The sequence below is a fragment of the Phytohabitans flavus genome (genome assembly GCF_011764545.1).
In the GTDB taxonomy this organism is placed as follows: Bacteria; Actinomycetota; Actinomycetes; order Mycobacteriales; family Micromonosporaceae; genus Phytohabitans; species Phytohabitans flavus.
In genome coordinates, this window is sequence record NZ_AP022870.1 from 7,823,008 (window position 1) to 7,879,716 (window position 56,709).

At 70.4% G+C, this 56,709-nt stretch carries 53 protein-coding genes, 1 tRNA gene and 4 pseudogenes (1 of these 58 only partly in view); 35 read left to right on the top strand and 23 right to left on the bottom strand.

The window, feature by feature from the left end:
• Window positions 1-926 precede the first annotated feature (926 nt).
• The 3 genes and pseudogenes from Pflav_RS34585 to Pflav_RS34595 all read left to right on the top strand — a co-directional run bounded on the left by Pflav_RS34585 (window position 927) and on the right by Pflav_RS34595 (window position 4,233).
• Complete coding sequence (locus tag Pflav_RS34585) at window positions 927-1,808, top strand: replication-relaxation family protein (RefSeq protein ID WP_173042804.1); 882 nt, start codon at window positions 927-929, stop codon at window positions 1,806-1,808.
• Window positions 1,809-2,590: 782 nt separating this feature from the next.
• Window positions 2,591-3,384 (top strand): annotated as a pseudogene (locus Pflav_RS49155) (recombinase family protein); the annotation flags it as partial.
• A 90-nt stretch (window positions 3,385-3,474) separates the two neighbouring features.
• Window positions 3,475-4,233, top strand: a complete 759-nt coding sequence (locus Pflav_RS34595) for a recombinase zinc ribbon domain-containing protein (protein WP_415624407.1) — start codon at window positions 3,475-3,477, stop codon at window positions 4,231-4,233.
• Here Pflav_RS34595 and Pflav_RS34600 read toward each other — a convergent pair.
• A tRNA-Lys gene (locus Pflav_RS34600) sits at window positions 4,195-4,266 on the bottom strand. The genes Pflav_RS34595 and Pflav_RS34600 overlap by 39 nt on opposite strands.
• A 229-nt stretch (window positions 4,267-4,495) precedes the next feature.
• Here Pflav_RS34600 and Pflav_RS34605 point away from each other — a divergent pair.
• Genes Pflav_RS34605 through Pflav_RS34615 form a run of 4 tightly spaced genes read left to right on the top strand, consistent with a single transcriptional unit; the run spans window position 4,496 to window position 8,952 of the window.
• Complete coding sequence (locus Pflav_RS34605) at window positions 4,496-5,185, top strand: alpha/beta hydrolase (protein WP_197938809.1); 690 nt, start codon at window positions 4,496-4,498, stop codon at window positions 5,183-5,185.
• Window positions 5,182-5,466 carry a hypothetical protein gene (locus tag Pflav_RS44240; RefSeq protein ID WP_197938810.1) on the top strand — a complete coding sequence of 95 codons (285 nt, stop codon included), beginning with the start codon at window positions 5,182-5,184 and terminating at the stop codon, window positions 5,464-5,466. Before Pflav_RS34605 ends, Pflav_RS44240 begins: the two co-directional genes overlap by 4 nt.
• 56 nt (window positions 5,467-5,522) lie before the next feature.
• Window positions 5,523-8,282 (top strand): ATP-binding protein, encoded by a 2,760-nt coding sequence (locus Pflav_RS34610; RefSeq protein WP_173040931.1) that lies wholly within the window; start codon window positions 5,523-5,525, stop codon window positions 8,280-8,282.
• A gap of 52 nt (window positions 8,283-8,334) precedes the next feature.
• A complete protein-coding gene (locus Pflav_RS34615) occupies window positions 8,335-8,952 on the top strand; it encodes a hypothetical protein (protein WP_173040932.1) in 618 nt (205 codons plus the stop codon).
• Between the two features lie 394 nt (window positions 8,953-9,346).
• On the opposite strand, the gene Pflav_RS34620 is transcribed toward Pflav_RS34615, so the two are convergent.
• The 3 genes from Pflav_RS34620 to Pflav_RS34630 all read right to left on the bottom strand — a co-directional run bounded on the left by Pflav_RS34620 (window position 9,347) and on the right by Pflav_RS34630 (window position 11,294).
• A complete protein-coding gene (locus tag Pflav_RS34620) occupies window positions 9,347-10,228 on the bottom strand; it encodes an IS5 family transposase (RefSeq protein ID WP_197938811.1) in 882 nt (293 codons plus the stop codon).
• Window positions 10,229-10,362: 134 nt separating this feature from the next.
• Window positions 10,363-10,671 (bottom strand): DUF2470 domain-containing protein, encoded by a 309-nt coding sequence (locus Pflav_RS34625; protein WP_232072249.1) that lies wholly within the window; start codon window positions 10,669-10,671, stop codon window positions 10,363-10,365.
• Window positions 10,668-11,294: a biliverdin-producing heme oxygenase gene (locus Pflav_RS34630; protein WP_173040933.1), complete on the bottom strand. Its 627-nt coding sequence runs from the start codon at window positions 11,292-11,294 to the stop codon at window positions 10,668-10,670. Before Pflav_RS34630 ends, Pflav_RS34625 begins: the two co-directional genes overlap by 4 nt.
• A 180-nt stretch (window positions 11,295-11,474) precedes the next feature.
• On the opposite strand from Pflav_RS34630, the gene Pflav_RS34635 reads away from it, so the two are divergent.
• Complete coding sequence (locus tag Pflav_RS34635) at window positions 11,475-12,074, top strand: dihydrofolate reductase family protein (protein ID WP_173040934.1); 600 nt, start codon at window positions 11,475-11,477, stop codon at window positions 12,072-12,074.
• Window positions 12,075-12,095: 21 nt separating this feature from the next.
• Window positions 12,096-13,298 (top strand): cysteine desulfurase-like protein, encoded by a 1,203-nt coding sequence (locus Pflav_RS34640; RefSeq protein ID WP_173040935.1) that lies wholly within the window; start codon window positions 12,096-12,098, stop codon window positions 13,296-13,298.
• Here the strand turns inward: Pflav_RS34640 and metE are convergent.
• Window positions 13,295-15,454: a 5-methyltetrahydropteroyltriglutamate--homocysteine S-methyltransferase gene (gene metE, locus Pflav_RS34645; protein ID WP_173040936.1), complete on the bottom strand. Its 2,160-nt coding sequence runs from the start codon at window positions 15,452-15,454 to the stop codon at window positions 13,295-13,297. The genes Pflav_RS34640 and metE overlap by 4 nt on opposite strands.
• Window positions 15,455-15,533: 79 nt before the next feature.
• Between metE and Pflav_RS34650 the strand changes: the two genes are divergently transcribed.
• The 5 genes from Pflav_RS34650 to Pflav_RS34670 all read left to right on the top strand — a co-directional run bounded on the left by Pflav_RS34650 (window position 15,534) and on the right by Pflav_RS34670 (window position 22,268).
• The gene (locus Pflav_RS34650) at window positions 15,534-16,415 is read left to right on the top strand and encodes a LysR family transcriptional regulator (protein WP_173040937.1); all 882 of its coding nucleotides are present in this window, start codon (window positions 15,534-15,536) and stop codon (window positions 16,413-16,415) included.
• 43 nt (window positions 16,416-16,458) lie between these two features.
• Window positions 16,459-17,013, top strand: a complete 555-nt coding sequence (locus Pflav_RS34655) for a hypothetical protein (protein ID WP_173040938.1) — start codon at window positions 16,459-16,461, stop codon at window positions 17,011-17,013.
• 188 nt (window positions 17,014-17,201) lie between these two features.
• The gene (locus tag Pflav_RS34660; protein ID WP_173040939.1) at window positions 17,202-19,928 is read left to right on the top strand and encodes a cellulose binding domain-containing protein; all 2,727 of its coding nucleotides are present in this window, start codon (window positions 17,202-17,204) and stop codon (window positions 19,926-19,928) included.
• Between the two features lie 194 nt (window positions 19,929-20,122).
• Entirely contained in the window at window positions 20,123-20,833 is a 711-nt protein-coding gene (locus tag Pflav_RS34665; RefSeq protein ID WP_232072251.1) for a YqeB family protein, read from the top strand.
• 139 nt (window positions 20,834-20,972) lie between these two features.
• Window positions 20,973-22,268, top strand: a complete 1,296-nt coding sequence (locus Pflav_RS34670) for a hypothetical protein (protein ID WP_173040940.1) — start codon at window positions 20,973-20,975, stop codon at window positions 22,266-22,268.
• Window positions 22,269-22,326: 58 nt separating this feature from the next.
• Here Pflav_RS34670 and Pflav_RS34675 read toward each other — a convergent pair whose 3' ends face one another.
• Window positions 22,327-22,878: a hypothetical protein gene (locus Pflav_RS34675; protein ID WP_173040941.1), complete on the bottom strand. Its 552-nt coding sequence runs from the start codon at window positions 22,876-22,878 to the stop codon at window positions 22,327-22,329.
• 974 nt (window positions 22,879-23,852) lie between these two features.
• Window positions 23,853-24,383 carry a DUF4352 domain-containing protein gene (locus Pflav_RS34680; RefSeq protein ID WP_173040942.1) on the bottom strand — a complete coding sequence of 177 codons (531 nt, stop codon included), beginning with the start codon at window positions 24,381-24,383 and terminating at the stop codon, window positions 23,853-23,855.
• Window positions 24,384-24,469: 86 nt separating this feature from the next.
• On the opposite strand from Pflav_RS34680, the gene Pflav_RS34685 reads away from it, so the two are divergent.
• Together Pflav_RS34685 and Pflav_RS34690 are read left to right on the top strand one after the other, a co-directional pair.
• Window positions 24,470-24,637 carry a hypothetical protein gene (locus tag Pflav_RS34685; RefSeq protein WP_173040943.1) on the top strand — a complete coding sequence of 56 codons (168 nt, stop codon included), beginning with the start codon at window positions 24,470-24,472 and terminating at the stop codon, window positions 24,635-24,637.
• A 562-nt stretch (window positions 24,638-25,199) separates the two neighbouring features.
• Window positions 25,200-25,520, top strand: coding sequence for a hypothetical protein (locus Pflav_RS34690; protein WP_173040944.1), 321 nt, complete (start codon window positions 25,200-25,202; stop codon window positions 25,518-25,520).
• Between the two features lie 376 nt (window positions 25,521-25,896).
• Here the strand turns inward: Pflav_RS34690 and Pflav_RS34695 are convergent, their stop codons facing one another.
• On the bottom strand, window positions 25,897-26,256 hold the full coding sequence (locus Pflav_RS34695; RefSeq protein ID WP_232072253.1) for a hypothetical protein: 360 nt from the start codon (window positions 26,254-26,256) through the stop codon (window positions 25,897-25,899).
• 362 nt (window positions 26,257-26,618) lie between these two features.
• Window positions 26,619-27,371: a DUF3152 domain-containing protein gene (locus tag Pflav_RS34700; protein ID WP_197938812.1), complete on the bottom strand. Its 753-nt coding sequence runs from the start codon at window positions 27,369-27,371 to the stop codon at window positions 26,619-26,621.
• Window positions 27,372-27,580: 209 nt separating this feature from the next.
• On the opposite strand from Pflav_RS34700, the gene Pflav_RS34705 reads away from it, so the two are divergent.
• Complete coding sequence (locus tag Pflav_RS34705; RefSeq protein ID WP_173040946.1) at window positions 27,581-28,267, top strand: response regulator transcription factor; 687 nt, start codon at window positions 27,581-27,583, stop codon at window positions 28,265-28,267.
• Entirely contained in the window at window positions 28,264-29,895 is a 1,632-nt protein-coding gene (locus Pflav_RS34710; RefSeq protein WP_173040947.1) for a sensor histidine kinase, read from the top strand. Before Pflav_RS34705 ends, Pflav_RS34710 begins: the two co-directional genes overlap by 4 nt.
• On the opposite strand, the gene Pflav_RS34715 is transcribed toward Pflav_RS34710, so the two are convergent.
• The 7 genes from Pflav_RS34715 to Pflav_RS34745 are packed head-to-tail and all read right to left on the bottom strand — an operon-like array spanning window position 29,892 to window position 33,863.
• A complete protein-coding gene (locus Pflav_RS34715) occupies window positions 29,892-30,518 on the bottom strand; it encodes a class I SAM-dependent methyltransferase (RefSeq protein WP_173040948.1) in 627 nt (208 codons plus the stop codon). The genes Pflav_RS34710 and Pflav_RS34715 overlap by 4 nt on opposite strands.
• A gap of 13 nt (window positions 30,519-30,531) precedes the next feature.
• Complete coding sequence (locus Pflav_RS34720) at window positions 30,532-31,218, bottom strand: hypothetical protein (RefSeq protein WP_173040949.1); 687 nt, start codon at window positions 31,216-31,218, stop codon at window positions 30,532-30,534.
• On the bottom strand, window positions 31,215-32,042 hold the full coding sequence (locus tag Pflav_RS34725; RefSeq protein WP_173040950.1) for an ATP-binding cassette domain-containing protein: 828 nt from the start codon (window positions 32,040-32,042) through the stop codon (window positions 31,215-31,217). Before Pflav_RS34725 ends, Pflav_RS34720 begins: the two co-directional genes overlap by 4 nt.
• Window positions 32,043-32,053: 11 nt before the next feature.
• Window positions 32,054-32,395 carry a PadR family transcriptional regulator gene (locus Pflav_RS34730; RefSeq protein ID WP_173040951.1) on the bottom strand — a complete coding sequence of 114 codons (342 nt, stop codon included), beginning with the start codon at window positions 32,393-32,395 and terminating at the stop codon, window positions 32,054-32,056.
• Window positions 32,396-32,418: 23 nt separating this feature from the next.
• Window positions 32,419-32,646: a hypothetical protein gene (locus Pflav_RS34735; RefSeq protein WP_173040952.1), complete on the bottom strand. Its 228-nt coding sequence runs from the start codon at window positions 32,644-32,646 to the stop codon at window positions 32,419-32,421.
• A gap of 28 nt (window positions 32,647-32,674) precedes the next feature.
• Complete coding sequence (mscL, locus tag Pflav_RS34740) at window positions 32,675-33,121, bottom strand: large conductance mechanosensitive channel protein MscL (protein WP_173040953.1); 447 nt, start codon at window positions 33,119-33,121, stop codon at window positions 32,675-32,677.
• Window positions 33,122-33,146: 25 nt separating this feature from the next.
• Window positions 33,147-33,863 (bottom strand): FadR/GntR family transcriptional regulator, encoded by a 717-nt coding sequence (locus Pflav_RS34745; protein ID WP_173040954.1) that lies wholly within the window; start codon window positions 33,861-33,863, stop codon window positions 33,147-33,149.
• 41 nt (window positions 33,864-33,904) lie between these two features.
• Between Pflav_RS34745 and Pflav_RS34750 the strand changes: the two genes are divergently transcribed.
• Window positions 33,905-35,146, top strand: coding sequence for a CynX/NimT family MFS transporter (locus Pflav_RS34750; RefSeq protein ID WP_173040955.1), 1,242 nt, complete (start codon window positions 33,905-33,907; stop codon window positions 35,144-35,146).
• A 100-nt stretch (window positions 35,147-35,246) separates the two neighbouring features.
• On the opposite strand, the gene Pflav_RS34755 is transcribed toward Pflav_RS34750, so the two are convergent.
• Window positions 35,247-35,813 (bottom strand): hypothetical protein, encoded by a 567-nt coding sequence (locus Pflav_RS34755; RefSeq protein ID WP_232072255.1) that lies wholly within the window; start codon window positions 35,811-35,813, stop codon window positions 35,247-35,249.
• Window positions 35,814-36,039: 226 nt separating this feature from the next.
• Here Pflav_RS34755 and Pflav_RS34760 point away from each other — a divergent pair, with 226 nt between their 5' ends.
• Genes Pflav_RS34760 through Pflav_RS34790 form a run of 7 tightly spaced genes read left to right on the top strand, consistent with a single transcriptional unit; the run spans window position 36,040 to window position 43,167 of the window.
• Window positions 36,040-37,281, top strand: coding sequence for an efflux RND transporter periplasmic adaptor subunit (locus Pflav_RS34760; RefSeq protein ID WP_232072257.1), 1,242 nt, complete (start codon window positions 36,040-36,042; stop codon window positions 37,279-37,281).
• Between the two features lie 44 nt (window positions 37,282-37,325).
• Window positions 37,326-38,042, top strand: coding sequence for a response regulator transcription factor (locus Pflav_RS34765; RefSeq protein ID WP_173040957.1), 717 nt, complete (start codon window positions 37,326-37,328; stop codon window positions 38,040-38,042).
• Between the two features lie 2 nt (window positions 38,043-38,044).
• Entirely contained in the window at window positions 38,045-39,547 is a 1,503-nt protein-coding gene (locus Pflav_RS34770) for a sensor histidine kinase (protein WP_377307584.1), read from the top strand.
• Window positions 39,548-39,588: 41 nt separating this feature from the next.
• The gene (locus tag Pflav_RS34775) at window positions 39,589-40,779 is read left to right on the top strand and encodes an efflux RND transporter periplasmic adaptor subunit (RefSeq protein WP_173040959.1); all 1,191 of its coding nucleotides are present in this window, start codon (window positions 39,589-39,591) and stop codon (window positions 40,777-40,779) included.
• Window positions 40,776-41,471 (top strand): ABC transporter ATP-binding protein, encoded by a 696-nt coding sequence (locus tag Pflav_RS34780; protein ID WP_173040960.1) that lies wholly within the window; start codon window positions 40,776-40,778, stop codon window positions 41,469-41,471. The genes Pflav_RS34775 and Pflav_RS34780 overlap by 4 nt, the downstream gene beginning before the upstream one ends.
• On the top strand, window positions 41,468-42,658 hold the full coding sequence (locus Pflav_RS34785) for an ABC transporter permease (RefSeq protein WP_173040961.1): 1,191 nt from the start codon (window positions 41,468-41,470) through the stop codon (window positions 42,656-42,658). The genes Pflav_RS34780 and Pflav_RS34785 overlap by 4 nt, the downstream gene beginning before the upstream one ends.
• Window positions 42,659-42,672: 14 nt before the next feature.
• Window positions 42,673-43,167, top strand: a complete 495-nt coding sequence (locus Pflav_RS34790; protein ID WP_232072259.1) for a hypothetical protein — start codon at window positions 42,673-42,675, stop codon at window positions 43,165-43,167.
• 6 nt (window positions 43,168-43,173) lie between these two features.
• Here Pflav_RS34790 and Pflav_RS34795 read toward each other — a convergent pair whose 3' ends face one another.
• Window positions 43,174-43,578, bottom strand: a complete 405-nt coding sequence (locus Pflav_RS34795; protein ID WP_173040963.1) for a GNAT family N-acetyltransferase — start codon at window positions 43,576-43,578, stop codon at window positions 43,174-43,176.
• A gap of 512 nt (window positions 43,579-44,090) precedes the next feature.
• On the opposite strand from Pflav_RS34795, the pseudogene Pflav_RS46610 reads away from it, so the two are divergent.
• Together Pflav_RS46610 and glpK are read left to right on the top strand one after the other, a co-directional pair.
• Window positions 44,091-44,537: pseudogene (locus tag Pflav_RS46610) on the top strand (aquaporin); the annotation flags it as partial.
• Window positions 44,538-44,547: 10 nt separating this feature from the next.
• A pseudogene (gene glpK, locus Pflav_RS34805) lies at window positions 44,548-46,061 on the top strand (glycerol kinase GlpK).
• A 62-nt stretch (window positions 46,062-46,123) separates the two neighbouring features.
• Here the strand turns inward: glpK and Pflav_RS34810 are convergent.
• Together Pflav_RS34810 and Pflav_RS34815 are read right to left on the bottom strand one after the other, a co-directional pair.
• Window positions 46,124-46,483 carry an STAS domain-containing protein gene (locus Pflav_RS34810; protein WP_173040964.1) on the bottom strand — a complete coding sequence of 120 codons (360 nt, stop codon included), beginning with the start codon at window positions 46,481-46,483 and terminating at the stop codon, window positions 46,124-46,126.
• 74 nt (window positions 46,484-46,557) lie between these two features.
• A complete protein-coding gene (locus Pflav_RS34815) occupies window positions 46,558-47,118 on the bottom strand; it encodes a DUF4352 domain-containing protein (RefSeq protein ID WP_173040965.1) in 561 nt (186 codons plus the stop codon).
• Window positions 47,119-47,183: 65 nt separating this feature from the next.
• Between Pflav_RS34815 and Pflav_RS34820 the strand changes: the two are divergent.
• A pseudogene (locus tag Pflav_RS34820) lies at window positions 47,184-48,124 on the top strand (threonine ammonia-lyase).
• A gap of 111 nt (window positions 48,125-48,235) precedes the next feature.
• Entirely contained in the window at window positions 48,236-49,033 is a 798-nt protein-coding gene (locus Pflav_RS34825) for an Ldh family oxidoreductase (protein ID WP_173040966.1), read from the top strand.
• 13 nt (window positions 49,034-49,046) lie between these two features.
• On the opposite strand, the gene Pflav_RS34830 is transcribed toward Pflav_RS34825, so the two are convergent.
• The gene (locus Pflav_RS34830) at window positions 49,047-51,134 is read right to left on the bottom strand and encodes a S9 family peptidase (RefSeq protein ID WP_173040967.1); all 2,088 of its coding nucleotides are present in this window, start codon (window positions 51,132-51,134) and stop codon (window positions 49,047-49,049) included.
• Window positions 51,135-51,199: 65 nt separating this feature from the next.
• Between Pflav_RS34830 and Pflav_RS34835 the strand changes: the two genes are divergently transcribed.
• Both Pflav_RS34835 and Pflav_RS34840 read left to right on the top strand, forming a co-directional pair.
• Complete coding sequence (locus Pflav_RS34835; RefSeq protein ID WP_173040968.1) at window positions 51,200-52,480, top strand: FAD-binding oxidoreductase; 1,281 nt, start codon at window positions 51,200-51,202, stop codon at window positions 52,478-52,480.
• 94 nt (window positions 52,481-52,574) lie between these two features.
• Complete coding sequence (locus Pflav_RS34840) at window positions 52,575-53,024, top strand: YciI family protein (RefSeq protein WP_173040969.1); 450 nt, start codon at window positions 52,575-52,577, stop codon at window positions 53,022-53,024.
• Window positions 53,025-53,085: 61 nt separating this feature from the next.
• Here the strand turns inward: Pflav_RS34840 and Pflav_RS34845 are convergent, their stop codons facing one another.
• The gene (locus Pflav_RS34845) at window positions 53,086-54,168 is read right to left on the bottom strand and encodes a hypothetical protein (RefSeq protein WP_173040970.1); all 1,083 of its coding nucleotides are present in this window, start codon (window positions 54,166-54,168) and stop codon (window positions 53,086-53,088) included.
• A gap of 145 nt (window positions 54,169-54,313) precedes the next feature.
• Complete coding sequence (locus Pflav_RS34850; RefSeq protein ID WP_197938814.1) at window positions 54,314-55,339, bottom strand: helix-turn-helix domain-containing protein; 1,026 nt, start codon at window positions 55,337-55,339, stop codon at window positions 54,314-54,316.
• 397 nt (window positions 55,340-55,736) lie between these two features.
• Here Pflav_RS34850 and Pflav_RS34855 point away from each other — a divergent pair, with 397 nt between their 5' ends.
• From Pflav_RS34855 to galE, 3 genes are all read left to right on the top strand, one after another.
• Complete coding sequence (locus tag Pflav_RS34855; protein WP_173040971.1) at window positions 55,737-55,982, top strand: hypothetical protein; 246 nt, start codon at window positions 55,737-55,739, stop codon at window positions 55,980-55,982.
• A 112-nt stretch (window positions 55,983-56,094) separates the two neighbouring features.
• The gene (locus Pflav_RS34860) at window positions 56,095-56,613 is read left to right on the top strand and encodes a GNAT family N-acetyltransferase (RefSeq protein ID WP_173040972.1); all 519 of its coding nucleotides are present in this window, start codon (window positions 56,095-56,097) and stop codon (window positions 56,611-56,613) included.
• Between the two features lie 8 nt (window positions 56,614-56,621).
• Window positions 56,622-56,709, top strand: partial view of a UDP-glucose 4-epimerase GalE gene (galE, locus tag Pflav_RS34865; RefSeq protein WP_173040973.1) — the beginning only. Its footprint extends 1,010 nt past the window's final position; only the first 88 of its 1,098 coding nucleotides appear in the window; it begins with the start codon at window positions 56,622-56,624; its stop codon lies beyond the right edge, outside the window.

Consider the following 56,709-nt stretch of genomic DNA (forward strand, 5'->3'; position numbering starts at 1 on the left):
CCTGGGACCAGTCGGTAACGGATAGCACTAGTTGGTGCTGGTGTCAACCTCCGTGACCAAATCGTGACCGGGCCTTCTCTTGACCGAGAGGCCTGGATGGCTCCTACTGGAGGTAAGTCCCCCGCGCGACTGGTTCTTCTGTTCGCCGGGCCCATAGTGAGGCTGGGGCGCTCGTAGGAGCGCCTCGTTTCGATTTAGGGCCCGGTTGCAGGGCCCGGCCGATCGGGGTTGGCCCACATGGATAGGAGGACGCTAATGAAGGACCTGTTCCCGGCGAGTTGAGCCGCGGGCTTGGGCGTGCGCCAATGCGGACGCCTCGCCAAGTTTCTCGCCTCGGCTGGTGTCGGCACCTCACTGGTGTCGGGCGCCTCGGCCGAGTGCCCTGTTCGGCTCTCCTCCGCCGTCCCTGCACACCACCTGACGCTCGACCATGCCTGCCTGTCGCCGCGGGTCGCTGCGACAACCACCACAGCCGCACATGGCGGCGCTCGTACCTTGACAACACCACAGTGGACTATCCGACCGCAAACCCGCGGTCCGCCCGGCCAGGCGTCACCCGGCAGGACAAGCCCTGCCCGCCGACCACTTCGAATCGGTGCGATTCCCAATCCATCGACACCTCAACAGATCCAGCTCCATCAACTGATTCAGGAGTTCCTTTTGTCTTCCGTTCGTTCACCCTTGCGGCCATCCCAGAAGGTCGCCACCTGCCCGTCAGCGCCAGCCGGCGCTGACAGATCCCATCTCGGTCTCCACGCGGGTGTCCTGCTTGCCGCCCGTGTTGACCTCCTGCTTGAACCGGACCCCCACACGGACGGCCGAATCGTCTGTCACCGCAGGCCGCCGCCGGTATCGGCGGCCGGTGGGCTGGTGCGACAGACCCTTCGTCTTCGGGTCTCCCGGGGGAGGTGCGCATGGGGCTACCGATAACTGATCCCGTGCTGCGGGTGCAGTCCCAGCTGACCGACCGGGACCACACCCTGCTCGGCTGGCTGGCCGACCACGGTGTGCTGACCTCGTTCCAGATCGCACACGCCCTGTTCCCGTCGACCGACTACGCCCAGGACCGACTGCGCAAGCTCGCCGTCCTCGGCGTAGTGGACCGGTTCCGGCCGCAGAAGCCCGACGGCGGCTCCTACCCGTACCACTACGTCCTGGCCCAGCTCGGCGTCGAGGTCGTCGCCGCACAGCGCGGCGAGGACCCACCCCGCAAGGACACGGCCCGGCGCCGGCGGTGGCATCTGACCAACCGGGCGAACCTGCCGCACAAGTTGGGCACCAACCAGTTCTTCATCGACCTGGCCGGCTACGCCCGCACCCACCCCGACGCCGAACTACGGCTGTGGTGGCCGGAGTCGGCGTGCCGGACCGTCGGCCCGTTCATGCGCCCCGACGCCCCCACGGTGACCCACGCCTTCCAGCCCCGTATCCGCCCCGACGGGTACGCCCTCTGGGTCGAACACGGCGTCACCGTCCCGATGTTCGTCGAGTACGACACCGGCACCGAGAAGCTCGGCGTGCTGGTCGACAAGCTCCACGGCTACCACGACCTGTTCGCCGCCATCGGCCGCGGGTGGCCGGTGCTGTTCTGGCTACACAGCGCCGACCGCGAACGCCACCTACGATCCTGGCTGGCCGACATCCGCCTCGGCGCGATCGCCGTGACCGGCGCCCGCGACCACGCCACCCAGGCCGGCCTGTCGCCTGCCGAGGCGGTGTGGACCACCGTCCACGGCGACGGGCGGCGGCTACGGCTGGTCGACCTGGCCCGCCTCGTCGTGGACCGAGCCCTAGCCGGCGCGACATGACCCGACCACCGCCGCGCCACAGGCCGGCCACACGCCCGCCCGTGCGCCGCTGTCCCGCCCGAACGCCCCCTGGCGGCCACCAACCTGGCGGCACCGGCGCACAGCGGCGGACAGCGCCCGCTCCCGCCAACGCTCAGGCCAATCGGCGGTGGACGATAGCTCGCCGCTGGCGACAAGCCAAGCACGTCGATCTGTCAGCGGTCTGTCACCGACGCTGGGCCGCTGCCGTGACAGATCCGAACGGGCACTGACAGACCGACAGCCCTTCCCCTGACAGATCGCGGAGGTATCGTCCGCCAGCTCACGAGAAAGGAGACCACCATCAACCACCCTATTCGACCTTCCGTTGCGGTAGTGCGAAGCCCGCGCGAGAAAGGAAATCGTATGGACCGACGGCTCCGAACCCTGACGGCTTCACGCATGCATTTCGGAGGACCGTGGCTGAAAAGCCGGACCACGAAACCCCGGTCGGGAGCTATCCTGACAATCCGCGACCCGGTACCACCAAACGAAAGAAAACCGGTGGTGCGAAAAACATCTGCGGCAACCGCCGCGCAAAGTCTTTATCCGCCACTCCGACCCGAGTCGTACGCGTCGACACTATTCCCATGACCGCCGAAGAATTCGACAACGCGATCGAAGCCTGGGCGGTGCTCCTCAACCGCTACTGGCAAGACCACCCCGAGGACGCCACCTAACCCCGACCCTCACGGCATCCGGTGGCGGGCCGACCGTGCCCGCCACCACCCGACCAGCCCTCATCCGCACGGAGGAACCGCCTGATGGCAGGCACCCCAACCACACCACCCAAGCGGCGTGGCCGACCCACCCGCACCCTCAAACCCGACCCCGACCAAGGACACCGCCGAGTAGCGATCTACGTCCGCCGCTCCACCGACGACGAACACCAACCCTTCTCCCTCGACGCCCAACGCACCGCACTCACTAAATACGTGACCGCCCAACCCAACTGGGTCATCGTCGCCGAATTCGAAGACGACGCCTCCGGCGCCACCACCAACCGCCCCGGCCTTCAGAAAGCACTCCGCGCCGCAGAGGCCGGCCGATTCGACCTGCTCCTCGTCTACCGCACCGACCGATTCACCCGCCGCCTCTTCGACCTCCTCGACCTCGTCGCCCGACTCGACAACACCGACGTCGCATTCGCCTCATCCACCGAACAATTCGACACCGGCACCCCATCGGCCGACTCTTCCTACATTTGCTCGGAATGTTCGCCGAATTCGAACGCAGCGTCATCATCGACAGGGTGAAACACGGCATGACCACAAAAGCAAGCAAAGGCAAATGGGCCGGCGGCACACGCCCCTACGGCTACCACGTCAACCCCGACACCCACAAACTCGTCCCCAACCCCACCGAGGCACCCATCCTGCGAGAGATCTTCCGCCTCTACACCCATGACCGGCTGGGCACCCGCGCCATCGCTGACGAACTCAACCGCCGAGGCATCCCCAACCGCACTGGCAGCCCGTGGGCCGGCTACACCATCAACCGGATCCTCGACAACCCGGCCTACGTCGGCGACATCGCCTACCGCGACGTCTACGTCCCCGACGCCCACGAGCCACTGATCGACCGGGACACCTTCGCCCGCGCGCAGCACATCGCGACCGCGCGCGGCGACGGCCAGACCCAGCGCGCGATGAGCGACTCCGACTACTACCTCACCGGGCTGCTCACCTGCCCACACTGCGGCCACAAGTACATCGGCACCTCCGCCAACGGCCGCACCCGCCGGTACCGCTACTACACCTGCTTCTCCCGCACCCGATACGGCAAAGCCGGCTGCCCAGCGCCACGGATCCCTGCCGACGAGATCGACGAGGCCGTACTCCAAGCCCTGCACGACTTCTACGCCACCGCCGACCACGTCCTGGCCGCCATCATCGAACGCGCCCGCACTCAGCACCGGGACGCCCACGTCGACCGGCACGCCGAACTCGACACCATCACCACCCAGATCAAGACCACCGAGACGTCGATCGGTCGGTATCACGCCGCGTTCGAGAACGGCACCATGGACGACGCCACCGCCGGCCCCCGCATCAAAGAACTCCGCGCCCGCATCGAACAACTACGCGCCCGGCACACCGAGATCACCGACCACCTCGACACCCAGCCAGCGCCGCCACCACCCGGCACCATCGAACGGCTACGCACCTACCTGCGCCGCGTCACCACCGTCGGCACACACGGCGAGCGCAAGGCAGCCATCGAAACCCTCATCGCCGACGTCAAGATCACCGACCAGGGAGTCATACCCGTGTTCAGGATCCCAACCCAAGACACCCCGCTACCCCGCCCACCTCGGACGAGGGCAACAACGAAGCAGAGACACCGGTTCGCACAATGGTGCGGTCGGTGGGCCGCCGGGGACTCGAACCCCGAACCTAAGGATTAAAAGTCCTCAGCTCTGCCATTGAGCTAGCGGCCCGCGATCAACCAGGTTACCGGAGCACTCGATGCCGTGGCCTGCCACTTCCGTCCTGTGGATTGTGTCGCCTGGATGGGCGGATGCCGTCGCCGGCCCGTCACGGTGAGCGCACGCCCGCGGCCGGCTGCGATGCCCGCCGTCTGGCCTCCGGGCGGTGGGGTTATGCCTACCACGCGTTGGGGTGTTGGCCGGCTATCGGCACCCTGACCTGCGGCCATAGCGTGGCGCCATGAACGAGATGGATCGACGAAACGTGCTCCGTGGCGCCGCTGGAGTCGCCGGAGCGTTGGCCGGTGCGTGGGCGACACCGGGCATCGCATCGGCTGGCGGCAGGCGTCGGGATGATCGGCGAGCGCCGACCCTGATCTTCATCCATGGCACCCACTCCTCCTCGGTCCTGGGCTCAGGACTGATCAGCGAACTGACCTTGCGCGGGTACCGTGCGGTGGGCCTCGACATGCCGGGCCACGGCCGTGAAGGGTTCTTCCCCCGTTCCTACCAGGCACCGCAGGACCTTGCGGCCCTGGCAACCGAACCGTCGCCGCTCGCGGGGTTCACCATCGACGACTACATCGAACGCGCGGTGGACGTAGTACGACGTGCCCGTCGTCATGGTCCGGTGATCCTTGCTGGTGCCAGCCAGGGCGGTGTCACCGTGAGTAGGGTCGGGAATGCCGTCCCCGAACTCATCGATCGGGTCGTCTACGTCGCGGCGTACTGCTGTGTGGAACTGCCGAGCATGGCTGCCTATCTCGAGACGCCGGAGAACGGCACCAGCCTGGTCCCCGAGGTAGTGGCGGCGCAGGTTGGCGACCCCGCTGTACTGGGCGTGACCCGGATCAACTGGCGCTCGGCCGACCCTCGGTATTCCTCGCCGTCAAGCGATGCCTGGCCGGCGATTTCAGCGACCCCGCGGTGAGCCGTCTGCTGAACATGCTCGAACCAGACGAGACGGCCCGCATCCCCCTGTCGGAAGGACGGGGTCGGGCGCGTACCTGGGGATCGATTCCGCGGACCTACGTGCGCTTCAGCCATGACCGGGTGATTCCGCTGGCGCTACAGGACCGGTTCATCAACGAGGCCGACCGCTTGACGCCCGGCAACCTGACCGACGTACGGACCGTCGCGGCGCCCCACGTCGGTCCGTTCGAGCGGCCTGAAGTGATAAGGATCTTCGAGGACCTCCTCACGGCCCGCTGACACCACGCTGCGTACCGGGGCCCTCTTTGCCCATCGGCGCGGCGCAGAATACGAGCGTGAACACCCGTCTGGTTGGTCGCGACCGGGAGCTGGCCGAGTTGGCCCGGCTCCGGGCGGCGGCTGCTGGTGGGCGGGGTGCGTTCGTGCTGCTGCACGGTGAGGCCGGGATCGGAAAGTCGGCGCTTGTCGCGCGGGTGACCGAGGGTGCGGCGGCGTCCGGTGTGCCGGTGCTGGCCGGGCGGGCGGTGGCCGACGAAGGGGCGCCGGCGTTCTGGCCGTGGCTGCGGGTCCTGGAGCAGGGGCGGGAGCTCGGCCTCGCACCGGCGCTGCTGGAGATGGGCGAGGGTCCGCCGGAGGCGGCGCGGTTTCTGGCGATCGAGCGGACGGTACGCGCGCTGCTCGCCGCCGCCGAGCCCGACGGGCTGGTGGTGGCGCTGGACGACCTCCAGTGGGCGGACGACGCGTCGTTGCGGCTGCTGCGGTACGCCTGCGGGGAGCTCGGCGGTGCCCGGGTGCTGGTGCTCGGTACGGCCCGCGAGGTGACCGCACCCCTCGCTGGCCTCCCGGCGCACACGCTGCCCCTCGGGCCGCTCACCGAGCCGGACGTGGCCGCCTACCTGGTGGGGGCACACAGTTCCTGGCCGGCGTACGTGCACCGGATCAGCGGTGGCAACCCGCTCTTCGTACGCGAGCTGGCCCGGGTGCTGGTACAGGAGGACCGCCTCGCCGGCCCAGCCACCGAGCTGCCGGTACCGGCGCACGTGCGGGCGATGGCCGGGTACCGGCTGGAGCGGCTCAGCCTCGCCTGCCGCGCGCTGCTCGGTGGCGCGAGCGCGCTGGGCGAGGAGTTCGACGTCTCGATCCTGGCCGGAGCGGCCGGCGTCGAAGTCGGTGACACACTCGCCGAGGCGATCGCGGCGGGCGTACTCGTCGACGACCCAGACACGCCCGATCGGCTCCGCTTCGCGCACGCGCTGGTCCGCCAGGCGCGGTACGACGAGCTGCCCCGCGCCGAGCGGATCGACTGGCACCGGCGGATCGCCGGCGCGCTGGACGGGACCGATAGAGCCCACGCGGGCGAGCTGGCGCGGCATCGGGTGCGGGCGGCGGTTGACGCGGCGAGCCGCCGTACCGCCGTCGATGCCTGCCGTGCGGCGGCCGCGGTCGCGGATCGGGCCCTGGCCTTCGCGGACGCCGCGCATTGGTACGCCCGGGCGCTGGACTTCGCCGACGGAGCCGGCGTCGGCGACGTAGAGCGCGCGGAGCTGCTGCTGGACCTCGCGGACGCCGCATATGCGGACGGGCAGGTGACCGAGGCGCTGGCGCACTGCATCGCGGCGGCGGACCTGGCCGAGGAGTGCGGCCGGACGGACCTTGTCGCGCGGGCGGCACTTGTCGTCCGCGGCATCGACGGCCCGCCCAACGAGACGATCGCCGCGCTGTGCGGCCGGGCCCGGGCGCTGCTGCGGGACGAGGAGAGCGCGATCCACGCCCGGGTGCTTGCGCAGCACGCGGGCGCGCTCTCTGAGTACGGGCAGGTGGAGGCCGCTGACGAGCTCAGCCGGCGGGCGACCGCGATGGCTGAGCGGAGCGGTGATCCGGCGGCCCTGTTCGACGTCGCGCACGCCCGCCACCGCCTTGTGACCGGCCCCGACAGCGTGGCTGAGCGGCTGCGGCTCGGCGCCCGACTGCGCGACCTCGGTGCCGTGCCGGGGCGTCCAGAGGCGCCGCTGTGGGGGCAGCTCTGGCGGGTCGACGCAGCCTTCCAGCTCGGTGGGCTCGCCACGGTGGATGTCGAGATCGCCGCGCTCGACAGCCTCGTCGACCGGCTCGGGTGGCCGCTGGCCCGCTGGCACCTGCTGCGTGTGAAGGCCACCCGCGCGCTCGCCTCGGGCGACTTCGCGGAGGCCGAGCGGCTCGCGCTCGCCGCCTTCGAGGTCGCCGAAGGGCTACAGGACGTCACCGCGTCGGGGCTGTTCTACGCGTTCATGATGGATCTGCTGCGGCTGACCGGGCGGTTCGGGGAGTACGAGCCGGGGCTGAGCGAGTTCGGCAGCGTCCCGGTGGCGATCGTGATGTCGGTACACGGCTACTACTGCCTCGCCGCCGGCGACACCGCGCGGGCCTGGGCGCACTTCGAGCGGCTCCAGGCTCTGCTGCCCGGCCTGCCGAAGGATCCCCGCTGGATGCCGACACTCGGGCTGACCGCGGAGATGGCGTGCCGGCTGCCTGGCGACGGGCCGAAGGAGGTCGCGGAGTTCTGCTACCGGGCGCTGCTGCCGCACTCCAGGTACCACCTCGCCGACGCCACTGGATACCTGGGCGCGGTCGCGGGCATCCTCGGCCGGCTCGCGGTCCGGCTCGGTGACCCGGACACGGCCGTACGGCACCTGACCGAGGCGGAGGCGCTGGAACAGCGGGCCGGGGCGCCGGCGATACAGGCGGCAGTACGCCTCGATCTCGCCCGCGCGCTCGTGGCCCGCGACGGACCGGGTGACCGCGCGAGGGCCGCCGAGCTCGCGGAGCGGTGCACGCACACCGCCCGCCGCCTCGGCATGGCGCCTATGCTCGCCGCCGCGACAGCCTTTGCCGTCGAGCTGGGCGGCACCGGTGGTGCGCCGGTCCCGCTCACCCGGCGGGAGCGCGAGATCGCTCGGCTCGTCGCCGACGGGCTCGCCAACCGGGCCATCGCCGAGAAGCTGGTGCTTTCCGAGCGGACCGTCGAGACGCACGTACGCAACCTGCTCACCAAGCTCGGGCTGGCCAACCGTACGCAGGTCGCGGCGTGGGCGCTCAAGCAGGGACTACGTACCTGAAGTACGTGCCACCACTGATTTGGTACGGCCGGGAAAGGCGCACCGTGTTGGCATGTACGCACGATTGCAGACCACGCGAGACGTCCTCAACGGCCCGGACACCGAGGCCCTGCGGGCGCAGGTAACAGAGATGATTTCAGGGCACCCGGGCTTCGCCGGCCTGTTCCTTCTGGAGCAGCTCGGCATCGGCTGGGGCGCGATGGTGACGCTGTGGCAGACCCGCCAGGACGCGGTGCTCGCCTCGGAGCGTTCGGCGGCGCGCGGGCCGCGGCCGATCACGCTGCACAGCGACGACATCTACGAGGTCGAGGAGGACTGGCCGGGCCTCGCGGCCGGCGAGCGGCCGGAGGCGGCCACGCTGCTCTACTTCGACGGTCCGCTCAGCGCGGCCCGGATCGAGGCCGCCCGGTTTGCCAGCCGGGAACGGATCCTGCCGGCCACCCGCGACCTGCCTGGGCGGGTGCGGACGCTGGTGCTCTTCGATCCGGAGGAGGCCAAGTCCGCTGTGGTAACGCTGGCCGCGACGATGCCCGCGCTGGAGGCGATCGGCCAGGCTGCGATGGGTACCGAGCTGCTGCCCGGCGAGGATCCGGCGCTGCTGACCGGACCGGACCGCTTCGAGGTCTGCCGGGTGGTCGGCTACGTCACCGAGCCCGCACCGGCCGTCTAGAAAGGTTTGGGGTCAGGGTGGCCTCGGCGTCATGTCGCGGACAAAGATCCCAAACCAAGGAAATTGAGCTACCGCGACGTTCGTCGTGGTCCAGACCGTCGCTCCCGCGGCCTTACCCTCCGCGGTTGGCCAGCTCACCCCCGGTCGTGGTCGGCCAACCGCGACCTTCGCTGCCGGGTCCGCGCTCCGGCCCGACCTTTGACCTAGCTCGGCGGTTGGGCGGGGGTCCATCCACGACGTGCGCCCAAAGGGCGCTCGGTTTGCTTGATCGACGCTACGACGGGCCGCCGTCTGGCAGATCGTGGTATCGATCTGCCCCGCTGGGGGCAGTTGGGTACCACGATCTCTCGCGGATCTATAGAGCCTGTGTCTGAACTTGTTGGGGTGGGTTGTGTTAGGGGTGTCGGGCTCGTCGTCGGGTCATGGTGAGGATGGCGGCCCAGTGGGTCATGGTTTCGTGGTGGTCGGTGAGTCGTTCGTAGTCGCGGGCGCAGCGGCGTCGTCGGCTGGTCCAGGCGAAGGTGCGTTCGACGACCCATCGGCGGGGAAGGATTTGTAGGCCGCGGATGGTGGGGTCGCGTCGGACGATCTCGATGGTGATGTCCCATAGTTCTTTCGCGGTGGTGATCAGGGCGTCGACGTGGTAGCCCTTGTCAGCCCACAGGTGTGTGATGCCGTGTCGGTCGGCGTCGGCGAGCAGGGCTCGGGCGGCGTGTTGGTCTTGGACGTTGGCGGGGGTGACTACGACGCCTAGTAGGAGGCCGAGGGTGTCGACGGTGATGTGGCGTTTGCGGCCGTTGACGCGTTTGTAGGGGTCGAAGCCGCTGGTGGAGGTGGGGACGGTGGCTTCGGCTGTTTCGGCCACGGATTGGGAGTCGATGCAGCCGGCGGATGGTTGTGGGTTGCGGCCCAGGGCTTGGCGGAGGTTGGCGCGGAGTCGGTCGGTCAGCTCGATCGTGTTCAGGTTGTCTGACCAGCGGGCGAACAGGCCGTAGATGGTCCGCCAGGGTGGGAAGTCCGCGGGCAGGGCCCGCCATTTCACACCGTTGTCGACCAGGTAGAAGATCGCGTCCAGGACCGCACGCCGGTGATGGCGTTCGGGTCGGCCACCGGAGGGCAGTTGGCAGGCCGGGACCGGTAGCAGCGGCTCCAGGATCGCCCACTGGGCGTCGGTCATGTCGGTCGGATACCGGCGGGTGCGGGTGAGACAACCGCACTGGCACGACACCGCCGTGGCAGGCTTGGCCTCGGTGAGCTGGGCAGGGTTCAATGACATCGCGGGCTCTTGAGGGTGGGTAGGTGTAGGAACCGTCTACCTATCAAGAGCCCGTACCCATACCCCCACGCCACGCCGAACACCCCTAACACACCACCACCAAACCAGTTCAGACACAGGCTCTATAGCGGGGATCAGCGTGCGTCAGCCCGCGGCTCGATGCCGAGGCTGGCGCACGCCTCGCGGTACATCCGGGCGGCCTCGGCGCGCACCTGACGCCGCTCGGTGAGGCGCTCTATGAACGGGACCCGCACCGGCACCGGCGCACCGTCCACAGTGGCGGTGAAGTCCATGCCGTCGGCGTCCATGCCGGACATCGCGGCCGCGGTGGCGTCCGGCTGCCCGCCGAGCCCCTGCACGATCACGCGGCAGTCGTCGGCGTGGTCACCATTCATGTGCCGCTGGATCGCGTCGACGACGTCCGGGGTGAACGGGGCGGTCACGCGACAACCTTACCGAGATCGTCGAGCATCGCGGTGTTGAGCCGGTACGCCAGCGCCACCTCGTCCAGGAAGCGCTCCTGCTCGACCGCGTCCCACGGCGCAGTGTCGAGCAGGTGCCGGTAATTCTGCTTGAACGCGCGCGGCTCCAGGCCGGGGAACTCGTAGAAGCGGGTACCGGGGCCGTCCAGGCCGTACTCGCGCTGAATGGTGCGGCGCATCATCTGCCCGCCGGACAGGTCACCGAGGTACCGCGTGTAGTGGTGCGCGACGAATCCAGCCGGCCAGGTGAAGGCCACGTCGCGGAGGCGGGCGCGGTACTCGGACGTGGGTGCGCTGGCCGCCGCATGCGCGGGCCAGTCGGTCCCGATCAGGTAGGTGAGGTCGGCCACGAGCGCGGGGAGCCGGGCCAGCTCGTCGGCGACGAACGGGCCGGCGACCGGGTCGGCTCGCATCTCGGTGGCAGCCTCTTCGAGCGTCTCGTAAACGAAGAAGAGCTGCACCGTCAGCGCGGTGTACCCGGCGCGGTCGAGCCGGCCGCTGAGCAGGGCGTCAAAGTACGCCATGCCCTCTGCGGCGGCGTGGTCGGAGCGGGTGACCTCACGCACCCTCGACGCGAACCCCACGGACGCACCTCCTCGCCAGCCAGGACTTAGGCTAGCCTAAGCTCCCGCTTTCCGGGAGTGATCGACTGAACGGATGATGACGAGGGACGTCTTCAAAAGATCTTTCAACCTGGTGTCGATCCGGCCCGGCGGAGTTCGACGCGTAGGTATAACAAGCTCATACGACCAAGGAGCGAAACGATGAGCAAGGTCATGACCGGCGCCACGATGTCCCTCGACGGTTTCATCGCGGACGCCAACCACGGCGGCTTCGAGCACCTCTTCGCCTGGTACGGGGCGGGCGACACCGAGGTCCCGACCGGCCTCCCCAACATGACGTTCAAGGTCTCCGCCGCCAGCGCCGAGCAGCTCCGCGCGCTGAACGAGCGGCTCGGCGTGCTTGTCTGCGGCCGGCGCCTCTACGACATGACCGACGGATGGGACGGCCGGCACCCGATGGACAAGACCGTCGTGGTGGTCACCCACAAGCGGCCCGACGACCGGCCGGAAGACGACGAGAACTTCGTCTTCGTCACCACCGGTATCGAGGACGCCATCGCCAAGGCCAAGGAGATCGCGGGAGACAAGGACGTCGGCGTCAACGGCGGCGAGATCGCCCGCCAGTGCTTCGACGCCGGCCTGCTGGACGAGGTGCACGTCGAACTCGTACCGGTCTTCCTCGGCACCGGCATCCCGCTGCTCGGCCAGATCAAGGACGCGCCGGTGACGCTGGAGGGCCCGATCTCGATCATCCAGGGAACCGGTGTCACGCACCTCGGGTACAGGGTGGTGCGCAAGTAGATCTTGCCGGGAGACTGGGGCATGGTCTTCGACGTGAGCGCGGTCCGCGCGACCTACCCCGCCCTCTCCGACGGATACGCCTACCTCGACGGTGCCGCCGGCACCCAGGTCCCCGAGGCGGTGATCGAGGCGATCGCCACCGCATACCGCCGGGGGATCGGCAACGTGGGTGGGGCCTTTCCGGCCAGCCACCGCTCGGACGCGATCGTCGCCGAGGCTCGGGCCGCGGTCGCCGACCTGGTCGGCGGCCGGCCCGAGGGCGTGATCCTCGGGCCGAACATGACCACCCTCACGTACCGGCTGGCGTACGCGCTGGCCAAGCATTGGCGTGAGGGCGACGAGGTGGTGCTCTCCCGGCTCGACCACGACGCCAACGTGCGCCCGTGGGTGCAGGTGGCGGCCCGGGCCGGTGCGACTGTGCGCTGGGCCGAGGTGGACGTGGCGACCGGGGAGCTCGGCGTCGAACAGTACGACGCTCTGATCGGCGAACGTACCCGGCTTGTGGCGGTGACCGCGGCGAGCAACGTGCTCGGCACCCGCCCCGACGTGCCGGCGATCACGGCGAAGGCGCGGGCGGGCGGGGCGGTCAGCTACGTCGACGGGGTGCACGCGACCGCGCACGGCCCCACCGACGCGGCCGCGCTCGGCGCCGACTTCTACGCCACCAGCGCGTACAAGTGGTCGGGTCCGCACATCGGCGCGGTGGTCGCCGACCCGGAGCGGCTCGACGCGCTGGTCCCGGACAAGCTCGCCTCCTCGTCCGAGGACGTGCCGGAGCGGTTCGAGACCGGCACCTCGCCCTTCGCCGACTTCGCCGGCGTGGCGGCCGCCGTCGACCACCTGGCCGGGCTCGACCCCACCGCCACCGGTACCCGGCGGGAGCGGCTGCTCGCCTCGCTGGCCGCCGCCGAGGCGTACGAGCTGGAGATCTTCGCCGGGCTGCTGGCCGGGCTGGCGGCCATGCCGCACGTGACCTTGTACGGCAAGGCCGCGCGGCGCACCGCGACGGCGTACTTCACCGTCGCGGGGCGCACTCCGGACGAGGTCGCCACCCACCTGGCCGAGCGGCGGGTGAACGTGTGGAACGGGCACAACTACGCGTGGGAGGTCACCGCGGCGCTCGGCATCCGCGAGGCGGGCAGCGCGGTGCGGGCCGGGCTGGTCCACTACAACGACAGCTCCGACGTCGACCGCCTCCTGGAAGGCGTCGCCGCCCTCGGCTAGTCGGCGCGGCGCTCGCGGGCCGCGGTCACCAGGTTGGTCAGCGCGGCCTCCACCTGCGGGTACGTCCGCGTCTTGAGACCGCAGTCCGGGTTGACCCACACCCGTTCCGCCGGGACGACTTTGAGCACGGCGTCGAGCAGGTCACCGACCTCCTCGGCGCCGGGCACCCGGGGCGAGTGGATGTCGTACACGCCTGGGCCGAGGCCTCGGCCGAAGCCGTCCAGCTGGCCGAGGATGCGACCGCCGGAGCGGGCCGACTCGATCGTGGTTACGTCGGCGTCCAGCCCGTCGATCGCCTCTACCACCTCGCTGGCGTTCGAGTAGCACAGGTGGGTGTGGATCTGCGTGTGGTCGCCGGCACTGGAGGTGGCGTGCCGGTATGCCGCGACCGCCCACTGTAGATATTCGTCCTGCCGCTCGCGGCGCAGCGGGAGCAGTTCACGCAGCGCCGGCTCGTCCACCTGGATGATCGATGTACCGGCGACCGCCAGATCGCGCACCTCCTCGCGGACCGCCTCGGCGACCTGGCCCACCACGTCGCGCAGTGGGATGTCCCGCCGCACGAACGACCAGGCCACGATCGTCACTGGTCCGGTGAGCATGCCCTTGACCGGCCGCTCGGTGAGCGACTGGGCGTACCGCGTCCAGCGCACGGTGATCGGGGCGGTACGGCGTACGTCACCGTGGATGATCGGCGGGCGGGTGCAGCGCGAGCCGTACGACTGCACCCAGCCGAAGCGGGTGGTGGCGAAGCCGTCGAGGTGTTCGGCGAAGTACTGCACCATGTCGTTGCGCTCGGGCTCGCCGTGCACGAGCACGTCGATGCCGAGCCGCTCCTGGAGCCGGATCACCCGTTCGATCTCCGCCTCGATCAGCCGCTCGTACCCTGGCACGTCCAGCGTCCCGGCGGCCAGCGCGGCGCGGGCGGCGCGCAGCTCGCCGGTCTGCGGGAACGAGCCGATCGTGGTCACCGGCAGCTCCGGCAGTCCAAGGTGGACGGCCTGGGAGGCGGCCCGCTCCGGGTACGGCGCCCGGCTGTCCAGAGTGGACCGAGCATCGGACGCGGCGGTACGGGCAGTGGGCGCGACCCCACGCTCGCCGCGCGCCAGGCGGTCGGCGAGCGCCACCACCTCGGCCACCTTCTGGTCGGCGAAGGCGAGCCGCTCGCGAAGCGCCGGGTCGAGGTCGGTCTCGGCGTCCAGGTCGTATGGCACGTGCAGCAGCGAGCAAGAGGTGCTCACCACCACATCGGGGTACCGCGACAGCTCGTGGAGCGCGGCGTCGAGGTCGGTACGCCACACGTCCCGTCCGGAGACGACGCCGGCCACCAGCGTCTTGCCGCCCAGCGCGGCCGGATCGACCGGGCCGCCGCGGACGAGGTCGAGCCCGATCGCCTCGATGCCGGTGGCGGCGAGGGCGGGCAGCGCGTCGCCCAGCTCCCCGTAGTACGACGCGACAAGCAGCTTCGGCCGGTCGGTGAGCGCGCCGAGCCGGTCGTACGCGCGCCGCGCCTCGGCCACGCCCTCGCCGGTGACCAGCGCTGGTTCGTCGAGCTGCACCCACTCCACGCCCTCGGCGCGGAGCGCGGCCAGCAGGTCGGCGTACGCATCGAGCGCGTCGTCCAGCCGGTCCAGCGGAGAGAAGCCCGCCGGGCTGCCCGGAGCGGGCTCGGACAGGAGCAGGAAGGTCACCGGACCCACCACCACAGGGCGGGTGTCGAAGCCGAGCGCCTGCGCCTCGCGTACCTCCCGGATGGGCTTGTCGCCGGCCAGCCGCAGCGGCGTATCGACGCCGATCTCCGGTACCAGGTAGTGGTAGTTGGTGTCGAACCACTTGGTCATCCGTAGTGGCGGGAGGCCGTCGGCGCCGCGCGCCATCGCCACGTACGGGTCCGCGGCCGCCCGGTAGCGGTCCGGCACCGCGTCCAGCAGCACAGCTGTGTCCAGCACGTGGTCGTACTCGGAGAAGGTGTTGGCCGGAAGCTCGCCCAGCCGGAGCGCGGCGAGCCGGCGCCAGGTGTCGGCGCGCAGGTCGGCCCCCACCCGGTCGAAGTCGTCGCGGCTCAGCCGCCCGTCCCAGTACGCCTCCAGCGCCCGCTTCAGCTCGCGGCGCGGTCCGATCCGTGGGTACCCGAGGATTGTCGAATGCGTCAGCACGCAGGGGATCCTGCCCGCGGCGCGGGTCCTTCGGGCCGTTTATAGCCATTGCTTATGGACCCACTGGGCATACTGGGGTGTGGATTCGGGTCCGCCGCAGCGTGAGGTCGCCTGCTTCGTGCGGGTGGCCGAGCACCTGAGCTTCTCCCGCGCGGCGGCTGCGCTGGGCATGACCCAGCCGGCGGTCAGCCAGGCGGTCGCCCGGCTCGAACGCACGCTGGGCCTGCGCCTATTCGACCGGACCAGCCGCGAGGTGGCGCTATCCGACGCGGGCAAGGTGCTCCTGCCGTTCGCGGAGGCGATGCTGGAACACGCTGCCGCGTTCGCCACCGAGGCGGCCCGGCTCGCCGAGCCGCTCGGGCGTCCCATCAGGCTGGCTTATTGCCCGCTCGTCGGCGCGCTCGCCGCCCGGGTGGTGCGGCGGCTGGCGGACCGGTCGCCGGCGATAGACGTGGAGCTGCGGCGGGCGGGCTGGGGCGCCGCGACCGTCGACCTCGCGCAGGGCGGTGCCGCGGCGGCGTTCATGACCACGCCTTTCCCCACCGGGGCGGCGATGACCGCACGTTTCCACGTACCGGTGACGCACGTGGCCGTGCCGGCGCGGAGCCGGCTGGCGACGGCGACCCGACTCGGGCTGGAGCAGTTGCCGGCGGTGCTGCTGCCGCGCCAGCGGCCGCCGGGCAGCGTGTGGCACGCGCTGGCGCCCCGCCTGCGCTCGCCCGCCGTCGTGGCCGATCTTGACGACCTGCCGGCGGCGCTCGACCTTGTCGCCGCCGGACGCGGCCTGCTGGCCGCGCCGCACCTGCTCGTCGAGACGGTACGCCGGCCGGACGTGCACTTCATCCCGATCGAGTCCGGTGACCTGCGGATGACGTACGGGCTGGTGTGGGCGCCGGAACGCGCGTCGGCGGAGCTTATGGCCCTCGTCCAGGCGGCCCGCCAGATCCTGCGCGTGCCGTGACGCTTTGGGCATTTGCCCGACTTTTCCTGCGACACTGACACCTATGGATCTGCAACAGCTGCAATCGGTGCAGGAGTTCGTGGTCCGGCAGAGCGTACGCATGTCGGAGAACCGGTACGAGGTGCACGCGGTCGGGCCGGACGGGTCCGAGGGTGGCGTGGTCGCGTTCACCGAGCAGAAGCGCGCGGACTACAAGCGCGGCGCGGTGCTCTACACCGACGAGAGCGGGCAGCAGCCGGTGCTGAGCTTCCAGGCGAGCGGCTCGGTGTACGCGGTGACCGACGCGGGCGGCGCGGTGCTGGGTGAGTTCCGCAAGGCGTCCGGCCGGACCGCGTGGGTGGTGGAGCAGCCCGGGCTGCCGCCGGTCACCGGCAAGGAGACCAGCCCGACCGTGTCCACGCTGCGCAAGTTCAGCGGCGACCTCTTCTGGCTGCCGTACCGGTTCGAGTTCGCCGGTGGGCGCGGTGTCGAGGCGTTCACGGTCGCGAAGAGCTGGAGCGTGCGGGACAAGTTCACGATCACGGTGTCCGACTCGCAGTGGGACCGCCGGCTGGTCATCGCCGTGGCGGTAGCGGTGGACGCGATCGCCAACCGGTGATCCTCTGAACGCGTTAGTTGGCACGTCCAACTATTGACAGTCATCTGTCGCCTGTGTGAATCTCTGCCACGGAGCCGGCGGAAGCCTGGGCAGCTTCCTTGACGACGTTCGCGCGCGTCCCTTGTGGACGCATCGCGCGGCGTCGCTTTGCCTCAGGTAAACGCTTGCTTCCTGCTAGGAGCACACACATGCGAAGAAGCATTGCCGGCGCCCTCACCTCGGTCCTCGCCGCCGGCGTGGTGGCGGTCGTGACCCAGGTGGCCGTGAGCACCTCGACGCCCGCGTCGGCCGCCGCCTCCGACCCGTACAACTGGAAGAACGTGCGGATCGACGGCGGCGGGTTCGTGCCGGGCATCATCTTCAACCCGACCGAGCGCAACCTCATCTACTCCCGGACCGACATCGGCGGCGCGTACCGCTGGGACCAGACCAACCAGTCGTGGATCCCCCTGCTCGACTGGGTGGGCTGGGATCGGTGGGGATACAACGGCGTGGTCAGCCTCGCCACCGACCCGGTGCAGACAAACCGCGTGTACGTGGCGGCGGGTATGTACACGAACGACTGGGACCCCAACAACGGCGCGATCCTGCGCTCCTCCGACAAGGGCAACACGTGGCAGACCACCGCGCTGCCCTTCAAGCTCGGCGGCAACATGCCCGGCCGGGGCATGGGCGAGCGGCTGGCCGTCGACCCCAACCGCAACAGCGTCCTGTACCTCGGCGCGCCCAGCGGCAACGGCCTGTGGCGCAGCACCGACTTCGGCGCGACCTGGTCGAAGGTCACCAACTTCCCGAACGCCGGCAACTACGTGCAGTCGCCGGGTGACGCGTACCTCGGCGACAACCAGGGCATCGTCTGGGTGACGTTCGACAAGCGGTCGGGTACGTCCGGCAACGCCACGCAGACCATCTACGTGGGCGTCGCGGACAAGCAGAACACCGTGTACCGCACGACCAACGGCGGCACGACCTGGGAGCGGATCGCCGGACAGCCGACCGGGTACATCGCACACAAGGGCGTCCTGGACACCACGGGCGGCTTCCTCTACCTCGCGACGAGCGACACCGGCGGCCCGTACGACGGCGGCAAGGGCGACGTGTGGAAGTACAACACCGCCACCGGCGCCTGGACCCAGATCAGCCCGATCCCGTCGAGCAGTGCCGACGACTACTTCGGGTACAGCGGTCTCACGATCGACCGCACCAACCCGAACACCATCATGGTCGCCACCCAGATCTCCTGGTGGCCGGATGCGATCTTCTTCCGCAGTACCGACGGCGGCGCGACCTGGACCCGGATCTGGGACTGGACCTCGTACCCCAACCGGTCCAAGCGGTACACGATGGACATTACGTCTGTCCCGTGGCTCTCCCTCGGCGCAAACCCCCAGCCGCCCGAGGAGACGCCCAAGCTCGGCTGGATGAACGAGTCCGTCGAGATCGACCCGTTCGACGGCAACCGCTTCATGTACGGCACCGGCGCCACGATCTACGGCGCCACCAACCTCAAGAACTGGGACACCGGCGGTACCGTCACGATCCGGCCCATGGTGCGCGGGCTGGAGGAGACGGCGGTACTGGACCTGGTCAGCCCGCCGTCGGGGGCCAGCCTGATCAGCGGGCTCGGTGACATCGGCGGCTTCCGGCACACCAACCTGGACGCCGTACCGCCGATGATGTTCCAGCAGCCGTACTTCACCAGCACGACGAGCCTCGACTACGCCGAGACGAACCCGAGCGTCATGGTGCGGTCCGGCAACTTCACCGACTCCGACCGCCCGAACGACAGCCACGTCGCGTTCTCCACGGACGGCGGGGCCAACTGGTTCCAGGGCACCGAGCCGGGCGGGATCAACTCCGGCGGTACGGTGGCGGCGGCGGCCAACGGCAGCCGGTTCGTGTGGGCGCCGGGTGACGCCGGCATCCAGGTGCACTACTCGGTTGGGTATGGCAACAGTTGGTCCGCCGCGCAGGGCATCCCGGCGAACGCGGTGGTCGAGGCCGACCGGGTCAACCCGAGCAAGTTCTACGGCGTCAGCAACGGCACCTTCTACGTCAGCACGAACGGCGGTCAGTCGTTCACGGCGGCGGCCACCGGGCTGCCCACGACCGGCGTGAAGTTCAAGGCGGTGCCGGGGCGCGAGGGCGACATCTGGCTGGCCGGGAGCACCGGTCTCTTCCGGTCGACCAACTCGGGGGCCAGCTTCACGAAGATCGCCAACGTCACCGAGGCGGTCAACGTCGCGTTCGGGCGGGCCGCGCCGGGGCAGTCGTACCAGGCGCTCTTCCTGGTCGGCACCGTGGACGGGGTCAAGGGCGTCTATCGGTCGGACAACACGGCCGGCACCTGGGTGCGGATCAACGACAACGCCCACCAGTACGGCAACATGGGCGAGGCGCTCGCCGGCGACCCGCGCATCTACGGGCGGGTGTACCTGGGCACCAACGGCCGGGGCATCCTCTACGCCGACCGCACCGGCGGCACCCCGACTACGCCACCAACCACTCCTCCGACGACACCTCCTACAACCCCGCCCACCACGCCACCGACAACTCCGCCGACGACACCCCCTACTTCTGGGCCGCCGGTCGGGAGCGGCTGTGCCGTGACGTACACGATCACCGGCCAGTGGGGTGGTGGCTTCCAGGGTGACGTTCGGATCCAGAACACCGGCAGCCAGGCGGTCAACGGCTGGACGTTGGTGTGGTCGTTCGCGAACGGCCAGCAGGTCTCGCAGATCTGGGGCGCCACACGGACCCAGAGCGGCGCCACGGTGACCGCGCGAAACGAGGCGTGGAACGGCGCCATCGCGCCCAACGCGGCCGTGACGTTCGGCTTCATCGCCAGCTGGACGGGGACCAACGCCCGGCCGACGGCCTTCACATTGAACGGCTCACCCTGCTCGGTGAGCTGAGCGTTTTCTGTCCGACCCCGGGGCTGGCGCTGGCCGGCCCCGGGTTAGACCAAAGTTGACTGTTTCGCGACCTGGGATTGACGCGCGTGCGCCCGGCTACTGGGCAGGCTGAGCGCATGAGCGGGAGCCGGGAGGCTACGGACCTTGGCCACGACGGTGGCCGAGCGCCGAGCGGCGGAGCGGGGGTAGGCACGGTGGATGCTGTGTACCGGCGGAACGAGACGGTGGTCTCGGAGCCGGCTTGGGCGATGGGCTTGATGTGGCTGGGCCTGCCGCTCGCCGGCGCCGGACTCGGGTGGCTGTTGCAGGCCCTCGCCGGTTGGCTTGCCGAGCTGCCGTGGGTGCCGTTCAAGGGGCCGGTCGAGCTGATCGCCTCGGTGGCCGACAACGAGCCGGTGGCCACGATCGTCAGCCTCGCGATCGGCGGGGTGGCGGGTCTTGTGCTGGCGTTCATCGGTGCGATGGAGGCGCTCGTCGTACGGATCACCGACGGGGACGTCACCCTCCGCCGGGGTGACAGCACGAGCATGGTCAACCGCAGCGCGGTACAGACGGTCTTCATCGACGGCAAGCAGCTCGTGCTGCTCGGGCGGGAGGCCGAGGAGCTGGCCCGGGAGGGCTTCGAGCTCGGCGCCGACCGGCTGCGGGACGGCTTCCTCGCGCACGGGTACCCGTGGGCGGCGGCCGGTGACCCGTACCGTGACAAGTTCCGCCGGTGGGTGCCGGAGGATCCGGAGCTGCCGGGCAGCGCGGACGCGCTGCTGAAGGCGCGCGGCAAGGCGCTGGAGAAGGGGAACAAGACCGACATCACAGAGCTTCGGGCCGAACTCGCCAAACTTGGCGTCGTCGTGCGCGAGGAGGAGAAGCGGCAGTACTGGCGGCGTACCCACCCGACCAGTGATTGAGCAGGGGGTATCCGCTTTGGGGTGGCTGGGCTAGCCTGTGGCCCGTGACCGCCACGGGGGAGTGGCGGCGCCGCCGCTGTTGCCGCCGCGGCCGCGTCGCTATCGCACGTTCTCCAGCGCTGCCGTCGAGACAGTCGCCGTGCTCGGGTCCGCCGTGCGGCTGCTGTGGCGGCACTGGCCGGTGCTCTTCGCGCTCTACTTCGCGGGGGCGGCGGCGAAGGCGTTCATCCTGATCGGCGCGGTGCAGGCGAGCAAGCTCAGCGGCGTGCTCGGCGCGATGATCATTGTTCTCGGCCCGGTCGCCACGCTGATCTCGCTGGTCCTGATGCTTCGCGTGGTGCGCCCGTCGCTCCCCTGGCTGGCCGCCGCGACCGCCGACCCGCAGCCGGACGAGTCAGGTGCGGCGCCCCGCCGTCCGCCCACGCTGATGGACCACCTGGCCAGCGCACTCATCCCATTCCTCGCGGTGTACGCCTCGTGGGGTTACCTCCAAGCGGACTTCTCCGGCTACGTCTACGAGGTGTGGGAGGACACGTCCTTCAACGACCCGCGGGTCTTCGACGACCCGAGCGTGATCGGCCGGGAGCTCGATCAGCGGCTGCCGTACGACACGTCGTTCACGCTTATCGCGGTGATCGTTGTGGCAGTGGTGCTGCGCTGGCTGCTCAACACTTTCCGCGCCAGCCACCGGTGGCCTGTGCTGAGCATTCTCGGGGCGTACCTCGAGGTCATCTGGATCATCGTCTCGCTCGCCGCGCTCAACCAGGTCCGCGACCCGGTGACAGGCTGGCTGCTCGACCGCAAGGTGGTGCAGTGGCTGCTTGATCTCTGGAGCGCGTTCGTCGAGGCGTTGGGCCCGTTCACCGCCATCGTGCGCCGTGCGGGCGAGTGGCTGGTGGGTGCGATCGCGTCAGCCGACAGCGTGATCGTGGTGCCGCTGGCCTGGCTCGCCGTCGGCGCCGTCGTGTACGGGCACAGGCTCGCGCCGCCCGCCCCGTCCACCTCCGAGCTGTTGCAGCGGGCCAGCAAGCGGTGGAATGCGCTGCCCAAGCCGATGCGCGCGGTGGGCGCCAGCGTGACCTCCGACGTGCGCGAGCGGTTCACGCCGCTGGTGCACGGGCTGCGCACGCTCGCGCGAGCGGGCTTGGCGCCGATGCTGTTCTTCTGCATCTCGTTCCTGGTGGCACAGACCGCGACCGACTGGCTGTGGGAGGCGGAGCGCTTCCTGATTGGCCCGCGCGACCTGGAGGAGGTGTGGATTCCGCTGTCCGGGCCGATCACGCTCTTCAACGACGCGGTGGGTGTGGTGCTGCTGGCCACTCTGCTTGCGGCGGCGGTCGACCGGGTGCTGCGGCTACAGCCCGCGCCCACCGCCGACTCCGCTTCCGAGGCCGCTCCGGAAGAGGGCGCTCAGGATGTGACCAGCCGGGCGTAGCGAGGGTGGTGCAGGCCGCTGCTGATGCGTACAGCAGCCGGTTGGGCTGAGTCCGGCGTCACGAAGTACATCTCCACCTGCCACGGTGACGGCGCCTCGTCATCCTCCGGGGTGCACGAGGGGAGGGCGTACGGGCGCCCGACAACTCGGCAGGGTTGGTGCTGAAGAGGCGTCCCTCTGCGTCTTCGAGCGCGAGGTCGCACCCGATGATCGCCTCCTTGTCGGCCGCCTCGAACTCGACGGTGGCCTTCCACGCCTTGGTCTTGTCCGGTGGCTGGAAGGGCTCCCCGCCGTACGTCTTGAGGTCGGTCGCCGGCCCGAAGCTGACGAGCCGCATACGCGCGTCGGAGTACGAGATCCAGCCGCCCGCGCTAGGCAGGACCGCTTCGTGCGCGTACCGGTTGTATTGGTCGAGCGCGTCGTTGACGCTGGGCGCGAGGGCGAGCGCGAGCACCGGCAGGAGTGCGATGAGCCCCCAGCGGTTGCGCCGCCACCATCCCTTCGGCCGGGGCCCAGCCGGCACGGGTGGTTGCGCCAGCGGCGGCCCCGGCGGCGGAAACCCCTGCGTCGCCACCGGATGCCCAGGGAACGCACCGTGCGGAGGCACCATGAACGGACCTGGCTGCGGCCGCCCCTGAACCGGCGCGGCCGGCGCAGCCCCCATGGGCGCCGGCGCCTGCGGCGCGAATGCCTGCGGCACAGCCCCGGCTGCCTGTAGCGCACCTGGCCGGTCCGTCGCTGCTTGCGGCGCGAATGCCTGTGGTGCGGGTCCGGCTGCTTGTAGCGCATCTAGCCGGTCTGTCGCTGCCTGTGCCGCGAACGCCTGTGGCGCGGGTCCGGCTGTCTGTAGTGCACCTGGTCGGTCTGTCGCTGCTTGCGGCGCGAATGCCTGCGGCGCGGGTCCGGCTGCTTGCGGTGCCGCTGTCTGGAGCGTGGCTGGCCCGGGTGGTGGCGCCTGCGGTGTGAACGCCTGTGGCGCGGGTCGTGGCGCTTGCGGTGCGGCGGGCTGGGATGTTGTTGGCCGGGGCGCTGGTGCTTGGGGTGCGGTTGCCAGCGGCGTGGGTGCCTGGGCTGCGGGTGCTTGGACCGGGCTCCACGGCGAAGGCGTCTCCTGCGTGGCGCCCCAGGACGGCGGCGGCGTGGCGGCTGGCTGCGGCGGCACCATGGGCGTTGGCGGCGGCGAAAGCGACGGCGCTCGCGTGGGCTGTGCTGGAGTGGCGTTGGTGACCGGCGACTGCGGCGCCACGGTCGGAGGCAGTGCCTGCTGGTAGGGGCCCCCGTCCGAGTAGCCGTCTCCTTGGCCCTGAGGCGGGCGAGGCAAAGGGTTGAGCAGGACCGGCGGCTTGGGACCCAGCGGCGGCGCCGGCCGGTCAGCCGACCTCGGCTCGTCCGCCTGCGAACCCCACGAGCGCGCGCTGCGGTCCGCCACATGCGGGTGTGCCGCGGTATCCGCCTGGCTGGGGTCGACCCGGAAGGCGGCGGTGTCGGGCTCGACCGCCGGGATGACCGCCGTATCGGAGTCGAGTGCCTGCGGCGCCTCCTCCTGCTGCGGTGCCCAGGGGGAGTATGGCGGTGGTGGCTGCGTCACGACACCACCTCCGGCCGCTCTAGGATCACCGGGTCCTTCTGCGTGGCCCACTTGTCCACAGTGGCGGTGTCCACTTTGGGCAGCTCGATCTCGGCCATCGCATCCATCCGCTGGTCGATCAGCGGAGACGCCAGCCGCAGCCGCATCGACGTGGCGACATCACGCGGCACCTCGAACGCGATCTCCCCCTCCACCGCAATCCCCGGCTGGAAACTACGCGCCCCATCCGCGAGCTGCTGCGAGAACCGGTTGCTCACCAGAAACTCGCGACCCCGGTCGTCGATGAGCGCCGCGTACCCCAGAGCGGTGTCCTCTGTGGTGGCTGTGACCCGTACGCGGACGAGGATCCACACACCCCCGGTCTCGTAACCCTTGCTGCTTACGCCGAGCAGGCGCGCGCCGCGCACGCTGACGAGCTGCGCCTCGAAGGAGCGCGCCGAGACCGACTCACCGACCTGGCCGACCACGATGTAGGGGCGCTCACGGATGTCCGCGCGGTCCCCGTTGATGGGGCGCCAGTTGGCCACCACACCCCCACCGCCAGCGCCGCGACGAGCAACATGCCAACCCGCGCCCGCATACCAATCCGCTCAACCCGCCCCGGCGGCGCCCGATGACTCCGGATCTCCTCCCCAGCCACCGCTGCCACCGCACCAACGCCAGCCGTCCCGCCCCGCCCAGCCCCAACCTCCTGCGCCGGCTGCCCACCCTGCGCCGGCTGCCCGCCCTGCGCGGATGGCCCGCCCTGCGGTGGCAGCCCGCCCTGCGCGGACGAGGCTAGCCCGCCGGGCGGGATCGGATCGCTGGGTGCAATCGGCCCGCCTGTGGGGAACCCGCCGCCCGGAGGCAGCGCGCCTGGTGGGACAGCGCCGGGCGGAGGGATCGCGCCCGGAAAGGCAGTGCCGGGCGGAGGGATCGGGCTGCCGTTCGGGATAGGGGCTGCCGGGATCGCGCCTGAGGGGGTAGCGCCCTGCGAGAACGGACCGTGCGGGACGGCACCTGGCTGGCCAACCGCCCCGACGCCGCTACCCGGCTGCACCGGCTGGGGCCAACCGGCAACCTGCGGGCCAGCGGGTGCGGGCTGGCCGCCAGCCGGTGCGGGCACGGTGGGATCAGGCCACGAACCAGGCGGTGCCGGCGCCCAGGCGGCCTGCCATCCAGCGGGTGGAGGCGGTTGGGCGGGGTTGGGCCAGCCAGTGGGTGGTGGCGGCGCTGCTGCGGCGGGCCATCCTCCAGGCTGAGGTTGAGCCGGTCGGCCAGGACTCGGCCAGCCAGCCGGCGCTGAGGCGGCCCAACCGTTGGGCGGCGGCGGCACGGCGGGTCCGGACCCCGCGCCAGGCGGAATGGGACCGGGCCAGCCAGCGGGCGGCGGCACCGAGCCTGGCCCGCCGGCGGCCGCGGCCAAACTCGGCTGCCCACCAGAGGGCGGCGGCATGGGGCTCGGCCAGGCGGCGAGTGGCGGCGCGGGACCTGCCCAGGCAGCGGGCGGAGGAGCGGAGCTCGGCCCACCAGGGGCGGCGGTGCGGGATTCGGCCAGGCAGCGGGTGCCTGTGTGGGACCTGGCCAGCCAGTGGGTGGCGGGCCGGGACTTGGCGATCCGGCTTGCGGAGGCGGTGGCGCTGGGCTGGGCCAACCACCAGGCGGAGGCGGCGTCCCAGGGATAGGGCCACCGCCGGCCGGGGTGGCGCGTGTCCCGGCCAGCTCGCCTGGCCGGCAGGGCCGGCGGACCAGCCAGCGGGAGCAGGCGCCGGTGCAGGCCAGCCAGCTGGTGGGGGCGGCGCCGACGGGCTAGCGGGAACCGGCGGCGCTGGCCAGCCGGTGGGTGGAGGCGGTGCGGCTTGGTCGGCGGGCGGGGCGGTGCTTGCCAGGCAGTGGGTGGGGGCGGCGCTGATCGGGCCGCTGTAGCGGGCGGTGCTGGCCAGGCGGCGGGTGGGGCCGGGGCGGGCGAGGGCTGTGGCGGGGTGGGAGAGGGTGGGCCCGGCGGGGTGGGTGGCCAGCTGTTGGCGGGCTCGTCCTGGCCGGGTTGCTCGGGTGGGTTGGTCACTTGCCGCGCCTGTCTTCGATCGGCACGGTCAGCTCGGCGCGGGGCTCGAGGTCCAGCCAGGCCTTGTGGCCGGCCAGGGAATCGACGCGGTAGGTCTTCTTGTTGACCGTCACCGTCATCTCGGTGGGTACCGGCGCGGTGCTCTCCTGCTCCCAGAAGAAGGCGAGCTTCTCCGGCATGGCCGGCTGTAGGTAGCGGACCGGGACCCCGTCGCGGAGGGCGACGACGTACTGGGGCTCCAGGCGCTCTAGGTTTGGGGCTTTTACCAAGCCCTCTACGCCCGCGATGTCGATGATGTCGTCCGTGTCGTTGAGGCTCTCCGGGGCGGTCACCTCGACCGTGGCGAGCACGACCACCCAGCGGTTGGCGGGGTTTTCCAGGCTGATGCCGGGGAGGCCGTCACCGACCAGGCGGCCGCCGGTGACCGTTACATTCCAGGGCTCGCCCTCGCTGAGCTCATCGACCTTGACCGGTGGCAGCTCGGGCTTCTCGGCGTGCTCCAGGCCACCGAAGAGACCCGACGCCGCGAGTGCGGCGACGCCGGCGCTCAGGCCGAGCCATCGCAGTGGGATAGCGACAATACGGGCGCCGAGCCCTCTCGGACTCGCGCCCGGCCCCCGCCGACGCTAGACACGTTTCCGGAGCATAGGCGCAACCAGCCAGCCCGGCTAGGCCCGTCCCGCGTACGCCGGCGGGCCTCCGCAACGGGCGTCGCCGTCTATCTCTGCCGGCCCTGGGGATAGGGCCAACCGTTGGGTACGCAGCCGCCCATGCCCCAGATGTGCTGCTGCATGACGGCCGCCGGGCGCCCCTTGCCCGGGCAGGTCACATGGCTGTGGCCGAGGAAATGGCCCACCTCGTGGTTGACCACAAGATGCCGGTACATGTCGACATCGCCCTGGTACGCCGGGATTGCCAGCACCCACCGCTTCACGTTGATGACGACGTTCTCCCGGCCACGGCAGGAGACCTCGCCGCCGGTGTCAAGGCCGTAGCGGCCGCAGATCTCGTCGACGGTGTCGGGGCTGGCCAGCTTCACGACGAAGTCCACCGACCCGGCGGCCGGCCGCTGGAACGCCCACTGGCCACCTGCCGTCCACCCTCGCGGGTCGGCCAGGATGCGGTCCACCCACTCCGCGAACTCGCCCGGCTGCTGCTCCAGACCCCGCTCGACCTCGACGCGGTACCGCAACACGTGGCCGTTGCCGACGCGCTTGGCGCTGCCGGTCGCGCGCCGGAACGTTCCCTCGCCGTGCTGTGGGAACGTCGGCGGAGCCGGCGTGGGCGGCGGCGCCTGTGTCGACTCGACGGTGGTCGGGGGCGGGAGAGTCGAGGCCTCGGACCAGGTGGAAGGCGTACCAGATGATGAATTGTCGCGAATCGCGTAGCCGCCGGCGGCGAACATCAGCCCGCCCACGACGGCGCCCACGCCAACCACGACGTAGGCCAGCGCGCGGTTCTCACGCCGCACGCCGCTGCTCCTCCTCGGCGAGCGCCGCGGCGGCCCGACGCAGTGCGAGCGTCTCCCGGATCCGCCGGCGGGCGGCGCGCCGCCACCGTTCCTCCTGTTCGCGTCTCATGCGGGCACCGTACGGAGGCGGGTGTGAAGAAACATTGAAGAAGCCGTCCGGCTGTCGTCCTTCACGGCATCTTCACCGCTACGAGGCACTATGGAACACCATGAGCGCGCGGATCCTGGTCGCCGAGGACGACCCCAAGCAGGCCAACCTGATCCGGGTTTACCTGGAGCGGGAGGGCCACAGCGTGCTTGTCGTCGGCGATGGGCGTACCGCGCTGGAGCAGGCGCGCGTGCGCCGCCCCGACCTCGTCGTGCTCGACGTGATGATGCCGCAGGTGGACGGCCTCGACGTGTGCCGCATCCTGCGTGGCGAGTCAGAGGTGCCGATCCTGCTGCTCACCGCTCGCACCACCGAGGACGACATGCTGCTCGGCCTCGATGTGGGGGCGGACGACTACATCACGAAGCCGTACAGCCCGCGGGAGCTGACCGCACGCGTACGCGCGCTGCTACGCCGGGCGGGGGCGGTCACCGCGGGTAACCAGGCCATCCTCAAGGTCGGCGACCTTGAGATCGATCCAGGACGATTCGAGGTACGGGTCGGTGGGCGGCCCATCGTGCTGACCGCGAAGGAGTTCGGGATCCTGGAGGTGCTGGCGGGCGAGCCGGGGCGGGCGTTCACGCGGGCGCAGATCATCGACCGGGCGTTCGGGTTCGACCACTACGTGCTGGAGCGCACGGTCGACGCGCACGTGATGAACCTCCGCCGCAAGATCGAAGAGGACGCCGCCGAACCGCGCTACGTGCAGACCGTCTACGGGCGCGGCTACCGCTTGGCCGAGTCTTGAGTTTTCGCATCCGGGTGCTGGTGCTGGTCACGCTCGTGGCCGTCACCGCCGTGGGCGCCACCGCCTGGATCGTGCTCCGCCAGGCGTCGCAGCAGATCACCGAGTCGGAGACCGCCGACCGCGCGGTGACCGACCAGGTCACGACCGAACTGCTGAAGTACGGGCAGACGCACGGCACCTGGGAGGGCGTGGCGGGCCTCGTCAGCGACCTTGGCGTCAGCACCGGGCAGCGCATCCACCTGGCGACCGAGTCGGGTATCGTGGTGTCCGACACCGACACGCTGAATGGCGTCACCGCCCGGCAGCTCGGCACGTCCACCACGCTCGTCGACCCTCGCCCCCGGATTGACCTGACCGAGGTGACCGAGGCGTTCAGCGTGACGACGAGGTCGGTGGCCCAATACCGCGTGGGTGTACGGTTCGCGGCCTGCCTCAGCCGCCTCGGCTTCTCGGCCGTGAAGGTCGACGGTGCGTTCGGGGTGCCGAGTTTTCAGGCCCGGGACGCCAAGCTCGCCGAGGCGGCCGAGTGCCAGGAACGGTCGGTCGAGTCGCGGCAGGAGGTCGAGTACACACAGCGGCGGATCAGCGCCTGCAAGGAGTCCGGGGTCACCGCTGGGGCGCTGGCGATCTGCCTTTCGCAGGCGTTCACCGAGCTGATCAGCGAGGTGGCCCCGGAGCCGCTGCGGGTCACGCTCGGCTTCGCCGGCGAACCGCGTACACCCCTCTCGGCCGGTCCGATCCTGGCCGCGGCCGCCGGCGTGGCGCTCCTCGCGCTGGCCGGCACCGCGCTGCTCAGCCGCCGCGTGCTCCGCCCGATCGCCAGCCTTACCGCGGCCGCCGGCCGGCTGGGTCGCGGCGATCTCACCAGCCGGGTCGCGGTGGTGGGCAGCGACGAGGTGGCCGAGCTGGGCCGCTCCTTCAACCGCATGGCCGACTCCCTCCAGCGCGGCGAGGAACGGCAGCGCCGGCTGGTCGCGGACGTCGCGCACGAGCTGCGTACGCCGCTGGCCAACCTCCGCGGCTACCTCGAGGCGCTCAAGGACGGCGTGATCGAGCCCGACCCCGAGCTTTTCGCCTCGCTCCACGAGGAGGCGGTGCTCCAGCAGCGCATCGTGAACGACCTCCAGGACCTGGCGCTGGCCGAGGCGGGCACGCTGGCGTACCACCGCACGGTCATCGACATGGCCGAGGTGCTGGAGACCACCCGAGCCGCACACCACGCGGTCGCCGAGTCCGCCGGCGTACAGCTGGTGACCGCGACGCCCGGACCCGCCCAGGTGCACGCCGACCCGGACCGCCTGCGGCAGGTGCTCGGCAACCTCGTGACGAACGCCATCCGCGCGACGTCGGCAGGTGGGAGTGTGACGCTGTCGAGCGCGGTGGACGGTACCGCGGTGGTGGTGCGGGTGGCCGACACAGGGACGGGGATCGCGCCGGAGTCACTGCCGTACGTCTTCGACCGCTTCTGGCGCGCGGACTCGGCGCGCGGACGGCGTACAGGTGGGAGTGGGCTGGGGCTGTCGATCGCCCGCCAGATCGTCACCGACCACGGCGGCACGATCACGGTCGCGAGTCAGCTTGGCGTGGGCACCACGTTCACCATCACGCTCCCCGCCCTCAGGCCCTAGGGTTTCCGGGCGGCTAGGCGTTCGACGATGCCCATGCGGAAGCGGTCGTGACGCTCCACCGTGAAGCCCATCGCCTCGACGTGGCGGATCGGGCGGCGTAGCCAGTGCTCTTCCGCCAGCGGCACGCTCACTCGCTCGACCAGCCACTGCGCCGCGCGCACCGGCCACGGCCCGGCGGCTACGTGGTCGGCCAGCAGGAGCAGTCCGCCAGGGCGGAGGACGCGGTCCATCTCCGCCAGCGCCTTGCGGTCGTCCGGGATGGCGCAGAGGCCGAACGTACAGACCACCGTGTCGTACGCGCCGTCGGGCAGGTCGAGTGCCTGGGCGTTGCCCTCGCGCAGGTCCACCGCACGGCCCAGGTCGGCGGCGCGGCGGCGGGCGAGCGTGAGCATGCCGGGGCTGAACTCGACGCCGGTCAGCCGCACGTCCGCCGGGTAGTGCGGCAGGTTGAGGCCGGTGCCGATCGCGACCTCCAGCACGTCGCCGGTGGCCTGGCGGCACACCCACTGCCGGGTGTCGCCGAAGAAGCGCTGGTCGGCGCGGGTCATGGTGCCGTCGTACGACCCGGACATGCGGTCCCACCGGCGGCGCAGCCGCTCGGTGCGGCGATCCTGCTCGGCCATCGCGGCACCCCCTCTACCGAGAGGCGTACCTCAGATGGGGGCGGGTCCGCAAACGGATCGTGGACAGTACGGCTACCAGCACGGTCGCGAGCAGCGTCGCCAGGATGCCGTGGGTCAGGCCACGGACCAGGTACTCTGTGCCGGTGTGGTCGATCGCGTACGTGCCGATCTCCCGGCTGGACCAGAAGGGGGTCAGCCGCGTGATGGAGTCGGCCGGGTCGATCATCATCTGGAGGCTGATGGTCACCAGGAGGATGAGCGTCCCCTCCAGTTCGCGCGGGACCACCGCGCCGATCAGCAGGCCGAACGGGGCGGCGACCGCCACCGCGAGCACCATCGCCGCGGCCACTGCGCCGAGCCGCACCTGGCCGCCACGGTCGAACGCGATCAGCGCGAAAAACGGCGCCGCGACCGCGAGCCCCAGCACCCACATGGCAAAAAGCCGGCCGAGGTACAGATGGTGGCTGCGGTATCCGGAGAGGCGCAGCCGCGGCTCGATCTGGCGGCTCGTGCCACCGGCGAAGAGTGCCGCCGTGCTCACCGCCCAGGCGAGGCCGAGCAGCACGAAGCGGATCGACTGCCCGACCTGGTCGTGCCGCACCACGTAACAGACGAAGGGAAGAGCGAGGAGCAGCAGGATCACGCCCCGGCGGCGGGACAGCTCACGCAGCGCCATCTCGGCGACGGTCAGGAGCCTCATGCCGCGACCTCCCGCGCGCCGGGCGTCAGGTCGAGCACGTGGTCGACCTGGTCGAGCTGGTTGAGCAGATGGGTGACCACCACGATCGCCCGCCCTTCGTCGCGCCACCGCCACACGTGCTGCCAGAAGTCGAGGTAGGTGCCGCGGTCGAAGCCCTGGTACGGCTCGTCGAGCAACAGCACGTCCGGATCTCCGAGCGTGGCCATCACGAGGTTGAGCTTTTGCCGGGTACCGCCGGAGAGGTGGCGCGCCTGCACATCGCCCGCCGCATCCCAGTGGAGGGTGGCAGCGCCCCCGCGCCCCAGCTGCCGTGACCGGCCGCGGTCGAAGCCACGGCCGGCTCCGACGAGCACGAAGTGCTCCTCCGGGAGCAGGAAGTCGTAGGTGCCGCCCTCCTGCGGGCAGTAGCCCAGCAGCCCGTCGACCAGCACCTCGCCGGAGTCAGGTGAGAGCAGGCCAGCGCAGATGCGCAGGAACGTGCTTTTGCCGCAACCATTCGCCCCCACCACCGCGGCCACCTCACCGGCGTGGACGGTCAGGTCCGTGGGCTTGAGGACGGTGCGTCGCCCGTACCTCTTGGTGATCTGGCTGGCCCGTAGCCGCACGCGGCCCCTTGGGCGTCGGGGTTGGCGGCGCTGGCTCGCCAAGCTCTCCGCGACGGCGGCCGCGTATCCCTCCGGCGTGCCGAACGCCCGCAGCGCCGGCTGCCCACTGTCGCGCAGGTGCGCGGCGGCCTCGGCGACCACATGGTGCGTCACATCCGGCGTGAACCGGTGCCGGGCGAGCTCCTGGCCGAGCGCGTGCAGCCATCGCTGATCGCTCATGCCTCGCTCGGTCATGGGCTGGTCACCTCTTCCATCAGCAGGGCGTCGACCCGGCCGGCGAAGCTCCGCCAGTCCGTCGACAGGCGGCGCACGGCCTCCTCGCCCGACGGGGTGAGCCGGTAGTACTTGCGCGCAGGGCCGGCCTCGCCGTCACGCCAGTGGGCCGCGACGAGGCCGGTGCGCTGAAGCCGCAGGAGAACGGGGTAGAGCGTGCCGCCCTGGATCTGACCGAGCCCCGCCCGGTCGAGTGCCTGGGCGAGCTCGTACCCATACGACTCGCGGCGGGCCAGCAGCGCGAGCACGCAGACGTCGAGCACGCCGCGCAGCCACTGCCCCCGCCGCTCCTGATCCACGCCGGAGAAGGTAGCACAGCTATCTAGATGGCACTGCCATCTAGCGGGCGCCAATCGTCCGGACCGGTGAGGAGCGCGCGGACGGCCTCGTACGCCTCGTCCTCGCTGTCGTACTCATAGAAGCGGGACACGCCCTCGGCCCCGCCCGCGCGCTGCTCCACGAACCACTGGTCGGCGTCCGCGCGCAGGTACACATCCCGGCGCGCGAGCCGCCCCCATTTGCCGTTCCACCAGTGCTTTCGCTGTTCCATCGGGGCACTGTATAGAACAGACGTTCGACTATCGCTGGCCGGGTCGATCTCTGTTGACGAGGTTGTCGAGGGCACCGCGCTGCTGCTCGGGTACCCGGTTGGAGAGGAGTGCGTCGCGGATCTCGGTGAGGAGCTTGATCTCCTCGCTGGGGGCGGCGGGCGGGGGCTCCTCGCCGCGGCGGCGGCGCTCGGCGAGCCTGTTCATCGGCACTACGACGAAGAAGTAGAGCGTCGCGGCGGTGAGGAAGAACGCGATCCCCGCGTTGATGAACGCCGCCCAGTCGAACGCCACGCCGCGGATGCGCACCGCTCCGGCCGTGATGCCTTCGCCGCCCGAGATGACCCGCACCAGCGGCTCGAGGAACGACTTGGTGAACTGGGTCACCAGTCCGGTGAACGCCGCGCCGATCACGATGCCGACCGCGAGGTCGACCACGTTGCCGCGCATGATGAAGTCTTTGAAACCCTTGAACATGCCCAGCACCGTAGTGGTATCGGCGTCATACCTCCAGAAATGCCCCAGCCTCGGCGGCCGCCCGTGTCGGATCTCCGGCCCGGATCGCGTTGACGAGGCTGTCGTGCTCGACCCGGTGCTCGGGGCGCAGCTCGTCGCCCACGCAGGTGGCGATCGAGGCACGCAGCATGGCCGCCCCGAACGAGGCGTAGAGCTCGGCCAGCATCGCGTTGTGCGCGGCCGCGACGATCGCCGTGTGCAGCACGGCGTCGGCCTCGACGAAATCATCGACGCGGCCTGACCGCCACGCGGCCTCGCGGTCGGCGAGCGCGCCGTCGAGCGCCGCCATGTCTTCCGCGGTACGGCGCATCGCCGCCAACCGAGCCGCCTCGACCTCGAACGCGCGGCGCACCTCGACTGCCTCGGCTTGCTGCGCGCCTGCCAGCCGACGGCTTACCGCACCGGTCATCTCGTCGGCGGAAATCACATAGGTGCCCGAGCCCTGGCGGCACTCCAGCACCCCCGCGTGCACCAGCGCTCGCACCGCCTCGCGAACCGTATTGCGCCCGACGCCCAGCGCCTCGACCAGCTGCGGCTCGGTCGGGATGCGGCTGCCCACCGGCCAATCGCCGCTGGCGACCTGCTCGCGGAGCTGGTCGATCACCTGCCGGACCAGCGTCGGCCGCGAACGCGGGCCAGCGGTATCGCGGCGGCTGGCCGTCTCCCGGGCGGTGCCCGCCTCGGGAGCTGCGACAAGTGGCATCGCTTACATCACCCGACCATAAATCATCCCATGATTTTAGGATGGTTGTCGTGGCTCCGCCAGCATCGACACTCAGCGCTTCCGTTCCCGCCGCCGTCGACATCGCACCGTCCAACCGGACGAAGGGCGCCGCCCTCGTCCTCGTCGGCATCCTGCTCGTCGCCCTCAACCTGCGTGTCGCGATCACGAGCCTCGGCGCCCTCCTGGAGGAGGTGCGCACCGGCCTGCACCTGTCCGGCGCGATGGCCGGTGTCGTGACGACGATGCCGACAATCGCGTTCGCCGCCTTCGGCGCGATGGCGCCGTGGCTGGTGCGCCGCTTCTCGCCGGGCCGTGTGGTGGTCGCCGCCATGGTCGCGCTGCTCGCGGGTGAGGTGGTGCGGGTCGCCACGGGCTCCACGGCCGTCTTCATCGCCACGAGCGCGCTGGCCCTGGCCGGCATCGCGGTCGCCAACATCCTGCTGCCGCTGCTGGTGCGGCAGCACTTCCCAAACCGGACCGGGCTGGTCACCGGTGCGTACACGGTCTCGCTGACCGCCGGCGCCTCGGTGGCCGCCGCCTCCGCCGTGCCGATCGCGGACGCCTTCGGCTCGTGGCGGGCCGGGCTGGGCGCGTGGTCTGTGCTGGCCGTGATCGCGGTACTGCCATGGCTGCCCGCGATCTTCCGCCGTACCTCCGTGCACACGGCCACCCCGCCGCTGACCCGCCGGGTGCGCCCCGCACGTACCCGGGTCGGCTGGGCGATGGCGATCTACTTCGGGGCGCAGGCGCTGAGCGGGTACGCCACGATGGGCTGGCTCGCCCAGCTCTTCCGCGACTCCGGCTATCGCCCGCAGACGGCCGGCCTGCTGCTCGCCGGCGTGACCGCGGTGGGCATCCCGGTGGCGCTTGTGATGCCGGCACTCGCGATGCGGCTGCGCAACCTGCGCCCGCTGGTGCTGGCACTGTCGGCCTTAATGATCGCCTCGTACGTGGGCCTCGCCCTCGCCCCGCACGGCGGCGCCGTCGCGTGGGTGGTGCTGCTCTCGATCGGCCAGGGCTCGTTTCCGCTCGTGCTGGTGACGATCGGACTGCGGGCGAGGACGCCCGAGGGGACCGTGGCACTGTCCGCCTTCGCCCAGAGCGTCGGCTACCTGATCGCCGCACTCGGCCCACTCGTGGTCGGCACGCTCTACGAGGTCACCGGCGGCTGGGACCTGCCGATCGGCTTCCTCATCGCTGCGGCGCTCGTCCAGACGGTGGCTGGGCTTGCGGTCGCCCGCCCGAGGTTTGTCGAGGACTGACGCCCGTCCGTCTGGGCCCGGTCCCTTTCGTTGGGCCCGGGCCCGGTCCGGCGGAGGGCGTTGGACCGGGGCCCGGGTGGCCTGCGGGTGTGGCCCGGGCTTACGGGGTGGGCGGGGCGCTCGGGCGCAGGACCGCGCACGCCTCGATTGCTGCGGCGACCTTGGGGTCGGTCGTGCTCGGGTTGGCACCCAGGTCGACGCCGCGGTCGGACAGGCAGTTGCGATAGGCGGCGCCGGCCTCGCGATTGGCCCCGCCACCCGGCCCGCCGGCTGGTCCGCCAGTCGGCCGCAGCGACGCGCAAGCCTCCTGGGCCTTTTGCCAGGTCGCGTCGTCGACGCCCTCCGGCCGGAAACCGCCCATCCGCCCGCCAGGCGGCGCGCCCGACGGGAACGCTGTGGGGGCGCCCGATGCCAAGGCGGGCGGGCGCCCGGACGGGAAGTCGCTTGGCCGGCCCGACGGGAAGCCGCCCGGCCGCCCGGACGGCATCGCCTGGATGTCGATGCCCTGCTCCCGAAGGCAGTCCAGATAGGCCGAGGCGCCGCCCGGTGCACCTTGCTGGCCCTGGTCGGACTCTCCGGAGTCGCCGTCCGAACCGCACCCCGCGGCGAGGAGTAGGGCCGCCGATCCGGCTGCCAGCGCGAGGGTCCAATGCGTGCGCAGAGACACAGGTCCTCCATCCTTGGTCGTGCCGCGGGCCTTGGGGACTCCGCGGCACGCGGGCTCATGCAACCGCGACTACCTCCACGCCGCGTCAGGCGAAGCTCGGAGAACGCTTCAAATCGACTTTGAGCAAACTCCGAGGTACGGCTCAGCCGCCTGCGAGGTGAATCGCTGAGACTCGCGGCTCATGGGCGTTCGCCGGAAGAGATGGCGTGGTCGCACGCGGTTTGCCGTGGGTGGCCTCGTCGTGCTGGTCGTCGTGCTGACCTCTGCGGGGGCATACGCATTGACCGGTGGTGAGCCGGCGCCGTCCGCCAAGAGCGATACAGCGCGGGTCGACCGGGGTGACGTGGCCACGGCGGTTGCGACGACAGGTTCGCTCGAGCCCGCGCAGACGCGGACGCTCGGCTTCGCTGCCGACGGCACGGTGACGTCGGTCAAGGTGCGGCCGGGCGACCAGGTGAAGACCGGCCAGGTGCTCGCCGAGATCGACGCCACCGACGCGCAGGAGCGGGTCGACGACGCCCAGGACGCACTTGACGAGGCCGAGGAGGCGCTCGACGAGGCGGAGGAGTCGGCCGACAGCGAGACGAGCACCTGTGCCGTCTCCGCCGCCCTGTCGCAGGAGGCGGTGCCGGTCGTCCTGGTGGCGGGCGGGTCGACGACGCCCTCACCGACGCCGTCCTCCTCGCCGAGTGGCCAGCCGTCCCCGTCCCCGTCTCCCTCGCCGTCCCGGTCGACCCAGCCGTCACCGAGCCAGCCGCCGCGCTCCAGCGCGCCGCCAGGGCCCAGCGGTGGGTCGGCGCCGGGCGGCGGCCAGCCGGGCGGCGGGGCCAGCTCCGCCTGCCCCGGTGGCGCCGCCCGAGGCGGCGATCCGGTGTTCACCGCCCAGCAGCGGGTAACGAGCGCCGAGCTCGCGCTAGCCGAGGCGAAGGACCAGCTGGCCGGGACGAAGATCACGGCTCCCATCGGCGGCAAGGTGCTCGAGGTGGCCGGCAAGGTGGGCTCCGAGGTCGGGGCGGGTAGCACGTTCGTGTCGCTGGCCGACGTGGCCGGCATGCAGGTGGCGGCCGACTTCCCCGAGGCCGACGCGGGCCACCTCGAGATGGGTCAGACCGCGACGGTGACGCTGGCCAACCGGCCGGGCGAGGAGTTCGCCGCCCGAGTCGTGCGGGTCAGCCCGGTGGGTGCCGCCGACGGCAACATGGTGCGATATGGCGCGGTGCTCGCGTTCGAGGAGGTTCCGGCGGAGCTTCTCGTGGGGCAGAGCGCGGGCGTCCGGGTCAAGACGAGCGAAGTCACCGGCGTGCTGCGGGTGCCCTCGACGGCTGTTCGGGCCGAGGGGACGGTCGTCGTGCGGACGGCGGCGGGAGATGAGTCCCGTACCGTGGAGGTCGGCCTGCGTGGCGACCAGTTCACCGAGATCAAGAGCGGACTCATCGACGGTGATGAGGTAGTCATAGCTGGTGCCTAGGAAGTTCCCAGCGAACTCTGAGGCAGTTCCCGTAGAAGTGTGACGTGGCTGGCCGTTTGACCCGGGTGCTCGTCGTGGACGACGAGCCCAACATCTGCGCTCTGCTCTCCGCGACGCTGCGGCTCATCGAGTTCGAGGTGCGCGTGGCGAGCAGCGGACACGAGGCGCTGGCCACGGCCGTCGAGTTCGAGCCCGATCTGGTGGTGCTCGACGTGATGCTGCCCGACCTCGACGGGTTCCAGGTCGCGCAGCGCCTGCGGGCAGGCTCGGGTCCGGGCGTGCCGGTGCTGTTCCTGACCGCGCGGGACGCGGTCGAGGACCGCATCTCCGGGCTGACCGTCGGCGCCGACGACTACGTGACCAAGCCGTTCAGCCTGGAAGAGGTCGTGCTCCGCATCCGGGCGATCCTGCGCCGCAGCCGCATCGAGCCGGATGGCGATGGCGACAGCGGTGTCCTGCGCTACGCCGACCTGGAGCTCGACGAGGACGCGCACGAGGTGCGCCGTGGCGGGCGACTTGTCGACCTCTCGCCGACCGAGTTCAACCTGCTTCGTTACCTGCTCGTCAACGCCGGGCGGGTGGTGAGCAAGGCGCAGATACTCGACCGTGTGTGGAGCTACGACTTCGGCGGCGACGGTCGGATCGTCGAGTCGTATGTGTACTACCTGCGCAAAAAGATCGACTGCTGGGAGCCGCCGCTGATCCACACGGTGCGCGGCGTCGGTTACGCGCTCCGCCTGCCCCGGGCCCCGGACGAATGAAGATGCCGCCGAAGTGGCGGCACTGGACGCTCCGGTCCCGCCTCGTCCTCGTGGTGGCCGCGCTCAGCGCGGTCGCTCTCGTCGCGTCCAACGCGGCCGGCATCCTGCTCCTGAAGCAGTACCTGACAGACCAGATCGACGACCAGCTCACCGGGATGAGCCGCATGGCGGCCGATCCCCTGCCGCCGATCCGGGTGCGCCTGAGCGACGGGTTTCCGCGCGGCAGCTTCGACCTGTACCGGACGATCCTGATCTTCGATGCACAGGGCAACCAGTCGCCGCCCCAGGGCGCCTATGTGGTCGAGATATCGCCGCCCGAGGTCGGTTCGTTCGAGGAGCTGCGCGAGCGGGCCGGCGGTGAGCCGTTCACAGTGGAGTCGGCCGACGGTGAGGACCACTGGCGCGTGGCGGTGGTCGAGCGCCCCGACGGCGGTGTGGCCGTCCCGGCCGTCTCGTTGCGGCAGGTCGACGCCACCGCCGACCTGCTGCTGGTGATCGACCTGGTCGTGATGTTCATCGTGCTGTTCCTGCTCGGGCTTGTCGCGGCCTCGGTGGTGCGGATCGGCCTGCGCCCGCTGACCCGGATGGAGACCACCTCGACCGAGATCACGGCGGGCGACCTGACCCGCCGCGTCGACGATGCCGACCCGCACACCGAGTCGGGCCGGCTGGGCATCGCGCTCAACTCCATGCTCGACCGGATCGAGTCGGAGGTCGCCGCCCGTAGGGCGTCTGAGCAACGCATCCGGCAGTTCGTCGCGGACGCGTCGCACGAGCTGCGCACCCCGCTCACGTCGATCCGGGGCTTCGCCGAGCTGTACCGTCGCGGCGGCGCCCCATCCGGCCCTCTGCTGGACGAGACGATGTCCCGGATCGAGGCGGAGGCCGCGCGGATGGGGCTGCTCGTCGAAGACCTGCTGTTGCTCGCCAAGCTGGACCGCCAGCGCGAGGCGCAGCGGCGACCGGTCGACCTGCTCGCGATCGCCGCCGACACGATCCGCGACGCGCATGCCCGGCGCCCCGACCGGCCGGTGCGGCTGGCCAGCTTCGGCGGAGACCAGTGCGGCTTCGAGCCGGTCACCGTACTCGGCGACGAGCACCGCCTCCGCCAGGTCGCCACCAATCTCGTGGCCAACGCGCTCCAGCACACCCCGCCGCAGGCGGACATCACGGTGCGGGTGGGGCGGCTCGGTGGATACCGGCCGCATCGCTCCACCGCCGCCGCGGTCGGCGACGAGCCGCCCCGCCGGGTGCCGGTCGCGGTGTTGGAGGTCGCCGACACCGGGCCGGGCGTGCCCGCCGAGCACGCGGGGCGGATCTTCGAGCGGCTCTACCGGGCGGACCAGAGCCGCGCCCGGCGCAATGGCGGCTCGGGGCTGGGCCTGTCGATCGTCGCGGCGATCGTGAGCAGCCACGGCGGCCGGGTTGAGCTGGAGACCGCGCCGGGGCAGGGATCCGCCTTCCGGGTGTTGCTGCCTACGGGTTCCCAGTCAGCTTTGAGGTAGCGCAGGGCTGGCTCCGAGCCGCCTCCTCCAAGCTTTCGCGCATGCGCCGCTCTCTTCCGAGGTTGGGCCTGTCCCCGGCTCTGCTAGTCAACGTTGTGCTCGCGCTGGCCGTCGCCGGCGCCGCGACGTGGGCTTATACGTCGTTTGCCAGCGCCGAGGCAGCCGAAACGGGCGGGGGCAGCAGCCGGACCGTCCCGGTCACCCAGGGCACCGTCACCGCCACGGTCTCCGCGTCTGGCACCGTGCAGAGTGCTTCCACGGCGTCCGCCTCGTTCGAAACCTCCGGCACGGTCACCGAGATCCACGTCCAGGTCGGTGACAAGGTGACCAAGGGCCAGGTGCTGGCCAAAGTGGACGACAAGGCGGCCCAGCGACAGCTCGACGCCGCCGAGGCCAACCTCGACGCCGCCCAGGCCGCGCTCGACCGCGCCGAGGAGGCCGACAGCGACACGTCCGAGGCGGAGGCCCAGGTCGACCAGGCCGAGCTCGACGTCTCGGAGGCCGAGGACGGCGTCGCGGGCACCACGCTCAAGGCGCCGATGGCTGGCACGGTGACCGCGGTAAGCGGCACGGTGGGCAGTTCGGCGTCGGGCAGCGGATCGAGCGATGGTGGCAGCGGGCCGGGCGGCGGGAGCAGCGGCGGCTCCGATTCGGATTCCTCGTCCTCGGGTTTCATCCAGATCGAGGACCTCACCCGGCTGGAGGTGTCCGCCTCGGTCGCCGAGGCCGATGCCACCAAGCTCAAGACCGGGCAAGCCGGCACCGTGACGTGGAATGCCTTGCCCGGCGCCGAGGCCGCGGCCAAGCTCGCCGCCGTCGATCCCAACGCGACCTCGGAAAACAACGTCGTGACGTATGGGGTGACGTTCACGCTCGACGAGCTGCCCGACGGGGTGCGCGCTGGACAGAGCGTCGAGGTGTCGGTGACGGTGGGGCAGGCCGACAACGTGGTTTATGTCAACTCGGCGGCGCTCACGAGCGTCGGCAATCGCCATACGGTGACCGTGCTGGAGGGCGGGCAGCAGGTCGTCCGTGCTGTGGAGATCGGGCTGGAGGGCGACAGCTCTACGGAGATCAAGTCGGGTCTCACAGTAGGCGAGCAGGTGGTGATCAATATGCCCACCACATCGTCCAACCAGGGCCCGTTCCCCGGTGGTGGCTTCCCCGGTGGTGGGTTTCCAGGCGGCGGCGGTGCGCCGGGTGGCGGCGCGCGGCCCGGGGGTGGCCGGTGAGCGTCCTGGACGTGCGCGGCGTCACGAAGGTGTATGGCGACGGCGCCGCTACTGTGCACGCCCTGCGCGGGGTCTCGCTCAGCGTCGAGGGGGGTGAGTATGTCGCGATCATGGGCTCGTCCGGATCCGGCAAGTCCACTTTGATGAACATCCTCGGGTGCCTCGACATCCCCTCCGCTGGGCAGTACCTGCTCGACGGCGTCGACGTGAGCCGGCTCAACGACAGGCAGCTCGCGTTGGTGCGCAACAGGCGGATCGGCTTCGTCTTCCAGTCGTTCAACCTGATTCCTCGTACGAGCGCGCTGGCCAATGTGGAGCTTCCGCTGGCGTATGCGGGGGTCAAGACGGCCGAGCGGCGGCGCCGGGCGCGGGTCGCGCTGGACATGGTCGGGCTCGCCGATCGGGCTGACCACGATCCCAACCAGCTCTCCGGTGGCCAGCAGCAGCGGGTCGCGGTAGCCCGGGCGCTGGTGACCGAGCCCGCGCTGCTGCTCGCCGACGAGCCCACGGGCAATCTCGACAGCCGGTCCACAGAGGACATCCTCGGCATCCTCGACGACCTGCATGCCGCCGGCCGCACGATCCTGCTTATCACCCATGAGGAAGACGTGGCCGCGCGGGCCAGCCGCCTGATCCGGCTTTTCGACGGCCGGATCGCCTCCGACGTCCAGCAGGAGCGGGTGCTGACATGAGCGTCTTCGAGGTACTGCGCTTCGCCGTACGCGGCATAAGCGCCAACAAGCTCCGCTCCGGCCTCACCATGCTCGGCATCCTGATCGGCGTGGCCGCCGTGATCCTGCTCGTCGCGGTCGGCAACGGCTCGGCGCAGCAGGTCGCCGAGCGGATCGAGGCCCTGGGCACCAAGACGCTGACCGTGCAGGGCGTTGGCGGCGGTAGCGTGCTCACCCACGAGGTGGCCGAGGCGCTCGACGACCCCGTGCTCGCACCGGACGTCACCTCGGTGTCGCCCGTGGCCAGCACTCAGGCCACGCTCACCTACCAGGGCACAGACCACTCGGTGCAGCAGTTCGTCGGCAGCTATCCGAGCTACTTCGGCGCGTCCAACTCGCCGGTGGGCACCGGGTCTGCCTTCACTGAGGACGACCTGAAGCAGGGGCGCCGCGTCGTGGTGATCGGGCAGACGGTGGCGGAGGAGCTGTTCCCGGGCGTCGACCCGGTCGGCGAGGAGATCACCGTGAGCGGCGCACTCTTCACCGTGGTGGGCGTGCTCGACGAGAAGAGCAGCGCCTCCGGATTCCTCGACGCCAACGACCTGGCGATCGCGCCGCTCACCGCCGTGCAGCAGGCGCTTACCGGATACGGCCCGTACAACTCGATCATCGTCGAGGCCCAGTCGTCGGAGAAGGTGGCCGACGCCCAAGCCCAGGTCTCCCTCATCCTGTCCCAGCGGATCGAGACGTCCGGCTCCTCGGCGACCCAGCCCTACCGCATCCAGAATGCGTCGCAGCTGCTGGAGACCCAGACCGAGACCGCGGACACGTTCACCACGCTGCTCGGCGCGGTGGCCGGCATCAGCCTGCTGGTCGGCGGCATCGGCATCACGAACATCATGCTTGTCACGGTGACCGAGCGGACCCGCGAGATCGGCATCCGCAAGGCGCTAGGCGCACCCCGGCGGGTGATCCTGACCCAGTTCCTCGCCGAGGCGACGATGCTGAGCCTCTTAGGCGGCGGCTTAGGCGTGGCCGCCGCGCTCATCGGCAGCAATTTCACGATCGTGGGCGTAAAGCCGGTGATCGTGCCCAGCTCGATCGCGCTCGCCCTGTGCGTTTCGGTCGCGATTGGTCTGTTCTTCGGCAGCGTGCCGGCCAACCGTGCCGCCGGCCTGCGCCCCATCGACGCCCTCCGCTACGAGTGACCCGGGAGCCTCCGTTGACCGCATCCACATTGGACACCGAGCTGGCCGCGGCCGCTGGCCGCCGCTGGTGGAATAGGTGGACCATCGTCCTCGGCCTGGCGCTGCTGCTCGTCGGCGGCTTCGTGGCGGGGATCGAGGTGCAGAAGGCGTATGGCGAGACGCCTGCGGCCACCGGACCCGGGGGCGGCTTCCGTGGCCAGGGCGGTAACCCGGGAGGCGGCATCCCGACGGCCTTCCCCGGCGGCGGCTTCCCGGGTGGGCCCGGTGGGGGCGCCCAGGGCGGCCGGAGCGCCGAGGCGACCACCGGCACGGTGAAGCTCATCGACGGCACCACGGTCTACGTCGAGACGGAGTCCGGCGAGGTGGTCACGGTCCGGACCGACGGTGACACTTCCGTGAGCGTTCCGGGCAAGCTCAAGGACCTCAAGGCCGGCGACAAGGTCAGCGTGGAGGGCGGCACCGACGCCGAGGGGTCGGTTACCGCGTCCTCGGTTACGAAGACCGAGTGAGCCGCATCAGCGTCGAGCGGCCGACCTGCTCGGTGAAGCCCCACCGCCGGTAGAAGGGAAGAGTTCCGGCTGGCAGACCAGCTCGACGCTGCGCACCTGCGCCAGCCGCGGGTGCCGTACGACGGCGTCCATCAGCATCGCCCCGACGCCCGAGCCCCGTACGTCAGGCGCCACGAGCACGTCCAGCACGAGCGCGAGGTACACGCCGTCGGTCAGCACGCGGGCAAACCCCACAAGCCGGTCGTCGGGGCGATGTAGGAGCGCGAAGACCAGATCCGACGCCCCGAGCATCGCGGCCACGTCATCGGCCACCCGGTCGGCCGTCCACCACCCCGACGCGAAGAGCTCCATCAGCTGCGGCAGCCGCTCCGCCTCCACCCGATCCCGCAGCTCCACGTCCCGAAGATCCATGGGCGCGAGACTATATAGAGCTTTCGGAGCCGGGGTGGCGTCGGCGTCTTGTCGTGGATGAAGGTCCAAATTCAAGGGCGTTGGGCTACCGCGATGTCCGTTGTGGTCCGGACCGTCGCTCCCGCGGCCTCGCCCTTCGCGGTTGGGCAAGCTCACCCCTGGGTCGTGGTCGGCCGACCGCGACCTTCGCTGCCGGGTCCGCCGTCCAGCCCAACCTTTGACCTGGTTCGGCGGTTGGGCGGGGCCGTCCAAGATAGACACGCGCCCAGAGGAGCGCCCGGTTTGCCTTGATCGGCGCTACGACGGGCGCTGTCTGGCAGATCGTGGTACCTAGTTGCCCCTGGAGAGGCAGTTGGATACCACGATCTCTCGCGTACGCCAACCCGACCGCGCCGATCAAGGAAGCGGGTCTGCGGGTCGCTGCGGGACCAGCATCATCCAGGACCAGAGGGCCGCCCACTTGACGGCAAGGTCGCCTTTGATCGCCGGCGCGGCCACTGTAGGGAAGCAGAGCAAAGGCGCAGACCGCCGGCGCGTTCGTTGCCGCGCTCCTGGTGCGGTGGAACTACACGGAAGTGTTGAGCGCCGTCGACCCCGGTCACACCATGAAGACGGGGCGTGTCAGATGGTCGTGTACAAGATCTTCTTTGAAGGAGTACACAGGTGTCCATGGTTCAAGATCGGCATGGCGTGGGGCACCAATGCCGGGTACGCCATCAACCCCGCACCTGACTTCGGGCCGCGGCTGGCATCCTTTCTTCACGGGGTACAGCACAGCTTTCCGCGACCAGAACAACGATCTCTACTTCTGGGTGCCGATCGTCGGGCCGATCCTCGGTGGCCTCGGCGGTGCGGGCCTGTACCAGATGCTCATCGGCAGGTTCCTGCCGCGCGAGGAGCCGCCCGAGCCGGGCCGGGTGCCGATTCCCACCCAGGAGACCGTGCGGGCCGGACAGTAAGGAGAACGAAATGGCTGACTTCGTCGGCGCGGTGGATCAGGGCACGACAAGTACGAGATTCATGGTCTTCGACCACGGCGGCAACGAGGTGGGGCGCCACCAGTTGGAGCACGAGCAGATCCTGCCGCGGGCGGGCTGGGTCGAGCACAACCCGCTGGAGATCTGGGAGCGCACCAACGCGGTCATCCGCACCGCGATGAACAACCTCGGGCTGCACGCCTCCGACCTGTCCGCCCTCGGCATCACCAACCAGCGCGAGACGTCCATCGTGTGGGATCGGCGTACCGGCAGGCCGTACTACAACGCGATCGTCTGGCAGGACACCCGTACCGACCAGATCGCCGCGGCGCTCGACCGCGACGGGCGGGGCGACGTGATCCGGCAGAAGGCCGGCCTGCCGCCGGCGACCTACTTCTCCGGCGGCAAGGTCCAATGGATCCTGGAGAACGTCGATGGGGTACGCGCCGCGGCGGAGAGCGGCGACGCCATCTTCGGCAACACCGACACCTGGCTGCTATGGCACCTCACCGGCGGGGTAAACGGCGGCGTGCACGTCACCGACGTCACCAACGCCAGCCGCACGATGCTGATGAACCTGGAGACGCTCGACTGGGACGACGAGCTGCTCTCCTTCTTCGATATCCCGCGGGCGATGCTCCCGCAGATTCGGCCCTCGTCCTACCCGAGCGGGTACGGGGTCACGCTCCCGGGCGGCCCGCTCGGCGGCGAGGTACCGCTCACCGCGGACCTCGGTGACCAGCAGGCGGCGACCGTGGGCCAGGTCTGCTTCGCCGAAGGCGAGGCGAAGAACACCTATGGCACCGGCAACTTCATGCTCCTCAACACCGGTACGTCGATCGTGCGCTCGAAGTCCGGCCTGCTCACGACCGTGTGCTACAAGCTCGGCGACGCCCCTGCCGTGTACGCGCTGGAAGGCTCGATCGCGGTGACCGGCTCGGCCGTGCAGTGGCTGCGCGACCAGCTCGGCATCATCAGCGGCGCGGCGCAGAGCGAGTCCCTGGCCGCCCAGGTGGAGGACAACGGGGTGTCTACTTCGTACCCGCCTTCTCCGGCCTGTTCGCCCCGTACTGGCGCTCCGACGCACGCGGCGCGATCGTCGGCCTGTCCCGGTACAACACGAACGCCCACCTGGCCCGCGCGACCCTGGAAGCGATCTGCTACCAGAGCCGCGACGTCGCGGTGGCGATGGAGCAGGACTCCGGCGTACACCTCGACGTGCTCAAAGTGGACGGTGGCGTTACCGCGAACCGGCTTTGCATGCAGCTGCAAGCCGACATCCTCGGCGTGCCGGTGAGCCGCCCGGTAGTGGCCGAGACGACCGCCCTCGGCGCCGCGTACGCGGCAGGGCTCGCGACCGGCTTCTGGAAGTCGACCGACGAGCTGCGCCACAACTGGAACGAGAGCGAGCGCTGGTCGCCGACCTGGTCACAGGAGCGGCGCGAGGACGGGTACGCCAACTGGAAGAAGGCGGTGCAACGGACCCTGGGCTGGGTGGATGTATGAGCGATCTCGCACTGCGGGCTCGGACCCGGGCGAGCCCGCCGACTCAAGGTCAACTGGACGGGTCAGTCGGCGGCGGGTGCGGCGGCGCCGGCCGACCGCGCCTCCTCGACAGTCGGGTAGGTCTCCAGCACCTCGACCAAGCCGCTGACCTCGAGAATCCGCAGCACCCCGCGCTGCGGCGCGGCGAGCCGGAAGATGCCACCGGCCTCGTCGCAGTTGTTTTTCGCGCGAACGAAGACCGACAGTCCGGTCGAGTCACAGAAGGAGAGGTCGGCCAGGTCGAAGACCAGCCGGCTGCGCCCCTTGTCGAGCAGGTCCGTGATCTGGTCCTGGAGCTGCGGCGCCGTCCCCATGTCTAGCTCACCCGCAACCGTCACGACGACCGTGTCGCCGTGCTGGACCGTGCTCACCGTCAAGGACATTCGCTACCTCCCGTACGGGGACGAAGGTACTCCACAAGCGGTCCTCGCGCAGGAGAGGGGCGCCCACCGGCCGGTCATGCCGTCACCCGGAGGCCGGCGGTGTGCTCCGACTCGTGCAGCTCCAGCGCGGTGATGCGGCTATCGCGCGGTATGTCATAGACGACGACACCAGCCACCCGGTTGCCGGGGTTTATCTGGTTCTGGAAGAGCTGCTGCTCGGAGTTGGCCAGGATCCCGGCCGCGCTGTCTGCGGCGTAGCGAACACCGCCTGGCCCGTACGCCCGCTGGAGCGCGTCGGCAAAGGTGGCGGGGCGCTTGCCGACGTTGCTGATGGAGAGCTCGGCCAGGCAGTACTGCCCGACCGCGGTCTGGTTGACGAATGAGTCGCCGATCTGGGCGACCCCGCAGTCGATCCGGCTCACCATGAACTCGAACGCGCCGTCCCGCCCGGCCTGGCCGACCGCCACCGTGTCACCCCGGTCGTGGGTGATCCGGCGGTAGATGTCATCGCCCCAGGTCACCACCGTGGCTACCGCGCCTGCGCAGGCGAACAGCGAGGCGAGCACGATGCCGGCGCCGATGAGCAGGGCCACGCGTGCCCCGCGATCAGACCCGCCGTCCGATGGTTCTTGCATTGGGTGATTCTAGGCTTTTGTCCGATGTGGCGAAGGTGGCTTGGTGATAAGGCACCCTTGAGGCCATGCAGCTGATCTCCCTCGACGACGTCCGCGCCGCCGCCGGAAATGTCGCCGGTATCACGCTCCGCACGCCGCTCCTTTCCGCCCGCTGGGACGAGGAGCTGTGGCTCAAGCCCGAGAGCCTCCAGCCGGTCGGCTCGTTCAAGCTCCGCGGTGCCACCAACGCGGTGGCCCAGCTCAGCGCCGAGCAGCGGGTCCGCGGGTGATCACCCACTCGTCAGGCAACCACGGGCAAGCCCTCGCGTACGCGGCCCGGCGCGCCGGTGCGCCCTGCGTGGTCGTTATCCCGGACGTCGCGCCGGCGGTCAAGGTCGAGCAGGTGCGCGCCCTCGGCGCCGAGGTGGTGCTGGTGCCGCCGCCGGAGCGGCTGGACGTGGCGCAGGAGCGGGCCGAGAAGGACGGGCTGGCGCTGATCCCGCCGTACGACCACCGGGACGTCATCGCCGGCCAGGGCACGATCGGGCTGGAGATCGCCGAGGACATGCCGGACGTCGACGTGGTACTTGTGCCGGTGGGCGGCGGCGGACTCGCCTCCGGGGTGTCGACCGCGATCACGGCCCTGCTGCCGCGGGCGAAGGTGATCGGCGTGGAGCCCGAGCTGGCCGCCGACGCCCAGGAGTCGCTGGCCAAGGGGGAGCTGGTGGCCTGGCCGACCGAGCTGAACTACCGCACGGCGGCGGACGGCGTGCGGGTCAACCTCTCCGAGCTGACCTTCGCCCACCTGCGCGAGCGGCTCGACCGGATCGTGACAGTGACCGAGGACGAGATCCTCGCCGCGATGACCCGGATCGTGCGGGAGAGCCGCCTCGTGGTCGAGCCGACCGGGGCGGTGACGGCGGCCGCGCGCCTCTTCCACGCTGGCGAACTGCCGCCGGGGCGTACCGTCGCCGTGGTCTCGGGCGGCAACGTCGATCCTCGACTGCTGATCGCCGCCCTTTCCTGACCATATCGTGACCTGTCCGGGTTTACGGGCTTCGGTCCCGACGTCCATAATGTGACACAGCTCAATGGATGTGTGTTCCGTCCGGTGGAACGCGGCTGCCCGGAGGGATACATGACGGTGATCCACGCCCACGACCTGGTCGCGATAGCGACGAAGGTGCTGCTCGCCGCGGGCACTCCGCGTTCAGGTGCCGAGGCCGTCGCTGCCGCGCTTGTGGAGGCCGATCTGGCCGGCCAGGAGGCGTACGGTGTGCGCCGCCTGACGCCGTACGTCGAAATGATCACTGCGGGCGCGATCGACCCCAAGGCGGTCCCGCGACTCGGCGGTGTGCGCGCCGCGGCGGCCGTGGTGGACGGGCGCCGCGGGTTCGGTGAGCTTGCCGCGCGGGCGGCGGTCGAGCACGTGCGGCGCCTGGCCCGGCAGTACGGCGTGGCCAGTGCCACGGTCGGCAACTGCGGCGACGTGGGCCGGCTCGGCGGGTACGTGCGGACGCTGGCGGCCGAAGGCGCGATGGGGGTCGCGCTGTGCCGTGGGCGCCCGCTGGCCTGGGCCGCTCCCCGCGCCGCCGGGCGACCGCCGCTGGTCGCCGAGGTCGATGCCGACGCGGGCCTCACCTTCATGATCGAGCTCGTCGGCGGCCTGCTCACCGAGCCGGGTCAGGCGACTCGCGAGGCGACCGGCGGCACGGTCATCGTGGCGATCGACGTGGCGGCGTTCCGGCCGGTGGACGAGTTTCGGCAGCACGCCGAGCGCTTCTGCGCGCTGCTGACGGCGGCTGCCACCCCGGTGGCCGTCCCCGGTGAGGCGGAGGCGGCCACCCGTGCGTCCCGGGTGCGTGACGGCATCCCGATGGACGACGACGTCTGGTCCGAGCTGGCCGCCCTCCCAGGCGGCCCGGCCCGCATCTGACCAAACCTAGGCCCTAGGCGCGGCCGAGGCGGTCGAGGATCCACGCGGCGACGAACGCCTCTTCCTTCCAGGCGTCGTACCGGCCGCTGGGGCCGCCGTGGCCGGCGCCCATCTCGATCTTCAGCAGGTACTCGCCGCTGGGCGAGGTCGCCCGCAGCCGTGCGATCCACTTCGCCGGCTCGTGGTAGAGCACGCGCGTGTCGTGGAGGCTTGTCACGGCCAGGATCGCCGGGTACTTCACGGCCGTGACGTTCTCGTACGGCGTGTACGACTTCATGTACGCGTACACGTCCTGGTTGTCGAGCGGGTTGCCCCACTCCTCCCACTCCGTGACCGTGAGCGGCAGCGACGGGTCGAGGATCGAGTTGAGCGCGTCGACGAATGGCACCTGCGCCACCACGCCGGCGAACGCGTCCGGCGCGAGGTTGGCCACCGCGCCCATCAGCAGGCCGCCGGCCGAGCCGCCCCGGGCCACAAGCCGGTCGGTGGCCGTCCAGCCCGCCTTGACCAGGTGCCGCGCGCAGGCCACGAAGTCGGTGAACGTGTTCTTCTTGGCCAGCAGCTTGCCCTCTTCGTACCACCGGCGGCCGAGCTCGCCACCGCCCCGGATGTGCGCGACCGCGAAAATCACGCCACGGTCCAGCAGGGAGAGGCGCGGGATCGAGAACCAGGGGTCCATGCTCGCCTCGTACGAGCCGTACCCGTAGATGACCGCGGGTGCCGTGCCGTCCTTGAGCGTGCCGGCGCGGCAGATCAGCGAGATCGGCACGCGAGTGCCGTCGTCGGCGAGTGCCCAGTCGCGGTGCTGCTCGTACGCCGCCGGGTCGAAGTCGCCGAGCACCGGCTTCTGCTTGCGCAGCACCATCGTGTGGGTGACGAGGTCGTAGTCGTAGACCGAGTCGGGCGTCACGAACGAGGCGTAGTGGATCCGCACGGTCGACGTCGCGTACTCCGGGTTGGACTCCAGGCCCACGCTGTAGATCGGCTCCGGGAAGTCGATGTCGTACGTCTCGGTGGAGCCGACCGGCAGCACGCGCAGCCCGGTGAGCCCGTCTTTGCGCAGCGACACGACCAGGTGGTTGGCGAACGCGTCGACCCCCTCCAGCCGCGTGCCGGGGGTGTGCGGGATCAGCGGGGCCCAGTCGCCGGGCGCGTCGGCCGAGGTGTACGCGAGCTCGAAGTCCTCCGCGCCGTCGTTGTGCAGGATCAGGAAGCGGTGGCCGTGGTGCTCGACCGTGTACTCCACACCCTGCCGGCGCGGTGCGATGATCGCCGGCGCGCCGGTCGGGTTGCTGGCCGGGATCACCCACGCCTCGCTCGTGACCTTGCTGTGCACATCGACCACGATGAACTTCTCGGAGCGGGTCAGCTCGACACCCACCCAGAAGCGCTCGTCGGCCTCCTCGTACACCACCGCGTCGTCGGTGGCCGCGCTGCCGACGGTGTGCCGCCACACCCGGTACGGCCGCCACGCCTCGTCCACGGTCAGGTAGAAGAGCGTCGAGCCGTCGGCGGACCAGGCGCTGCCGTAGAACGTGTCGGGCACCTCGTCGGCCAGCACCTCGCCGGTGCGCAGGTCCTTGACCCGGAGGGTGAAGCGCTCGTCGCCGGCGAAGTCGGTGGAGTAGGCCAGCCACCGCCCATCCGGACTGACGTCGAAAGTGCCGAGCGCGAAGAAGTCGTGCCCCTCGGCGAGCGTGTTGCCGTCGAGCAGCACCGCCTCGCCGTCGAGCGGCGCACCGTCCTCGGTGGAGGGTGGCTCGGTCTCGCCGTCGCGTACCGCCCGGCGGCAGTAGATGCCGTACTGCTGGCCCTCGACCGTACGCGTGTAGTACCAGTGGTCGCCCTTGCGCGTGGGCACCGAGAGGTCGGTCTCCTTGGTGCGCCGCTTGGTCTCGTCGAAGAGCGTGTCGCGCAGGCTGGCGAGGTGCGCCGTGGCCGCCTCGGTAAAGGCGTTCTCCGCCTTGAGGTACGCGATCGTGTCCGGGTCGTCCTTGCCGGCGAGCCAGGCGTACTCGTCCACGACGGTGTCGCCGTGGTGCGTGCGTTCGGCGGGCACGCGCTTGGCGACCGGTGGGGTCGCGGCGGTTTCGGTCGTCACGTACGACCACGTTACCGGGCGTCATGGTCTGGCGCGGGGACGCCGGTTCTTCGTACACTTGTTCGATGACGACGCGCGGAGCCCTCTTCCGGAGCCTCGTCGACATCTGTGGCATGCGCTTCGCCAGGCTCGCCGGTCGGGCCGACACAGTCGCCGGCGCGCAGGCGAGCTGGGTCGCGGCGCCGCCCACGATCGACGGCGTCGCGGCCATCGTGCGCCTCGCCGTCGAGCACGACCTCGCCGTCGTGGCCCGGGGCGCCGCCACCAAGCTCGACTGGGGTGCCCGACCCACCCGTGCGGACATGCTGCTCGACACCGGCCGCCTGGCTGGCGTCTGGCACCACGCGCCCACCGAGGGCGTGGCCGAGATCGGCGCGGGTACACCGCTGCGAGCCGCGCAGGCGGCGCTCGCCCGCGGCGGCTACAGGTTGGCGCTCGACACTCCCTCCGTCGGAGCCACGATCGGCGGTGTCATCGCCGCCGACGAGGCCGGCCCGCTGGCCCATCGCCACGGCTCGGTCGCCGACCAGCTCGCCGGCGTGAGCTACGTGAGCGCCACCGGCATCCTCACCCACTCCGGTGGCCGGGCCGCCGACGGTACGCCTGATCGGGGCGTCGGCCGTCTGCTGAGCGGGTCGGCCGGTGCGCTCGGCGTGATCGTCTCGGCCACCGTCAGGGTGCTCCCCCAGCCTGCCTCCCGGGCCTGGGTGCGCCGGTCGATCTGGACCCCGCTGGAGCTGTATGACGTGGTGCGCGGCCTGCTCCGCAGTCGGGTCCAGGCGGCGGCCGTCGAGTTCGACCTCCCGGCCAGCCGGCCCGTGCTCGTGCCCCGGCAGCGGGCTCCGCGCGGCCCCGGCACGCTCGCGGTGTTGCTGGAGGGAGAGCCCGGCGAGGTCCTGGAGCGCTCCACCCGGATGGCTGACCTGCTCGGCGAGGACGCAGCGATCCGCTCCGAGCCGCCGGCATGGTGGGGGCGCTATCCGTTCGGCCCCGACGACGTCGCGCTGCGCGTCACGGTGCCCTCGGCCGACCTGCACGCCGCCATCTACGCGATCCGCGACGCGGCGGGCGCGACCGTGCCCGTGCGCGGCTCGGCCGGCACCGGCGTCGTCCACGCGTCGCTACCCGGCAACGCACACCCCGACCGGGTCGCCGCCGTGCTGGAGGCGGTGCGCGGGGTGCTGCTCGGCCGGGCGGGCTCGTGCGTGGTGGTCTCCGCCCCGCCCGCGATCCGTGACGCGGTCGACCTGTGGGGCCCGGTCGCCAGCCCCGATCTCGTGCGCCGGGTCAAGGAGCGCTTCGACCCGGCCGGACGCCTCGCCCCAGGCCGGTTCTACGGCGCCTGAAGTTTTTTCCGCGCGCTGTCGATTCGCGTGCGGTTCGTTCGACGCCCTGGTAGAGCCATTGGTGGCGACGAACGAGGACGAAGGAGTGCGGACCATGCGATTCATGCTGCTGCTCAAGGGCGACCCGCCACTGCCGGAGGGTGGCGACAGCGACGCGATCTCGCAGCCGCCCGCGGAGCTGATCAGCGCGATGGGGAAGTACAACGAGGAGATGGCCAAGGCCGGCGTCCTCCTGGCCGCTGAGGGGCTGTACCCCAGCTCGACCGGGGCGCGCGTGGTCTACCGGGACGGCAAGCGCACGGTTGTCGACGGGCCGTTCGCCGAGGCGAAGGAGCTGATCGCCGGCTTCTACCTGATCCAGGTGCGGTCCAAGGAGGAGGCCATCGAGTGGGCCTCCCGCTGCCCGATGGAGGCTGCCGTGCCGCCGGGCATGGAAGGCGTGGTCGAGGTGCGTCGGGTAGGCGAGACCGCCGAGATGGAAAACATCACCGATGAGCAGCTGGAGCAGGACCGCCAGCTCAGGGAGCAGATCGCGGGCTTCTGACGCGTCGTACAGGCGAAGATCCTGGTCGTTCACCCCTCACGGCGAACGACCAGGACCTCGCTCAGCGGATCGCGAAGAGGGCGTCGGCGTACTCGGACCGATGGGCACGGTGGAAAAGCCCCAGCTCCGACAGCGCCTTGTCGACGCTGGGCTGGTCCCGGAACGTATCCAGGTGCTCGCCCCAGAGGTCGAGATCCTTCCGCCAGGCGGCGACGTACTCCCGGCAGATCTTCGGCGTGATGAACGAGCTCGCGCCCTTCGCCGCCCGGAGCGACGCCTGGACCTTTTCGCGTTTGACGGGATCCGCGATCCGGCTTTCCGAGCGGGCCAGTACGTCGTCGAGCAGGCGCCGCCTGCGATAGAGAAAATCGGCCCAGAAAACGGAGTCGGCATGCTCGGGGCCCAGCCCATTGTCGAGCAGCCAGTAAATCCCTTCGGCGAGTGAGTCGCCCAACTCTTCCCTGGCAGCTCGCTCCGGCGTGGCGAACGGATCGTACTCCTTCTGCACCGCCCGGCCGGTGACCGCGACCTTGAACGGAACGCCGTCGCCGAGAAGGAAGAACCAGTCTTCGTTATAGATATTGGGGAAGAAGGACCGGGTGTTTTTCGGCGCCACCAGCATCGCGCCGCCACCGATGAACGTATCCTGCTCCCCGTCCACGGCGCGATAGGCATGGCAAACGACGGAGTTGTCTTCGTAGCCGAAATTTTCCAGGCCGACCGCGCGGTAGTTGTCGAGCAGGCTGGCCGCCCCGCCAAGGTCGTCCGGATTGACGCCGAAGATGTCGTCGTCGAGGAAGAGGATGCGCTCCCACCCAGCGATGCGCGCCAGGAGAAGACCGAGGTTTCGCTTGAGACTGAGGTCTACGACGCTGCCCATGCCCGCCTCTTCGAGCAGGGCCTCGGTCGCGAAGCCCGGAATCGCCCGCACGTCGTCGCAGTCGATCGCCAGGACGGTGGCGCCCAGACTCTGGCCCAGCTCGGTGGCTTCCGATGCCCGGGCCGCCTGGCTACAGAGCGCGACCACCGGGCAACCGACCTTGAGACCCAGCAGGATCGCCTCGCGCAGGGTCACCGCCCCGCGCGCCGTCGGCACGACGATCGCGTCGAGGCTTCCCGCACCACGAGCCGGGACCCGGTCCAACAGGTGCCTGTGTGAGCCATGGTGGAAGGACGGATCATGAGGTAAGTCCGTCAACGCTGTGTCTTGCCAGCGGCGCGGCAAGGTCATGAGTTGCCCTCCGGCCATTCGTGAAGGACCGTGTCCGGGAGGGTCCAGTCTGGCGTCATTACCACACCGCTAACGATCTGCACCCGCGCGAGGATACTGAAGGTGTCCCCGTTGCGGAATCGGTCCTGTAGATGCTCCGCATTGCGATCTCGGAAACGCTCGTCGGTGAGACTCCGGACGGCCCCGAGGACACCCGGCTAAACATGCCGTTGCAGATAGTGACCGTTCGCTCGCGATTCAGGGGATTGCGGGTACGGAAGATATGCGCGACGTCCTCGACCAGGATCCGTCCGGCCTCGGTTTCCTCCAGCCGCGGGGTGAACAATACGGATCGATCGCCGTCTGTCACCTTGAAGCCGCCTCGATTCGGGTCGTCGTCGTCCGAGCTCTGTACGACCGGCACGTCGACCAGGCGGAGGAGGTTGCGCGTGGTCTCATTCCAGTCCACCCCGCCGAGCACGACCAGGTGCGTCGTGTAGTCATCCGGCGTGAGGCTCGCCGCGCTCCGGTACACGACGTGCAGGGTCGGGTTGGTCGCCCGGATGTGTCCGTGCAGCTCGAAGAGCGCGTCAAGGTCGGTGAGGGTGTATAGCTCCGTGTAGTCCGGGTCGTCGAGTCGGGCGTGCGGCATGGCTTCGCGAAGTCGCGCGGGCAGCTCGGCGCAGACGATGGTGACGGGCGCGCCGTCGCTGAAGTGCCACGGGCCCTGCCCGACGATGTCAAAGTGGACACTGTCCGCGCCGATGGGACCGGCGACGGCGGCATTGCGGAGCATCAGCAGCTCGCGGCTGAGCGCGTCCTTGGCCGCAAGCTCGACATCGGTGAGCTCGGTGTCGCTCACGAGCTGGTAGGAGCGGTCCGCGACGGATCGACGGGTGCAGAAGAAGCTTGCGTAGCTGGCCAGTCGCTCGGCTGGCGGGGTGATCGGCTTGTGCTGGCGCTCCCACGAAGAAATGAGCGGAACGCTTACGTGCAGCGCAGTGGCCAGCTGGGCCTGGGTCACTCTCAGGTCAGGCCAGTGGTTTTCCCGCAATGCGCGAAGGCGCAGGGCGAGCGTGCGGGCCGCTCCGTCGGCAGGTTGCACGATGTGCCCTTCAGAAGTCTTCAGTGTAGTGACTGAACCTGGTATACCGCAACGGCTGGGGGCAACGCCAGCCCTTCGCCCAAGGTTCAAGACCAGGAACAGCACGTAAACGTCGTGACTAAGATCTGTCACGTTGCGATCATGCCTGGGCGATTGTGTGGCGTCCCCTGTGGACCCTACGCTGAATGTACCTAATCTGATCTGAACTTCAGTCACTGCCCTGAAGATTCAGGAGGAGGTGGCGCGATGCGAGGGCTTCTTCTCTCTTGCCGGACCCGGTCGCCGCCGGCCCGTTGGGCGCATCCGCACGCCAAAAGCGAGACACCCCCGGCCGCAATCCAGGGGTGTCCGCATCTGAGGTCGGTAGATCTTCCCCCATGATCAGGAAGGGACCACCGTGGAGACTTTAACTCCGTATGCCCTGTTTGCCAATCAGGCGGACGGGTCTGGGGCTGGTGCTGAGGGGCGTTTTCTCGTCCTCGTCGCCGCAGCCTTCGCGCTCCTTTTCGCGCTCGGCCAGATCCGTCGCTCGGTCGCACCGCTCGAGTCGGTCCTCCGGTCGCTCGGCGCGGCCGCACTCGCCGCAGCTCTCATCGTCGTCGCCTTCATCCTTTTGGTCGCGTCCGTCGTGCTGTCCGCCTGACCGTGCCGGCGCACGGCCCCACAAGCGGTGGAGCCGTGCGCCGGTTGCGGTCAGGCTGGGATTTCAACCCTGCTGCGGGAGGACGGGTAGTGGCGCGAGTGGGAGCAACGTCATGGTGACCGACATATCTATTCGCTTGGTTACGGAGGGTGATCTATCGGCGCTCGCTGAGGTGTTCGGCCAGAGGCTGTTTTTCGCCGACCGCCTCCGGCGTCAACGGGAGGGCAAGGGCGAGCTGCGCGTCGCGTTCTGGCGCGGTGATCTCATTGGCGGCGTCTACTTGTGGTTAGAGCCCGCCGAGGAGCCGGAACTTCGGTTGGGGCTGCCTCGCGTGCCTCTGCTCCAGCACCTTGAGGTGCGAGAAGACCTCCGTAACCACGGGTTCGGCACGGCCCTCGTCCTGGACGCGGAGGATCGTCTGAGAAAACTGGGTCACCCGAGGGTGGCGCTCGGGGTAGATCTGCATAATCATGACGCCGCGCGTCTGTACAACCGGTTGGGATACATGGTGTGGCGTTCTCGGCCAGTGGTCACCGTGAGGGAAAATTTCCATCCGGACGGTAGTCGAAGTAGGACTCCCGAGCTTTGCCTGATCTACGTCAAGGATCTTGTTGCGCACCGCAAAACATGAGGGGCTACATGACCTGGCTCGTGACCGGCGGCGCCGGGTACATCGGAGGCCGCGTCGTGGAGCACCTTCACCGCGCCGGGTATGAGGTGGTCGTCT

Coding starts and splice junctions, on each gene's coding strand:
- Pflav_RS34595 (WP_415624407.1), top strand. CDS start 3,475: ATGAGCGACTCCGACTACTACCTCACCGGGCTGCTCACCTGCCCACAC.
- Pflav_RS34605 (WP_197938809.1), top strand. CDS start 4,496: ATGAACGAGATGGATCGACGAAACGTGCTCCGTGGCGCCGCTGGAGTC.
- Pflav_RS34615 (WP_173040932.1), top strand. CDS start 8,335: ATGTACGCACGATTGCAGACCACGCGAGACGTCCTCAACGGCCCGGAC.
- Pflav_RS34620 (WP_197938811.1), bottom strand. CDS start 10,228: ATGTCATTGAACCCTGCCCAGCTCACCGAGGCCAAGCCTGCCACGGCG.
- Pflav_RS34635 (WP_173040934.1), top strand. CDS start 11,475: ATGAGCAAGGTCATGACCGGCGCCACGATGTCCCTCGACGGTTTCATC.
- Pflav_RS34640 (WP_173040935.1), top strand. CDS start 12,096: ATGGTCTTCGACGTGAGCGCGGTCCGCGCGACCTACCCCGCCCTCTCC.
- Pflav_RS34655 (WP_173040938.1), top strand. CDS start 16,459: ATGGATCTGCAACAGCTGCAATCGGTGCAGGAGTTCGTGGTCCGGCAG.
- Pflav_RS34660 (WP_173040939.1), top strand. CDS start 17,202: ATGCGAAGAAGCATTGCCGGCGCCCTCACCTCGGTCCTCGCCGCCGGC.
- Pflav_RS34675 (WP_173040941.1), bottom strand. CDS start 22,878: ATGGTGCCTCCGCACGGTGCGTTCCCTGGGCATCCGGTGGCGACGCAG.
- Pflav_RS34685 (WP_173040943.1), top strand. CDS start 24,470: ATGACTCCGGATCTCCTCCCCAGCCACCGCTGCCACCGCACCAACGCC.
- Pflav_RS34690 (WP_173040944.1), top strand. CDS start 25,200: ATGGGACCGGGCCAGCCAGCGGGCGGCGGCACCGAGCCTGGCCCGCCG.
- Pflav_RS34705 (WP_173040946.1), top strand. CDS start 27,581: ATGAGCGCGCGGATCCTGGTCGCCGAGGACGACCCCAAGCAGGCCAAC.
- Pflav_RS34715 (WP_173040948.1), bottom strand. CDS start 30,518: ATGGCCGAGCAGGATCGCCGCACCGAGCGGCTGCGCCGCCGGTGGGAC.
- Pflav_RS34720 (WP_173040949.1), bottom strand. CDS start 31,218: ATGAGGCTCCTGACCGTCGCCGAGATGGCGCTGCGTGAGCTGTCCCGC.
- Pflav_RS34725 (WP_173040950.1), bottom strand. CDS start 32,042: ATGAGCGATCAGCGATGGCTGCACGCGCTCGGCCAGGAGCTCGCCCGG.
- Pflav_RS34735 (WP_173040952.1), bottom strand. CDS start 32,646: ATGGAACAGCGAAAGCACTGGTGGAACGGCAAATGGGGGCGGCTCGCG.
- mscL (WP_173040953.1), bottom strand. CDS start 33,121: ATGTTCAAGGGTTTCAAAGACTTCATCATGCGCGGCAACGTGGTCGAC.
- Pflav_RS34745 (WP_173040954.1), bottom strand. CDS start 33,863: ATGCCACTTGTCGCAGCTCCCGAGGCGGGCACCGCCCGGGAGACGGCC.
- Pflav_RS34750 (WP_173040955.1), top strand. CDS start 33,905: ATGGTTGTCGTGGCTCCGCCAGCATCGACACTCAGCGCTTCCGTTCCC.
- Pflav_RS34770 (WP_377307584.1), top strand. CDS start 38,045: ATGCCGCCGAAGTGGCGGCACTGGACGCTCCGGTCCCGCCTCGTCCTC.
- Pflav_RS34775 (WP_173040959.1), top strand. CDS start 39,589: ATGCGCCGCTCTCTTCCGAGGTTGGGCCTGTCCCCGGCTCTGCTAGTC.
- Pflav_RS34785 (WP_173040961.1), top strand. CDS start 41,468: ATGAGCGTCTTCGAGGTACTGCGCTTCGCCGTACGCGGCATAAGCGCC.
- Pflav_RS34795 (WP_173040963.1), bottom strand. CDS start 43,578: ATGGATCTTCGGGACGTGGAGCTGCGGGATCGGGTGGAGGCGGAGCGG.
- Pflav_RS34810 (WP_173040964.1), bottom strand. CDS start 46,483: ATGTCCTTGACGGTGAGCACGGTCCAGCACGGCGACACGGTCGTCGTG.
- Pflav_RS34815 (WP_173040965.1), bottom strand. CDS start 47,118: ATGCAAGAACCATCGGACGGCGGGTCTGATCGCGGGGCACGCGTGGCC.
- Pflav_RS34825 (WP_173040966.1), top strand. CDS start 48,236: ATGACGGTGATCCACGCCCACGACCTGGTCGCGATAGCGACGAAGGTG.
- Pflav_RS34835 (WP_173040968.1), top strand. CDS start 51,200: ATGACGACGCGCGGAGCCCTCTTCCGGAGCCTCGTCGACATCTGTGGC.
- Pflav_RS34840 (WP_173040969.1), top strand. CDS start 52,575: ATGCGATTCATGCTGCTGCTCAAGGGCGACCCGCCACTGCCGGAGGGT.
- Pflav_RS34860 (WP_173040972.1), top strand. CDS start 56,095: ATGGTGACCGACATATCTATTCGCTTGGTTACGGAGGGTGATCTATCG.